The sequence below is a fragment of the Photorhabdus laumondii subsp. laumondii genome, assembly GCF_003343245.1.
GTDB classification, from domain to species: domain Bacteria; phylum Pseudomonadota; class Gammaproteobacteria; order Enterobacterales; family Enterobacteriaceae; genus Photorhabdus; species Photorhabdus laumondii.
In genome coordinates, this window is record NZ_CP024901.1 from 3,633,302 (window position 1) to 3,690,972 (window position 57,671).

Genomic DNA, 57,671 nt, shown 5'->3' on the forward strand with positions numbered 1-57,671 from the left:
CCAAATTTAACTTTCAAAAACCCGAGTAAACCGATAACCAAAACAACAAAAAGAGTGAACAATCTGATGATAACTTAATATAAAATTAACTATCATCTAAATGCTCTTAAATTTCAGACAACGATATCCCTACTTATTATACCTTATAGATTTCAAGATGGAGCGCGACGGCAAGGGAGCGAATCCCCGGGAGCATAGATAACAATGTGACCGGGGTGAGTGAATGCAGCCAACAAAGAGGCAACTTGAAAGATGACGGATATAAGATTATTTGTAACAAATTGACCATATTGTCCCCTATCTCAATGATTTACTTAGATTAGATAAACAGGTAAAGCCTTTTCAAGTGAAAACGATTCAATAGCGATTATCACTTTCCTCAATCTTGCTTTTAGATAGGAAAAACCCGATAACCAATTCATACCGAATGATCACACCATCGCTAAACAATTAATTATTTATTAATATATTAGCATTGCAAAACATTATTATCATAACCGATTACCAACGCCTTATTCAAAAGCTTAAACTAATTACTTTACTGACTTGATAAAGAATTGATATACAGTACTGCTTTACGATTGCGATTGAAAAAACAGATATAATCTTTATCATCAATTTATCACTCTAAATAATAAATTTCATTTTCTCCTATTTATTTAATGATCTCATTTAATTTTCTGCAATTTTCATTGGCAAACGCTGAGCTTCATTGTTAAAAGTGAAATCGTTATTTGTATTTATTATGTATAAATGTTAAATCACGCCATATTTTATTTTCTTTATATTAATGTAAAATTGAAATTATTAAAAACCTTGGATTCACATAATAAGTGCAACATCGTTAATCTGGAAGTAAACATGTTCGTATTCCCTTAAATAATAGACATGATATTAAATAAGATTTCAAAATAGTGCTACATCTTATACCACTCATAATTCTATGTATAACAATGGGTTGAAGAAGGCTATGTGTAGCATAATTACGAAACGTTATTTAATCCAAAATGCAACCTATTCAATCAGCCGGGCGGGCTGGGCTTTAGCATGCACACACTGACAGCGCGCGCAGCTGTACTGCGGGCTGATATAGCGCCGGACGATAAACGTGGCCGGACGGTATTCCAGTCACTCACTGATTTCATCACGTAAAAAGGAAAAACTCAGCTGATGCTGTTCGCAATACTGTTTTCGAGTCAGGTCACTGTGGCACCATTGGGTCACATGTTGTGTTTTTGCTCCGGGGTATATCGGCTACGGCTCATGGTGTCAGTTTCCAGGTGAAGATAAGGAAGCGGTAGCGTGCATGGGCCAGGGAGGAAGAACAAGGTGAGATGACCGGACGTTTACTGAGATACGGGCCTGTGCCGTGAATGATGAGGAAGCGTATCATATCAAAGATGCGATCTCTAAGCTTCAATCTGCCCTTGCTTACTGTGGATATTCGCCAAGATAAATCACAAGAAAGCCGGAAGATCACACGGATCTTTCCGGCTTAAGTTTAATTTAGCAGGCTATGAAATTCTTTGAATGCTTCAATTACTTCATTGTCAGAGGCCAGTTCTCTTCTTTCATTGATGATATATTTTTCAGTATCTACATCAAGAATTTCTAACATGCATGACAAATCATCCCATACAGTAAACCGAGCAATACTTTTATCAGTATCAATATCAACTACTAAACTTTCATTATTTACAATCACGGGATAATTGTAATTAGATATAATCCATAGTCTTATTTTTTGCATACTGTCATTATCCCCTCTGTTGTTTTCTGTGCCTTAATTTCTATATTGGCTACTTCTGGCATTTCTGGTACGGGCAATCCTTTACGTTTTGCTAAACGCCCTTCTAAAGAATCTGGACCTACTATTTTTGCCCATTCATCATTTGTTTTTATCAATGATTTTTCAGGGACATCAAATTCAATATACACTGTTCCCGGTTTAGCTTGTTTACCAAAGGCATCTATATTTGCTGGATAACCAACATGTGTTGTTCCCGTAGTACTTTGAACTACTTTGCCAGTATCACGCATTTTTTGAAGTTCTTCGGGACTCATCCAACGACCAACCGTGACAGTTGATAGTAAACGTCCGGTCATCTCACCTTGTTCTTCCTCTCCGGCCCATGCACGCTACCGCTTCCTTATCTTCACCTGGAGACTGACACCATGAGCCGTAGCCGATATACCCCGGAACAAAAACAACACCATGTGACCCAATGGCGCCACAGTGACCTGACCCGAAAACAGTATTGCGAACAGCATCAGCTGAGTTTTTCCGCTTTCCGCGACTGGATTGCCGACAGTAACAACATCCCCCAACCTCTCAGCCAGACACTGCCCGCCCTCTTACCGGTTTCACTCCAGCCTGACGACGCGCGCACCGTCACCCTGCATACCCCAGACGGCTATGCCATCGCCTGTCCATTGACGCTGTTGCCTGACGTGATGCGGGTACTGACCCGATGCTGAAACCGCAACAGCTCTTTCTGGTGCGAGAGCCCGTCGACATGCGCCGGGGCATTGATGCCCTGACCCAGCACCTGGAGGGGCTGAATTTGCGCTGGCAGGACGAAGCCGCTTTTATTTTCTGCAACAAGGCCCGCTCCCGTCTCAAGGTGTTGCGCTGGGACCGACACGGCGTCTGGCTGTGTACCCGCCGTCTGCACCGGGCCCATTTTGTCTGGCCGAAGCAGGGCGAGCGCAGCTGGGTGATGACGCCCGCCCAGTTTGACTGGCTCATCCGCGGCATTCACTGGCAACAGGTCGAGGGAGATGACCTGTCCGGCTGGCGAAACTAATTCCGCTACCCCGGTCACACTTTTACCGGATAACGACGGGGAATTATCCGGTACACTGTCGGCATGACGCTCAATGACTTAATCGCGCTGGATGACCCCGGCCAGTTCCGCCTGCGGGCACTGGCGCTGCTTCAGCAACAAGGTGATTATATTCGCCAGCTGGAAGAGGCCCTGAAACAGGCGCAACGCTGGCGTTTTGGCGCGCACAGCGAAACCCTGCCTGCCGGTCCCAAACGCAGTCAGTTTGAGGAAGATGCCGATACCGATATCGCGGTGCTGGAAACCCGGCTGTCACGCCTGCATATCAAGGAAAACGCGACCCCGGCCCAGCCTAAACGTCAGCCTTTGCCGGCGACTTTACCCCGTGAAGATATCCGGCTGGCGCCGGAGACGGAGAGCTGCCCGGATTGCGGTCATGCCCTGCGCTTTTTGCGTGATGAAATCAGTGAGCGACTGGAATACCGTCCGGCCACGTTTATCGTCCGGCGCTATATCAGCCCGCAGTACAGCTGCGCGCGCTGTCAGTGTGTGCATGCTAAAGCCCAGCCCGCCCATCTTATTGAAAAGGGCCTTCCAGAGCCGGGGTTGCTGGCTCAGGTGGTGGTCGCTAAATATCGTGACCACCTGCCGCTCTACCGTCAGCAGCAAATCTATGCCCGCAGCGGTGTCACCCTGGCCCGCAGCACCCTGTCGGACTGGGTGGGGCAGGTGGCGGTGGCGTTGCAACCGTTAGCCGATGCCCTGAAGCAGACGCTGCTGACGTCCCCGGTGCTGCATGCCGATGAGACCCCGTTGCCGATACTGGCCCCGGGAAAAGGCCAGACCCAGCGAGCTTACCTGTGGACGTCTGTCACCGGCCCCGATACCTCGCCGGCAGTGGTATACTATGAGCTGCATCCCGGCCGCAGCGGCCGTTATGCCCAGAGCCTGCTGAAAGACTGGTCGGGCGGCACGTTGGTGACGGATGACTATGCCGGTTACAACGCACTGCATGCCCGGGCGGATATCACCGAAGCGGGTTGCTGGGCTCACGCCCGCCGCAAATTCTTTGACCAATACAAAGCGAGCCAAAGTCCGGTGGCGAAACAGGCGCTGGATGGCATTCGTGACCTGTACAAGCTGGAGCGAAAAATCAAACACCGGCCGCCGGATAAACGGCGTCAGTGGCGGCAGCGTTATGCCCGGCCGTGGCTGAATGAGTTCCGGTCCTGGTTGCAAACGATGCAGACCCAAACGGCCCCCAACTCGGGGTTACGCAAAGCGATAGATTACACGCTGAAGCGCTGGTCGGCGCTGGTGTGTTATCTGGATGACGGGGGGGTGCCGATAGACAACAACCGGGCGGAGAATGCGGTCCGGGGTGTGGCGCTCGGCCGAAAGAACTGGCTTTTTGCGGGTTCACTGGCCGCGGGGCAACGGGCGGCCATGATAATGAGCCTGCTGGAAACGGCCAAAGCCAACGGACATGAGCCCTGGGTCTGGTTACGTGATGTCCTCAGCCGGCTGCCTGTCTGGCCGAACAATCGGTTGAATGAGCTGTTGCCCTGGCCTGAGAATCCCTTCCGTTAACATCCCATTTTGTGGTTATCTGACCACGCAAGGTGAGTTCACCGGAACATTACAGTTGATAGCCCGAAAGGATCGATCCAACCCGTCGGATTATGAACGTAACTATAAAGACGGAATGTTTAATGTGCTGAATGGGAACTAGATAAAAGAGCCGGAAGATCACGGAGATCTTTCCGGCTTAAACATTATTTACTATATATATCACATCGTTGGAACGTTAAGGCTTCCAACTCCAAAGAAACACTCCACTCGTCTCCTTTGAGATTGAAAGAGTAAAAATCACCTTTTTCTAAAAAAATTAATTCGGATGAAGTGATCTTTTGCCAGTTAACTATTTCAACTTTTCTCAAAAACTGACCAATGATTTTAATAACAATGACATTATAATCTTTCCCCCATACTCCCCATTTAGCGACTTCTTTTTCTGGTCTTTGTGTTACATGGATATTTAGTGATACCTGATCTGCTATATCGAGTCCAACTTGTCCAAGAAGAATGTCATCTTTTAATCCTTCAGGAAAAAGTGAAATTAAGAATTTGTTATTTATGACTTCAATAATGTTCATGTTATTTCCCTAAAAGTTATAGTGACCATGAGTTCCCGGAACATCACCTGTATTCAAGTTATCGGGTGGCCTGACGTTAAAATGAGGCTCTGCTCCATGTAAAGGTGTTGCTTTTGCGTGCCCTAAGCTGTGTTCTTGAATAATTACCGTAGAACCATTTTTATCTTTAAAATGATATTGCCGTGCTTCAATCGCAACGCCTTTGGAATCACGAATAAAATCACCATAACCATCTTTCAATTTAGCTTTGGATATCTCAAATGGATGCTGGCTATTAAGGATTCCCGCATCTCTCTTGGCCTGCCGTAGCGCACCACGACGACTTTTCCCTTCATAGGTCGTTTTCTTGTTCTTAGTCCCTGGACATCCGGCTAACCCGAGCGGGTCTTAGGGACTGCCCCGACACGACCCTACTTTTTGACCGGGATTTTTTCTTTAATAACAACCTGTTAAAGAGCCACTTCGTCCCTCTGCCCTCACCGCCGCGAACCCAAAACCCCGATGTGCACTTTGCCGATTTTAGCTCACTTTTTCCCCGATGTCAGTGCCGGGTTTCGCCCCGCTTTTTCTGCCAGAACCGGGTTTTATCAGGAACCCGTGGCGGCGGTGCAGCTTGCCTGCGCCGCTGACGCGGGTTGGCCGGGTGCGGGCGGGCCAGGCCCGCAGGTGAAACTTTTCAGCGGGGAGCCCCCGCCCGCGGGGGCGGACGGGGCGGAGATACGTGCCTGTGCCGTGAATGACGAGGAAGCGTATCAGATCAAAGATGCGATCTCTAAGCTCCAATCTGCGTTGGTTTACTGTGGATATGCACCAAGGTAGATCATAATAAAGCCGGAAGATCTCGGGGATCTTCCGGCTTTATTAATTAACTAGCATTATATATATCGTGCAGATTACTATTTTTATTTAAGTTAACTATACTTTCCTTTTTATAGGTCAATATTAGCTCACCTTTATTTTCATCATTTTCTATTGCACGTACACCATCAATAACACAAAGAATACCGAACAATGTATTATCAGCTACTATTCTTATTATTTTATTGATTATCTCTTTCTCTTCCTTCGATTTTTCATTATAAAAATCAGATAGTTCAATTAGTTCTCTTTGTGGTTTTCTACCTGGGGGAGATTCAAGTATTGAGATAGTGTCTTCGATAGCAGCATCTCTTACTACAAGCTTTAATATATCTACAAATAGTTGAGAATTCATCTTATTACCTTATTTTAGTGAAGGCTTCTGGATACATTTCTTTATTTAAATTGTGCAAATCTTTTATTGCTGAAGGAGGAGCATTAGTATAATTGCGCAAGTCTCTAATATCTTTTGCCAATAAATCTCTAGCCGATCCCGTATAAGGTCCTTTCATTGTAGGAATCAGTTTATGTTCTCCTCTAGGGAGAGCTATTGATGGAGCTACTTTAGGATCATAACCAGTAATTACTTGCCCCGCAGGATGTTTTTGAGCCGTATGGTGGATATCTAATTTATCACCCACCTTAGAACGTCTCTGTAAATCATCGAATGTACTAACTTCATATTTTTGTGTTGGACAAGCTGCCAACCCGAACGGGTCTATCCAATTGACCGGATCATGGACATACCCGTACGGGTTAACGCCACCACTAAGATTCAGAGGATCAGGCGATAAGTACTGGCCCGTATCACTCTCGTAATAACGGTGCCGATTATAAAATAAACCGCTTTCCCTGTCTTCATACTGACCAGCAAACCGGAAATTACACGTCAGGTTGCGCGGGTCATTGACCGTCAGCACCGGCCAGCATTCCGGCTCGCCCCAGGTGAGCAGTCGTCCTGCCCATATCAGCTCCCCGGCTTCGGTCAGGATTTCCCGTACGGTCCCTTGATGATCACTCACCACATAGTACAGCTGGCCTTTTTCAAACCGGGCCAAAGGCGTCAGGGCACCCGGCTCATACAGCCAGTGAATGCTCTGTTCATAGTCAACGGTGCCATCCGCATACACCGGCGTTTCTTCGATCAGTTGCTCGCCGCTCCACAGGTAATCATAGCCGATTATCGCGGTTGGTTTCACCGGCGGTCCGGCGGCGTCCACCTCCTGTCGTTTGCCAATCCGTCGCCCGAAGGCATCATAGCAATAACGCCAGCGCACCCCTTCCGGGCTGATAAAGCCGGTCAGCCGGTCGTGCGCATCCCAGCGGTAGCGCCAGGTCCGCGGCCGGTAGCCCCACCGCCGTTCGGTTTTCTCTGTCCGTCGCCCGTTTTCATCGTAGCGATACGTGCAGGCACCGTGCTGAATCACCCTCCCCGCCTGCTGGGTGTGGTAGCTCTGGCGCAGGTCTTCACTGAGCCGTTCCGGTACCCGTTTTTGGTAATGCAGGTGCTGGCCGGCATCGTATACAAACTGTTCGTCACAGGCCCGCGGCCCGCCAAACTGGGTGGTCACCACCTGGTCGTTGACATTGTAGCCGTAGCGCGTCTCGTCCCAGCGGGTGTCTTCAATGCAGGCCACGTTGTAGGCCGGGGTGTAATGCCAGTGGCGGGTCACCGCGCTGCCGCGCGGCGGGAAATGCGGGTCGGCCTCGTACAGGGTCTGTTTGAACCAGTCGGAGCTGCGCCCGGCGGTCTGATGGGCCAGCAGCCCGACCGGGGTGTAGGCCTGTGACTGGATAAAGCCGGCAGCGCTTTCCCGCGCGATTTCCCGGCCCAGCCCGTCATGCTGCATCTGCAACGGGGCATGGCCGTCCAGCTGCCACTGCATCAGCCGGCCGTTGAGGCCGTAGTACCAGCTGACCGCGGGCAGGGTGTCCATCTGGCGGCCGGCGGGCAGGCCGCTTCGCGGGTCCCACTGATGGCTGACGGCGCGTCCGTTAATTGTCTCTTTGGTCAGGCGGCCGGATTCATCATATGCAAACGTCACCACCGCGTCCGGGTTGGTGGCCCGTATCAGCCGTCCCTGCGCGTCATGGTCGTAGGTGGTGACCGAGCATAACGTGCACTGTTCGGCCTCTTCCTGCCACGCTTCCTGGCGGGTCAGGCGGTCGTCGTCGGTGTAACACCAGCGCAGCAGCTGGTGATTGGGATAACGGGCGGTGAGGCGACGCCCGGCGGCGTCATACTGATAATGAATGGTCCGGCCGGTAAAATCGGTTTCGCTAATCACCCGGCCGGCCGGGTCACGGGTGTAGTGGTAGGTGTCGCCGGTTTCGCTGGTCACGGTTTTCAGGCGGGTCAGCCGGTCGTAGCCAAAGGTCAGGGCGGTGCCGTCCGGGCGGGTGAGGCGGCTGAGCCGGTCAAAGGCGTCATAGGTATAGCGGGTGGTCCGGCCTTCCCCGTCAGTCACCGCCGAGACCCGGCGTTCGCTGTCGTAGTCAATCGTCTGCCGGATGCCGTCCGGTAAGCCAATCTCGCTGATACTGCCCGCCGGGTTGGCATGAAACGGGCTGGGGTGGTAGTGGGTCTGCTGATGTAACGCGTCGGTGACCCGCAGCAGCCGGCCCAGGCCGTCGGTGTCAAACCGGGTCAGGGCACCGTCCGGGGCCTGAATTTCACTGAGCTGTTGCCGTTCATAGCCGTAGCGCCAGGTGCGGCCATCGGGCAAGACCCGGCGCAGGATTTCCCCGCGCGGGCCGTAACGGGTCTCTTCAACCCGCCCCTGGGGGTCGATAACCGAGGCCAGGTTGCCCTGTTCGCTGTAATGCAGTTGCCAGCGGGCACCATCCGGTTGAGTGACCCGGGTAAGCTGGCCGTATTCGTCGTAATCGTAAGCAGTGAGGTCCCCGGTGGATGACATGACGCCGGTCAGCTCGCCGTAAGGGCTGTACTCATACGCCGTGGTCCGGCCCAGCGGGTCGGTTTCGGCGACTTTGTGACTGAAATCCCATTCAGTCCGGGTGTCATGGCCGAGCGGGTCAACCTGGCGGGTCACCAGGCCGTCGGCGTTATAGTGATAGCGGGTACAGCCGCCTTCGGCATCGAAATAGGTGGTGACGCGGCGTTCGTCATCGTATTCAAAACGGTCCTGCCAGTATCCCTGCGGGGTGGTGGTGGCCGTCACCCGGCCCGCGTTATCGTAGTGCACAGTGACATCGGTTTTATCGGTGTCATGCCAGCGGGTCATGTTCCCCTGCGGCGTGTATTCATGCCACAGGTGGTGAAACTGAAAGGTGTCACATTCCGCCAGATACCCCGGATTATCATAGCGGCAGGTCACCAGCCGCTGGCGCTGTCCGGCGTGCAGCCAGTCAATGGCCGTGAGCTGCTGGTGCTCGTAATGCAGCGCCAGGGTCGTCATGTCGGCATGGACGAGGCGGGTCAGGCGGTGGTGTTCATCGTAACGAAAGACGGTCTGATTGCCGTTGCGGTCCTCTATCGTGGACAGGCGGCGTTTATCGCCCTGGACCGCGGCAAAACTCAGTATCTGCCGGGTGCGGCGGTTGAACAGGCGCAGTTCGCCGTCGCGCCGGCCGTACAGCAGGTAATGACCGGCATGGAGGTTGACCGAGAAGACGTTTTCCTTCGGGGTATGGAAGGTGTAAATCACCCCTTCGCCATCGGTGAAATGGGTTTCCTCGCCGTCGCGGCGCAGGTGCTGCGACCAGTCATCGGCCCATTTGGGGCCGAACAGCCCGGACAGGGCGGCGGTGGAGCGGTAAGTCCGGTTCAGGGTCAGCGGCAAGACTCCCGGCAGGGCCAGCACCGGCCAGACCTGTAAGAAGTCGCCGGTCGCCACATCCACCGGCTCGCCGGCTTTGCTACAGAGCTGGCTGTCACCGCCGGTTTTTTTCACCGACGGGGTGGGTTCCGCCCCGGATTTGGCTTTGCCGCCGTTGCTTTTCCGGCCAAGCGGTAGCGGGAGCAGGCCGGCAATGGCGACCAGCCAGCGCAGGTCCTGGTTGCTGGCGGTCAGGATAGTCAGGGCGTCACCGGTTTGCGGGGTGAGGGCAATCGAGGCGGCGGCACTGTTGATATTGGCGTCACAGGTGGTGCGGTGGCCCAGCCGGGCAATCGGTTTGCCGTTGGCAAACACCGTTTTCGCGCCTTCGGCAATCACCACCGGGCCGGGGTGGTCGCTGCACACAATTTTGTCCCCCTGACGGGCCACCGGCTGGCCTTCAAAGAAGACATCTGGCGACCCTTCGACAATCTGGCCCTTATTCGCCCCGTACTGCCCGAGTGCCGCGCCCACGGATGAGACCAGTCCGCCGACAAAACCGCCCGCCAGGCCGGCCGCCGCCCCGGCGACTACGGCCATCGCCAGACCGCCGGTTGCCACAATTAACCCGCCGACGGCCACCGCCGCCAGCGCGCCGAGCAACACGCCGCCCAGCGCTCCCCATAAGCCGGCGCTTTTGTTCTGGTGGGCAATCGCATCCCCGAGCCGGGCCGGGGCCTGGCCTTCGGTGGCGACCGTACGCCGGCCAAAAAAAACCATCACGCCATGCGTAAGGCTTTCGCCGATATCATTGCCTATCTGAACTCCCAACTTCCCGGCGGCTACTCCTGCGACCAGCGGGAGGACGGCGGGGGCACCGCCCATCGCAACGGTATACGTCATTGCTGCCGCCAGCGAATGATACTGAAAACGCTCACTTTCCAGATAATTTAGCACCGTATCGGCAGAAGAGCTGATTTCGGTCGGCGGCGGAGCATTCCCTGCTGAGGTCGTCTCTGTTCTGGTTGTGCGCAGCGCAGCGCCGGCCCCCAGCCAGGCCATCATTAATACGCTCATGACCCCTCCCGGACATTATGGCTCATTACTCAGACGAGGATGAAATGAGGTCATCATGGTGAGTATCTGTTTTAGCTGGGATGGGGGCATGTTGCACGTTAGCCTGCCGACACGCTGAGCATTCAGGCGGTCAGCGATTTGTCCGGTGCTAAATCGCCTGCATGGTTTTTTTTGGAATGGCATCTTGCTTCCCTTATCATTTGCAAGTCTCGTCAGAACTATCTATAAAGCTATAAAGGCACCAGCAGTTTGTCGCTGATAGTCTTATTGATAACCTGTATGAACAGGCAACGTCGGGAATATTCCATTGCGGCTTAAGAGTATCGTGAAGATAGCTAATCAGTCGTTTTATGTGTTTAATATCTAATCAAGAACATATAACAAAAAACTTATGTTGTCCCGCCTGTTTGGGTGATGAGTATTTGATTAACTTAATAAATGTGACATAAATCCCAAATTTTTTTACTCCGCTACGTTCACCCAACATCCGAATTTTATTAAATGGCAGCAACAAACACCGCATTATGCTGTATCTGCTTTTAGCGCTTCGATTATCACTGTTGCGTTTTCATTAATCATAAAACGAAAAAATGTGGACTGACCGTTTTCATGGACATTAAACTCTTTTTTATCGCATTTTACTACCACCGGCAGGGTTTTAACGCTGTTTTTACTGTCTTTAACATTGCGTTTTAATGCTTTTTATTGACTTAGTAACGTTAAGATTCGTTCAGATTAAATCATTGTGGGCTGTCATTTTTCATCTTGTTTGAAAACAAGGCGTGACAGAGATTTTCACTCATTCAGGTAAAAGTGAGAGACGCTTTATCTGCATATGATAAAACCGTCGTTAAAAAACCGTTTATGGTCTGTCAGTGTCGTTTTAACATCTGGACAAAATAGTCAGCGTATGATGAAAAAACAGGTAAAAACTTTAATCATTAAAGTTGAAAATAAATGATTAAGGTTTTTTAAAAACGGGTAAAAAATTCACTGCTATATTGATATTGTAAGAGAAAGCATCAGGCAAAACCGGTCCTGAGTTGATTAACCAAGTGACCGCGTTAATCCAATAATAAGAGTGAAAATATTTAACCGGATTAACTCAATTAAGTTAATGTGCTTCAATAAACGATGTTGCATGGATTGAAAGACGTTTATGGAAAACAGAAAACCTAAACATTAGTTTAATGGAAACGGGGAAGTTAACTACGTATCAGGAAACGAAAAAACATTAGGTTGATAAAAACTGCTTAATGAAAACCCGCTTTTGCTTTAAAAAAACAGGAAAATTCCAGGAGTGATAATTGTTTTACCGATCCCACTCTTTTAACATGGCTAACTTTCTCTTTTTACTTGTATTTCCCGTTTTTAGCGATTGCAAGCGCTTTTTTATCGGTAATTAATCCATCTGAGGATTTAAAAAGTAGGTACCCCATTAATGCCCGATTTTTAAAAAGCTCAGCGGGAATAAAAAAGGTTTATTCCCTGCTATGATGATTTAAAAGTGAGTATACAGAGAGATTAAAGACTTATATAAAAGGAAAATATGGATTTAACTCAATAGAGACCTTTTTTATAAAGGCGGTTAATTGTTTGTATTAAAAATCCATTAACTATTAGCAGAGAATTGAAAATAAATCAGCAGGTAAAATAATATTACCCAGCCTGTTAATGTGTTTTCTCACTGTTATTTTACTCAGCAAGCTATAAACATAACGCAATAAGGGATAAAGCGGTTAATGTGGCAGGATTTAAGTTTTAAACAGTGCGTTGATTATCCGAAAAAAATATAAGGGGGTATCTTTAATATTATCAGGCTAAATAGCCTCAGCAAAGATAAAAAGCGGGTATGATTAATGTTTGTTAAATGTAAAATACGATATGCCATGATGATTAAACTGAATAAAAATCAGGTATTAAAAGTGATAAAAACAACGGTTAAAACCTGATAACGATTAAAATCAGAGGTTAAAGCAATGTTTTTAAAAACAGGTTAAAACCTGCCCAGCATAAATCTATCAGTGAAAAATGAAAATCGGCTTTCACCTTGGGGAAAAAGGATAAACAAGAAAGATAATCCGGTATAAGAAACACACCGGATTATCATATCAAGGTTAAATTATTCAATATTCCTTAACTATATTAGTATTACATCTCCTCATTACCACTGATCGCCAGCGCTCTATTCAAAGCCTGTGCTAAAGCGATTTTATTCTCATTATCCTCCAATAAACTAAAATGGTTACCCGGAGTAGCAATCAACTTAAGTGAAGTATTAGGCATGACCCGTTCCCAACCTAACGACGGCTCTATATTTACGGATTCCGGCTTTTCATCCGTCACAAAAGAATCAGCAGGAGAAGGTTCTACCGCATAGAACTGATGCAACGTTATTGCTAATGCTGACGGTTCATAATCCGCAACTATTTGCGTGTAACGTTCGATCTGCCGCCAATGCTTTGCGATCACATCAGCACGCAGATTTGCGGGATATAACGCCAATTCTTGTGCTGCTTCAATAAACTGCACCAAATTCAACTCATCAATTCGCCGGTACAACGCCGCAATCTCTTCTTTGCACGCCTTCCCCGACTGCCGAGCCAACTCAGTAAAGAAATGATGTTTAGACTGCATGGCCTCTTTGCCAAAATAATGCGGTGCAGGCGTATCAATTAACCCCAAGAAATTAACCATTTCACCGGCACTCAAAAGCCGCTGGACAATGGCATAAGCCAATATCCCGCCGGAAGAGTAGCCACTTATCCGATACGGACCAACCGGTTGTACCGCTTTCATCAAGGTGATCATTCTGGCTGCCTGCTCTTCCATCGTTAACATCAGTTCTTCACTGATGGATGGCCAAGGCAGCGCATAAATCGGATAGCCCGACGGGATATGTTGAGCCAGCCCGAAGACATAAGAATAGTCACCCATGCCACTGGGAACAAAGAACAATGGCAGCCCTGTTCCGCCAGGTCGCACCGATATAGCGCTGCTTCGCGGCTGAGACAATAAATCCGAGGTGATTTTAGAGGCCAATTCGGACAACACCGGGAATTGGAACAAAGCATTCAATGTAAAAATCAAACCCCGACCGGCGGCAAGATTCATCATTCGCATGGCAAGCAGTGAGTGGCCGCCCAACGCGAAGAAATTGTCATGCCGGCTAACCTGCTCAATCCCTAGCAATTCACACCAAATCGCGGCTAATACGATTTCCGTTTCGCCTTGTGGCGCTTCATAAGCCTGACGAGCAAACGCTTCATTGTCCGGCTCCGGTAACGCACGACGATCCAACTTACCGTTCGGTGTCAATGGAAAGGCATCCAGACGCACAAAGGCTGACGGCACCATATAGTCAGGTAAAATGGCACTCAGGTGGGTACGCAGGCTATTCGCCAACCTCTCATCCGCTTGCGCCACCACATAAGCCACCAAGCGTTTGTCCTGCCCTTCACCCAACGCCAGCACCACAGATTGACTTACCGCAGGATGTTCCACCAACCGGGCCTCAATTTCACCCGGTTCAACCCGGAAACCCCGAATTTTCACCTGATGATCATTACGCCCCAAGAATTCCAGATTGCCATCCGGCAAGTAGCGAACCAAATCCCCGGTTCGATACATCCGTGCATTTGGATTATCGCTAAATGGATCAGTCAGGAAGTATTCCGCTGTCAGTTCAGCACGATTGAAATAACCCCGTGCGACACCAACGCCCCCAATATACAATTCCCCCTCGACTCCTAACGGTACTGGCTGCCCCTGAACGTCGAGCAGGTAAACGCGTGTATTCGGTAGCGGACGGCCTATGATATTGGCCTGCCCCATCCCCTCGTTTAGGCAGGATGTCGTCGTGGTAATCGTGGCTTCTGTAGGACCGTAGCAATTCGCCAGAACAGGGTATTCACCGTGAGTCGCTAGCCAACGTTGTAACTCATGATCAGGTATCGCTTCCCCACCAATGCAAATAATCCTTAGGCCCTGATAGATATCGCCTTTATCAACATTTGATATTATCCGCCAGAATTGGGCCGGTATCGCAATGTAGGTAATTTTATAAGACTCGCACAGACGCCAAAACGCCTGCGCACTCAAGAGCCACTGATTTGTCCTTAAGACTAATTGTGCCCCCTGTGTTATTGCGCAAAATATTTCTGATGCACAAACGTCAAAAGAAGGGTTGCAAAATTGCAATAGACGGTCAGATGCGTTAAGCGACCACTTCGTGTTCAGCGAAGTAATTTGACTGACCAATTGTCTATGTTCAACCATTACGCCCTTTGGTGTGCCAGTCGAACCGGAGGTGTAAATCACATACGCCAGATGCCGTGAGGTCAGTTCAGGTATCTGAAGATTGCTGTCTGGCTGGTCAAACAATGTATTCGGATCAAACACTGTCAGCCCGGTAAGTACATTCTCGCCCAACACTGTACGCCCGACAGCATCAGCCAATAAAATAACCGGTGAAACATCAGCCAAAATATGCGTTAGACGTTCGCCCGGATAATCCGGATCTAACGGCACATAAGCCGCGCCAGCTTTCAGCACCGCCAACAATCCCACCACCATCGCCGGTGAACGTGCCACGCAAATCGCCACCCGCTGGTCCGGTTCTACACCTAGCGCAATGAGCTGATGGGCCAGCCGGTTAGCGCGGGCATTTAATTCGGCATAACTAAAAGTTTGCTCCTCATACACTAACGCTGTTGCGTCCGGGGTTTGCTCCACCTGTTGTTCAAACAATTGATGAATACATAACGACGGTTCAAGATACGAGGTTTCCGTCGCATTCCACGTTTTCAGCATCAACGTACTTTCAATTTCAGGTAGGATGTTCAATGTCCGTACCGGCGTTTCCGGGGTCTGTTCCAATGCCTCCACCAAGCTCTCCAATGCCTGTTGCATATAGCCGCATACCCGTTCCGGCTCAAACGGTTGGATAACTTGAGCAGTTAGCCCCAGTGCGTCACTAAAATCCTCCACCGACAAGGCAAACGGATAGTTGGTAAACTCCTGCGCACCAAGGAATTCAATGCCGTCCATCGTTTCATCCAAAGGATCTGGCTGATCATTATGTCGGTAGTTCAACAGGGCACTAAACAGTGGAATGCCATCCTGCACACCACTACAACGTTGGGCCAGCGCCAGTGAGGCATGCTCATGTTCCAACAATCCCGCTAACTGACGATGTACTGCCTGTACACTATCTCGCACCGGCGTATCATCCATATCCAGCCGCAACGGCAAGGTATTGATAAACAGCCCCATGCCGCTGTCAACCCCTTTCCCTACCGCCATGCGCCCAAATATTACGGTACCGAACACCACCTGTTCCTGTCCGCTGGTACGCGACAACACCTGCGCCCAAGCCAAATGACATAAAGCCGCCAAACTGACCCCCAAACGCCGGGCTTGACTGCGTAGACGGTCATTCAACTCAGGTGCCAACATTCGCTGCGATTCCGTCACTTGGGAGCCATCACGATGCACCTCCGTCAATCCGAACGGCAATGTAGGTTCATCCACCTCCGCCAGCATTTCGGTAAAGAAGCGGATATGTGCATCCTGACTCACCCCCAGCCGGGCCTGCGCGACCAAATTGCGGAAAGGTGTCGGTGTTGGCAGGCTCTCCTCCTGTCCGTCTAGATAAGCCTGTACTTCACGGTTCATCACGTCCAACGTGGTATGGTCGCCAATCAGATGATGCAACAATTGCAATACAATCCAACGGCCATCAGTCTCCTGTGCCACTATAAAGCGCAATAACGGTGCTTCGCCCAAGTCTAGACGATGGTGACGGGGATCAAAACGCTCAGCCAATTGTCCGCTAACCGGTCCATCGGCTGGGTTCAGTGTCAATTCAGTCACCGACAAGGATGCCTGACGCCAAACTACTTGGGCGGGCACTGACAGCCCTTGCCAGATAAAGGCAGTACGCAGGATATCGTGTCTATTTACCACCTGTTGCACCGCCGCCAGATAACGGCCCAGCAAAGTCCGCTCAGTGAAGACCATCTGACCGGTTAATAGATAGGGGTCCCCTTTGTTTGCCAATAGGTGATGGAACAAAATACCGTCCTGCAATGGCGACAAGGCATAGATATCCTGAATATTGGCAACACCGCCCAGCATTTGCCCAACGATGCGGTCAATCTCTGGCTGAGTTAGATCAATCAGCGGCAACATTTCCGGTGTCAATGCCGTGGTTGCCGGGGTGATGACGTTAGTCGGCACGATGACGGCCTGATGCTGCCCCAACGTTTGGGCCAAATCTGACAGCACCGGCGACTGGAACAGATCACGCGCCGCCAATGTCAATCCCAAATGACGCAAGCGTTCAATCATGCGTACAGCGAGCAGTGAATGGCCGCCTAACGCAAAGAAGCTGTCATATCGACTAACCTGTTCAATCCCCAGTAATTCACACCAAATCGCCGCTAGCGTCATTTCCGTTTCGCCTTGTGGCGCCACGTAAACCTGACGGGCAAACGCTTCACTGTCCGGAGCCGGTAGCGCCCGACGATCTAGCTTACCGTTCGGCGTCAACGGAAACGCATCCAGACGCACAAAAGCTGACGGCACCATATAATCAGGCAGAATTTTACTCAGGTAAGCACGCAAACTATTCACCAGCCCGTCATCCGCGAGTGCCACCACATAAGCCACCAGCCGTTTGTCTGGCCCATCACCTAACGCCAACACCGCCGCTTCACGCACCGCCGGGTGCTCTACCAGACGCGCCTCAATTTCCCCCGGTTCAATCCGGAAGCCCCGGATTTTAACCTGCTGGTCATTACGCCCCATGAACTCCAGATTACCGTCCGGTAAATAGCGAGCCAAATCCCCGGTTCGGTACATGCGGGCATCCGGGTCATCACTGAATGGATCGACGAGGAAACGTTCGGCGGTTAACTCAGGGCGATTAAGATAACCTTGGGCGACCCCATCACCACCGACATAAATCTCCCCGATCACCCCTGGCGGTACCGGCTGACCATAAACATCCAGCAGATAAACACGCGTATTCGCTATTGGGCGGCCAATAGGTATCCGGCTCACTCCTTGCGGTAACGCCTCGATAGGATACATGGTGGTAAAGGTGGTTCCTTCACTCGGACCATAGGCTTGCAAGAGTTGTTGTGGCGGACGATTATCCAGAACCTGAGCAATCACCTTTAAATCGGGTATATCTCCCCCGAAAATCAGAATCTTAATTTGCGGAAGAATGGGAGATAACTCTGCTGCCAGCCGGTTAAACAACCCGATCGTCAGCCACAGCACTGTGATGCGGTGCTCCTGTAAAGTCAGCACTAACTCCTGCGGTGTCAATAAGGTGGCGCGGTCGATAACGACTAAAGCACCACCATTAAGCAATGGTGCCCAAACTTCAAACGTGCTGGCATCGAAAGCCGGATTAGCGGTAAAGGCAACCCGATCCTCCGGTCCGATGTTGGCATAGCCATTATTGATGACCAGCCGGACCATCGCACGATGTTGTACCAAAACCCCTTTGGGTGTGCCGGTAGAGCCGGAGGTGTACATGATATACGCTAATTCGGCGCTGGAACGCGGCAAATTAGGGTTGACATGATCTTGCTCTCTGTTCGCACTTTTCTTATCCGAGAGACGCAACAGCGGAATAGTCAAGTTAGCCGGAATATCAGCCCGTGTATCAGTGAGCAGCAACCGAGCGGAACAATCACTTATCAGCCAATGTTTCCGCTCATCCGGCATACTGGGATCAACCGGCACGTAAACAGCGCCAGCTTTGAGAATAGCCAATTGGGCCACCACCAGTTCTATCGATCGTTCTAACAGGAGCGCAACATGGTCATCCGGACGAATCCCCTGTTCGATTAGCTGATAAGCCAACCGGTTAGCACACGTATTCAGTTCCATATAACTTAGGGTTTTATCGCCCGCTATCAACGCCGTCGCCTCTGGGGTTCTCTCCACTTGCTGCTCAAACAATTGATGAATACATAGCGCATCAGGATAGACGGTTTCCGTGGCGTTCCAGGTTTCCAGTAACAGCGTGCGTTCCGTTTCGGGTAGGATATTCAAGGCCCGTATCGGTGTCTCCGGCGTTTGCTCCAAAGCTTCTACCAGACTCTCCAGCGCCTGTTGCATATAAGCGCATAGGCTTTCCGGATCAAACGGTTGCACGACCTGAGCCGTCAGCCCCAGAGATTCGCCAAAATCCTCCACCGACAGCACGAATGGGTAGTTGGTTCGCTCCTGTCCACCAAGAAATTCAATACCGCTGATCAGTTCATCTGACGTTGCCGACAAAGTATTATGCCGATAATTCAACAGCGCACTAAAGAGTGGCGTACCGCTGGCAACCCTACTGCAACGCTGAGCCAGTGCCAATGACGCATGCTCATGCGCCAATAATCCGGCGAGTCGGGTATGGGCGGCCTGTACGCTGTCCCGTACCGGAGTCTCATCGATATCCAGCCGCAACGGCAAGGTATTGATAAACAACCCCATGCCATTGTCAACACCCTCCCCCGCCTGCATACGCCCAAACAGCACCGTCCCAAACACGACACTCTGCTGACCACTGGTACAAGACAATACCTGTGCCCAAGCCAGATGACACAGCGCCGCCAGACTGACACCCAAACGTCGAGCCTGACTACGCAAACGGTCATTCAACGTGCTCGTCAGCATCCGGTGGAACTCCGTCACCTGCGAACCGTCACGATGTACCTCCGTCAATCCAAACGGCAACGTGGGTTCATCCACCTCCGCCAGCATCTCGGTAAAGAAGCGGGTATGCTCTTCCTGACTGATACCCAGCCGGGCCTGCGCCACCAAATTGCGGAAAGGAACCGGCACCGGCAAGCTCTCTTCCTCACCCATCAGATACGCCTGAACTTCGCGGTGCATCACTTCCATCGTTTCATGGTCACCGATCAAGTGATGATGCAGTTCCAGTAACAACCAACGACCATCCGTTTCCTGCGCGATAACAAAACGCAGTAACGGGGCTTGACTCAGGTCAAGACGATAATAACGCGGATCAAAACGCCGGGTTAACTGGTCACTGACTGAGCCATCAGCCGGGTTCAGTGTCAGTTCCGTCACTGACAATGGGGCCTGACGCCAGACCACCTGCGTCGGCACTGACAATCCTTGCCAAATAAAGGCGGTACGCAGAATATCGTGTCGATCAATTATCCGTTGAATCGCCGCCAAATAACGATCCAACAGCACCCGGTCAGCAAAAACCATCTGGCTAATTAACAGATAGGTATCACCTTCATTCTCCAGCAGATGGTGGAACAAAATGCCATCCTGCAACGGTGACAGCGCGTAGATATCCTGAATATTCGCCATCCCGCCCGGGACTTGTCCGACGATACGATCAATGTCAGGCTGAGTTAAATCGATCAGCGGCAACATCGCCGGTGTCAGTACCGTCGTATCCGGTGTAATACGGTTGTCAGGCACCCGGATTTCATCATGCTGAACCAGAGACTGCGCCAGAACACAGAGTGTTGGATGTTGGAACAGTGTTTGTACCGCTATCCCCAGACCGATACGCCGCAATCGTTCAATCATGCGCACGGCAAGCAGTGAATGGCCGCCCAACGCAAAGAAGCTGTCATATCGACTAATCTGCTCAACGCCCAGTAATTCACACCAGACAGCCGCTAACATCGTTTCTATCTTCCCTTGCGGGGCTTCATAAACCTGACGGGCAAACGCCGCTTCCCCCGGTGCCGGCAACGCTCGGCGATCTAGCTTGCCATTCGGCGTCTGCGGAAAGCTATCCAGACGTACAAAGGCCACCGGTATCATATAGTCAGGTAAAACTGCACTCAGGTATTCACGCAAACGGGCAGCCAAACCCTCATTCGCTTCCGCCACCACATAGGCGACCAGCCGTTTGTCCTGCCCGTCATCCAGCGCCAGTACCGCCGCCTCTTGTACTGCTGGATATTCCACCAGCCGGGTTTCAATTTCCCCTAGCTCAACCCGGAAGCCGCGAATTTTAACCTGTTGGTCGTTACGACCCAGGAATTCCAATTCACCGTCCAGCAGATAGCGAGCTAAATCTCCGGTGCGATACATCCGAGCGTCGGGCACCGGATTAAAGACGTCCGGTATAAAACGTTCCTCACTCAATGCCAGCCGGTTCAGATAACCCCGTGCCACCCCCACGCCACCAATATACATTTCACCAACGCAGCCCAATGGCACGGGTTGCCTGTTTCTATCCAGTAAGTAGACGCGAGTATTCCTAATCGGCCGACCGATAGAACGATCATCTGCCGGGGATAATATTTCTTTACAGGTCGCCGTCACGGTATTTTCCGTCGGGCCATACGCGTTCAATAGCCGGAGTTGGTAGGTTTCCTGCCTAAACCAATCCTGAATGGCGTTCTTTTTGACCGCCTCACTGCCAATGATGATCAGCCTGAGACCATCCGGCAGCGGCAACCCGTTATCTCTGGCCGCCAGTTCAGACCAGAACAGAGTCGGCAAAAACATCACCGTGATACGGTTTTGCCGGGCTAAGGCAATAAATTCCGCCATTGAAGCCAGCCAGCTATCGTCGCGAATAACTAGCGCGGCTCCGTTACATAATGACGAGAAGCACTCTTCCACTGAAACATCAAACGCAAAAGCGGCAAATTGCAACACCCGGTCTTGCTCGGTGACGGCATAGCGTTCATTAACACCCAGATAACGTTGATAGACCGCCTGATGTTCTACCATCACCCCTTTCGGCTGCCCGGTTGAACCGGAGGTATAAATGACGTAAGCCAAGTGCTGTGGCGTCAACGCCGGGACCTGCGGGTTACTATCCGGCAGGTCAGGCTGGATATTCGGGTCGAGTACCGTCAACCCGACCAGCGCCTCGTCGCCCAGTGCAGCCTGTCCGGTCGCATCAGCCAATACCACTGATGGGGCGGTATCATTCAGGATATACGTCAGACGCTCCCCCGGGTAAGTTGGGTCCAGCGGCACATAGGCCCCACCGGCTTTCAGCACCGCCAACAATGCCACCACCATAGTCGGGGAGCGAGCCACGCAAATGGCTACCGGCTGATCCGGTGTTACGCCAAACGCAATCAGTTGATGAGCAAGGCGATTGGCGCAGGCATTTAATTCGGCATAACTCAGCGTCTGCTCTTGATACACCAGCGCCGTCGCATCAGGGGTTTTCTCCACCTGTTGCTCAAACAATTGATGAATACATAACGCCTCAGGATACGGGCTCTCCGTGGCATTCCATGTTTCCAGTAACAAGGTGCGTTCCGTTTCAGGCAAGATATTCAGTGTTCGTACCGGTGTCTCTGGAGCCTGCTCAAGGGCCTCTACCAAACTCTCCAGCGCCTGCTGCATATAACTGCACAAGCTTTCCGGATCAAACGGTTGCACCACATGAGCGATCAGCCCCAACGTGGCACCATCGTCCTCCACCGACATGCCAAAGGGATAGTTAGTGCTCTCCTGTTCGCCCAGGAATTCAATCCCGTCTATCGTTTCATCCAAAGGATCACGCTGATCATTATGTCGATAGTTCATTAAAGCACTAAAAAGTGGCGTACCGCTGGCAACTCCACTGCATCGCTGAGCCAACGCCAGTGAAGCATGCTCATGTTCCAACAATCCCGCCAGCCGGGTATGTACGGCCTGTACACTATCGCGTACTGGCGTATCATCCATATCCAACCGTAACGGCAAGGTATTGATAAACAGCCCCATACCATTGTCAGCCCCTTCTCCCGCCGCCATACGCCCAAATAGTACTGTGCCAAACACCACTTTCTCCTGACCACTGGTACACGACAATACCTGTGCCCAAGCCAGATGACACAACGCCGCCAGACTGACTCCCAAACGCCGGGCCTGACTACGCAGACGGTGATTCAAGCTGGCCGTCAGCAGCCGATGGGATGCTATCTCCTGAGAACCATCACGATGCACATCCGTCAGCCCAAACGGCAGCGTTGGCTCATCCACTTCCGCCAACATCTCGGTAAAGAAACGGGTATGCGCTTCCTGATCCCCTCCTAACCGGGCCTGCGCCACCAGATTGCGGAAAGGAGCTGGGTCAGGCAGGCTATTCCCTTGTCCGGCAAGGTATGCCTGCACTTCACGGTTCATCACTTTCATTGTGGTATGGTCACCAATCAGGTGATGTTGCAATTCCAGTAAGAACCAGCGGCCATCGGTCTCCTGCGCCACCACAAAACGTAACAGCGGTGCTTGACCCAAATCGAGACGATAATGGCGGGGATTAAAACGTCGAGCCAGTTGATCGCTAACCGGGCCATCAACCGGGTTCAGCGCCAGCTCAGTCACCGACAAGGATGCCTGACGCCAGACTACCTGTGCCGGTACTGACAACCCTTGCCAGATAAAGGCAGTGCGCAGAATATCGTGGCGATCAATCACCTGTTGCACTGCCGCCAAATAACGATCTAGCAGAGACCGGTCAGCAAAAGCCATTTGACTGACCACCAGATACGGATCACCTTCGTTTGCCAATAAATGGTGGAACAAAATGCCGTCCTGCAACGGTGACAGGGCATAGATATCTTGAATATTAGTTATCCCACCCGGCACCTGCCCGACGATACGGTCAATCTCAGCTTGAGTCAGATCAATCAGCGGCAACATTTCTGGGGTGATTTTCGTCGTCGCTGACGTAATCACATTGGGTGGCACCACCATAACCGGGTGCTGCCCCAATGTTTGCGCCAATTCAAGTAACACTGGCGACTGGAACAAATCACGCACAGCCAGCGTCAACCCCAAGTGACGCAGATGTTCAACCATCCGCACAGCCAGCAACGAGTGGCCGCCCAACGCAAAAAAGCTGTCATACCGACTGACCTGTTCAATCCCCAGTAATTCACGCCAAATCGTCGCCAGCGCAATTTCCATCTCGCCTTGTGGCGCAACATAAACCTGACGGGCAAACGCCTCTTCGTCCGGTGCCGGTAACGCCCGGCGATCCAGCTTACCGTTCGGGGTTAACGGGAAAGCCTCCAGACGCACAAAAGCTGACGGCACCATATAATCAGGTAAAATGGCACTCAGGTGATCACGCAGAGTCATCGCCAACCCCTCATGGGCTTCCGCCGCCACATAGGCCACCAGCCGTTTGTCCGACCCATCACCCAGCGCCAACACAGCCGCCTCACGCACCGCCGGATGTTCCACCAGACGCGCCTCAATTTCCCCCGGTTCAATGCGGAAACCGCGAATTTTAACCTGTTGGTCATTACGGCCCAGAAATTCCAGATTGCCATCCGGCAGATAACGGGCCAAATCCCCGGTCCGGTACATACGCGCATCCGGTTGATCACTAAATGGATCTGTCAGGAAACGTTCAGCAGTCTGGTCAGGGCGATTAAGATAACCACAAGCCACCCCGTCTCCGCCCACATAAATCTCTCCGGTCACCCCCAACGGTACTGGCTGGCCGTAAGCATTCAACAGATAAATACGTGTATTGGCTATCGGTCGGCCAATGGGGATCCGCGTCACTCCCTGCGTTAATGCCACGATAGGATACATGGTGGTAAACGTGGTTCCCTCACTGGGGCCATAAGCCTGCAAGAGTTGTTGGGGCGGGCGATTATTTAGAACCTGAGCAATCACCTGTAAGTCGGGTATATCTCCCCCGAAAATCAGGATCTTTATCTGCGGCAGAACCGGAGATAACTCTGGTGCCAGTCGGTTAAATAACCCGATAGTTAGCCACAGCACTGTGATGTGGTGAGCCTGTAAAACCAGTACTAACTCCTGTGGTGTTAATAACGTGGCGCGGTCAATAACCACTAACGCCCCACCGCTGAGCAACGGTGCCCACACTTCAAATGTACTGGCATCAAAAGCCGGATTAGCCGTAAAGGCCACCCGGTCATCCGGTCCGACTTCAGCATAATCATTATTGATGACCAGCCGGACCACCGCACGATGCGGTACCAAGACCCCTTTAGGTGTACCGGTAGAACCGGAGGTGTACATGATATATGCTAACTCGGCGCTGGAACGCGGCAAATCAGGGTTGAAGCACTCTTCCTCTCTTCCGTCCGTGTCTGATTGATCCGAGAGACGCAACAGCGGAACCGTCAGGTTAGCCGGAATATCAGCCTGTGTATCGGTGAGCAGCAACCGGGCGGAACAATCACTTATCAGCCAGTTTTTCCGCTCATCCGGCATACTGGGATCAACCGGCACGTAAACGGCACCGACTTTAAGAATGGCCAACTGAGCCACCACCAGTGCTATCGAGCGCTCTAACAGGAGCGCAATATGATCACCGGAACAAACTCCTTGTTCGATTAACTGATGAGCCAGCCAGTTAGCACGGGTATTCAGTTCCGTATAGCTTAACATTTTATCGCCTGCTATCAGCGCCGTCGCCGCTGGAGTTTTCTCCACCTGTTGTTCAAACAACTGATGGAGACATAACTGATCAGGATAGACGGTTTCCGTCGCGTTCCAAGTTTCCAGCAACAAGGTACGCTCCGCTTCCGGCAGGATGTCCAATACCCGAACGGGCATTTCTGGGGCTTGCTCCAGCGCTTCCACCAGACTCTCCAATGCCTGTTGCATATAACCGCAGAGGCTGTCCGGATCAAACGGCTGCACGACTTGAGCAGTCAGACCCAGCGTAGAACCACCGTCCTCCACCGACAGCACAAACGGATAGTTAGTTCGCTCCTGTTCGCCCAAGAATTCAATCCCGGCCATCGTTTCATCCAAAGAATCTGGCTGCTCATTATGGCGATAGTTCAACAGGGCACTAAAGAGTGGCGTACCGCTGTCAACCCCACTGCATCGTTGAGCCAGCGCCAACGGAGCATGCTCATGCTCCAGCAACTCAGCCAGTCGCAGATGCACCTCCCGCACACTGTCTCGTACTGGGGTCTCATCGATATCCAGCCGCAGCGGCAGGGTATTGATAAACAACCCCATCCCTTCCCCTACGGCCATGCGCCCAAACAGGACGGTACCAAACACCACTTTCTCCTGCCCGCTGGTGCGCGATAATACCTGCGCCCAAGCCAGATGACACAACGCCGCCAGACTGACGCCCAAACGCCGGGCCTGACTACGCAGACGGTTATTTAGCTCAGGAACCAACATCCGGTGAGATTCGGTCTTCTGAGATCCATCACGATGCACGCCCGTCAGCCCGAACGGCAACGTTGGCTCATCCACTGCCGCCAACATATCAGTGAAGAAACGGGTATGCGCTTCCTGGCTCACCCCAAGCCGAGCTTCAGCCACCAGATGACGGAACGGCACTGGCGCAGGCAGGCGATCCCCTTGCCCGGAAAAATAGGCCTGCACTTCACGGTGCATCACTTCCATCGTTTCATGGTCGCCAATCAAGTGATGCTGCAATTCCAGTAAAAACCAGCGGCCATCGGTTTCCTGAGCAATAACAAAATGCAATAGCGGCGCCTGACTCAAGTCAAGACGATACTGAGCGGGATCAAAACGCCGGGTTAACTGGTCAATGACTGGACCGTCCGCCGGGTCTAGCGTCAGTTCTGTCACAGGCAACCGTGCCTGACGCCAGACCACCTGCGCCGGAACGGATAATCCTTGCCAAATAAACGCCGTCCGCAAAATGTCATGGCGATCAACCGCCTGTTGTACCGCCGCCAGATAACGATCCAGTAAAGAGCGGTTAGCAAAAGCCACCGGATAGAGCACCAGATAGGGGTCGCCTTCCTGTTCCAACAGGTGGTGGAACAGGATACCGTCCTGCAACGGCGACAACGCATAAATATCCTGAATATTGGTTATCCCACCCGGTACTTGCTCGACGATGCGGTCAATATCAGTTTGACTCACATCAATCAGCGGCAACATCTCCGGCGTCAGTGCCGTGGTTGTCGGCGTGATGGCGTTAGGCGGGACTATCACAGCCTGATGCTGTCCCAACGTTTGCGCCAATGCTGACAGCACCGGCGACTGGAACAGATCACGCGCCGTCAGTGTTAAACCTAGGTGGCGCAAACGCTCAATCATCTGCACGCCGAGTAGGGAATGACCACCCAACGCAAAGAAACTGTCATGTCGGCTGATTTGTTCAATGCCCAATAACTCACGCCAGATGTCCGCCAGAGTGATCTCAGCCTTCCCTTGTGGGGCTTCATAAATCTGACGGGCAAAATCGTTTTCCCCGGGCGCAGGCAACGCCCGACGATCTAACTTACCACTTGGGGTCTGCGGGAAGGTATCCAGACGCACAAAGGCCGCCGGTACCATATAGTCAGGCAAAATGGCACTCAGGTATTCACGCAAATCAACAGCCAATCCCTCATTCGCCTTCGCCTCCACATAAGCCACCAGCCGTTTGCCCTGATCGCCATCCAGTGCCAACACCGCCGCCTCTTGTACCGCCGGGTGTTCCGTCAGTCGGGTTTCAATTTCCCCCAGTTCAATCCGAAAACCACGGATTTTCACTTGCTCATCGTTACGGCCCAAGAATTCGAGATCACCGTCCGGCAAATAACGGGCCAAATCCCCAGAGCGATACATCCGTTCGCCGGATACCGGACTAAAAGTATCCAGCATAAAACGTTCCACGCTCAACGCCGGCCGGTTCAGATAACCTCGTGCCACCCCCACGCCACCAATATACATCTCTCCCACGCAGCCTGCGGGGACCAATTCGCCATATTTGTCCAACAGGTAGATACGGGCATTTTTAGCCGGTCTGCCGATAGAACGGGCATCCTCCGGGGATAACACATCCTTATAGGTCACCGTCACGGTGTTTTCCGTCGGGCCATAACCATTCAACAGCCGGGGCCGGTGACCTGCCTGTCTAAACCAGTCCTGAATGGCGCTCTTTTTCACCGCCTCACCCCCAATGATGATGAGCCGGAGACAATCCGGCAGCGGTAATCCATTATCTCTAGCCGCCAGTTCAGACCAGAATAAGGTCGGCAGTGACATCACCGTAATACGATATTGCCGGGTTAAGGCAACAAATTCTGGTATCGAAGCCAGCCAGCTATCATCCCGGATAACCAGTGTGGCACCATTGCATAATGACGAAAAGAAATCCTCCACTGAAACATCAAACGCAAACGCGGCAAATTGCAATAGCCGGTCTTGTGAGGTGACAGCATAGGTGTCATTAAAACCCAGATAACGTTGATAAATCGCCTGATGTTCCACCATCACCCCTTTCGGCTGCCCGGTTGAGCCGGAGGTGTAAATTACATAGGCCAGATGCTGTGGCGTTAACGCCGGAATTTGCGGATTGCTGTCGGGCTGGTCAAGTTGGATATTCGGATCAAGTACCGTCACGCCTACCAGCGCCTGTTCACCCAGCGCCGCCCGGCCAGCCTCATCAACCAGCACCACTGACGGCGCACTATCGCTCAGGATATATGTCAGACGTTCCCGCGGATAAGTTGAATCCAACGGCACATAAGCCCCACCGGCTTTCAGCACCGCCAGCAATGACACCACCATCATCGGGGAGCGTTCTACACAAATCGCTACCCGCCGGTCTGGTATGACGCCCAGCGCAATCAATTGATGAGCCAACCGGTTAGCACGAGTATTCAATTCCGCATAACTGAGGGTCTGTTCTTGATATTCCAACGCCGTGGCGTGCGGGGCTTGTTCTGCCTGTTGTTCAAACAATTGATGAATACATAACGGGTCAGGATAAGGGGTTTCCGTGGCGTTCCACGTTTCCAGTAGTAAGGTTCGTTCAGCCTCAGATAACACATTAAGCTGCCAGATAGGAATTTCCTCTCCCTGCTTTTTTGACGCTGCCAGCATCTGTAAATGTTCACTCATGCGCAGAATCACTTCCGTGCTCAAGCGATTTTCATCGTAAATCCAGCGAAAACCGCCCTGCGCATTGAGTTGGAGCGTCAGCAATTCGCCCGGTGCCGTCTGATCACACGGTCTATCCTCCGCTATGACAGCAACGGCAATTCGCCACGGCTGGTGGGTTGTCAACGCCGGAATAGCCCACAATGCAGGAGCGTGCGCGAGGAGATTTCGACTAAATGTGCAGTGCCGGGTCAACCGAGACAGCTCGCCATCCAGCCAGTTCGCTACCACATGCCAGGGCTTATCAAACTCCAGCTCAACGACCATTGGCACCACCGGTGCCAAATCTGCCGACTTATCGTTTACTCCATCCACACACCAACCAATTTGAAATGTAGTCTGCTGAGTCAAACGCGCAAGGTAGATAACGAACGCCTGCAACAATGTTTGTAATGGTTCCTCTTCACCGTTTTTTGGCAATGGGAGCTGCCAGTCGCTTATTACCCAACTAGGTTCCGCTTGCTCTCCAGCGGTTTCAAAAGGTAATTGGAGGGGTTGCAAAGCAGCAAGACGTTCGTACCAAAATGATTCACTGGATGTCAACGTCTGGGGAATATTCTTTACATTCTGAGTCGATGGTAAAATGTCATTTACGTTGGTTATATTTTCTGACGTCTGAGAGAGGAGTTCAGCTTTAAAATCACTTCCTGCTTGAGCGATGCTATCTTTCATTTACTACCTCAACGAATCTGTTAGAAATTTGAAAACTGTCATTTCTGACAACCATCACCAATATTTCTTTCTCACTTCTTGCCCCCAAGAAATAAAAACGGACAGATCTGATATCAATGCAAGATATTCAGGCACGGGATGCTATAGCCCCGTCAATAACAGTCAATTAACAATTTCCTGACATTAATTCTCCTGACAACGGAATAAATAATTTATTTTATGCTGCGGAATAAGACATTCCATTTTTTAGATAAGTTCGATTAATTGACTGCAATTTTAATTGGCTAATATTGAATTCCATCATTTAAAATGGAACCGTTAACTGCATTTAATTATGCATAAATACCAAATCACCACTGTATTTTATCTATTTCCTATTAATATCTAATTGAAATTATTTCAAAAAAATTAGACATTTACAAAGATAAAACGAATAAATCACCCCTCAATTATAAAAAAGTTTACTTTGATAATTATTTATAAAATAAATTCTTTATCTTAATAATCAACTAATAGTTCAATTACAAATGTATACCCGTCATCTTTCAAGTTGCCTCTTTGTTGGCTGCACTCACTCACCCCGGTCACATAGTTATCTATGCTCCCGGGGATTCACTCCCTTGCCGTCGCGATCCATCTTGAAATCCATAGGGTATAACTTATTCAACATTTACAAGCCACTCTATATATTCAATTATTTGAAAATATAAGCCTGGGTTAAAAGTAATTCATAACACACTATTTTTCAACAAATAAATAATATCGTTAATGTAAATACCGTAAACGAATCAATACAAATTCAAATTAAATCCATTATATTTTTTTATAATAATAAGATTATCAAGCCGATATAAATGTGATTATGTTTAATACCATAAAGAAACAATTTAAAACTAGAAATGGCTTTATTACACACTATCTCATAATAAACATTATTGTTATAAAACAATAACATATGAAATAAATCATTAATTACAAGTCAATATCACCCAAGTAAATCGTTCTACAAAGTAATTTACGTAATGCCCTGAGACATTTATTAATTTATAGTTTTATTTTGTTTGATTTCCAGACAGCAGAGAAATATATAGACATTATATTGGTCAATATTAACAATGGAAAGTATATGGCTATCTTCAAAATTTACATTAATTATTCTTAACCATTCATGAGAATAACAATGAAACATATTTTTATATATAGCAACGAAAATTCATAAAAAAATAAAGCCAGATTAGATTAAATTCCAATAACAATAGCAAAAACTTGACTAAATAACCTATACCCAATGGATTTCAAGATGCATCGCGACGGCAAGGGAGTGAATCCCCGGGAGCATAGATAACGATGTGACCGGGGTGAGCGAGCGCAGCCAACAAAGAGGCAACTTGAAGAATAACGGGTATATATGGAAATCATCAATTCTGTTATTTAAACTATCCAATATTCCTTACTTATTAGTATCACGCCACCGCCCTTTCAAAACTAATTGCCAGCACTCTATTCAACGCCTGAGCCAAAGCGGTTTTATTCTCATTATCCTCCAATAAACTAAAATGGTTACCCGGTATCGCAATCAGCTCAAGATAAGTATTGGGCATGACCCGTTCCCAGCCCAACGACGGTGCTATGCTTATGAACTCTGGCTTTTCATCCGCCACAAAAAAAATAAAAATGGATATACCTGACTTCAATCCAATATATTCAGATACTGAATACCACGCCCCGATTAATAACGAAAAATTAGCAACAACCAATTAGCAATAACCAATTAGCAATGACCAATTAACATTTTTAGGATAATATTGATTAATTGACTGCCATTTTATTATCTTTAGCTTGCACCCACCTATGAAAATGACATATATTCGAATTAAAGCCTATGCTCTTAATACAGATTATTATTAATTGACTCTGCAATACATCATTTTGTTGCGGAAAGGCTTTTTTATGTTAACAACGTGAGAACGGAATCACGTAAGGGAAAATTACAATGAATAGGGAAAATATATCCGCCGATGCAGATACATTGTCATCTGCGCTTAACTGTTGTCGATTATTGTTGCAATTAGCTAAAGGTGAAGCTCAGGAACCACAGCCTCTGCTCTCCCATAACAAACTGAAACCTGCGATAAAAGAGTACGGCAAGGCACATGATGTTGATCTGGCATTATGCCGTTTAAAATTCCCCAAACTGACTCCCAAGCTACTGCCTCTGGCCTTTCGCGACAAACAGGGAGGATTTATTGTATTAGCGCGCCTTTCCACTGATCAGGCCCTGATCCAGTCTCCTTATGCCGTTTCACCCGAAGTACTTTCCATCAACGAGCTAGAAGCCAGATGGAGCGGGGAGGTGATCCGGTTAGGGGAAGCTTCCCTCAGGTTCGATGTTTCTTGGTTTATACCCGCGTTTATCCGCCATCGCCACCTCCTCGGCGAGGTGCTGCTTTTTTCCCTGATGCTTCAACTACTTGCCCTAGTCACCCCTCTGTTTTTCCAAGTGGTAATGGACAAAGTGTTGGTGCACAAGGCGTTGTCGACCCTAGAGGTATTGGTGATAGTACTGGTGGTGGTTGGGCTGTTCGAGGTGGTGCTCCGGGGGCTACGCGAATACCTTTTTGCCCACACCGCCAACCGCATCGATATCACCCTAGGGATCAAGCTGTTCCGGCACCTACTCGGCCTGCCCCTGCTTTACTTCAAGCACCGTCAGGTGGGCGCTATCATCACCCGAGTGCAGGAGCTCGATAGCATTCGTGACTTCCTGACCGGCTCCATGCTAACCCTGAGCGTGGACCTCGCCTCCACCTTTGTCTTCTTCGGCGTCATGGCCTGGCTGTCGCCGTCCCTAACCTGTGTAGTACTGGCGGTATTGCCCCTCTATTTTCTGTTAGCTTGGCTGAGCTCCAAACCACTGCAACAGCGCATCGAACAACAGTTCCAAACGGCGGCCCTCAATACCTCATTCCTGAACGAGTCCGTCAGCGGCGCTGAAACCATTAAGAGCCTGGCGGTAGAACCCAAGATGCAACGGCGCTGGGAATCCCAAACCGCAAACATGGTCGAAGCTGGTTTCCGCACTCAAACCCTCAACAGCTTCATCAGCCACGGGGTTATGCTGCTACAGAAGACGACCGGCGTCGGGATCATCTGGCTGGGTGCCAACATGGTGATCGCTCTGGAGCTCACCATAGGCCAACTGATCGCTTTCAATATGATGGTGTCCCACGTCAACCAACCCATCGCCAAGCTAATCGACCTGTGGCAACAGTTTATTCAAACCCGAGTCGCCGTCGATAAGCTCGGTGACATACTCAACCTGCCTGTCGAGCAGGAACAGGGGAACATCCGGCCTCAGCAACCACTCTCCGGTGATCTGCAAATACGCAACTTGGTGTTCCGCTACCAGCCCCATCAAGCCCCAGTATTACAGGGGGTTACCTTGCATATCAGGTCCGGCGAGAAGCTGGGCATAGTCGGTCCCTCCGGTTCAGGTAAGAGTACGCTGACCCGCTTATTACAGAAGCTCTACGCTCCGGATGAGGGGGAGATCTTGATCGACGGCACTCCCCTACACCGACTGGACCCCGGCTACCTGCGTAGCCAGATTGGGGTGGTACTACAGGAGAACTACCTGTTCAACCGTAGCGTGCGCCACAACATAGCATTTAAGGACCCCTCCGCCTCGCTGGAGAAAGTGATGGCCGTCGCCAAGCTGGCAGGCGCGCATGACTTTATCCTGCAATTACCTCTGGGCTATGACACGGTACTGGCCGAAGCCGGCAGTTCCCTATCGGGAGGGCAGCGCCAGCGCATTGCCATCGCCCGTGCGCTGATGGCTAACCCCAAGATCTTGATCTTCGACGAAGCGACCAGTGCCCTCGATGACGAATCCCAAGCGCTGATCCAAACCAACATGGCCGAGATCGCACTAGGGCGCACCGTCATCATTATTGCCCACCGCCTGTCCACGGTGCGTCACTGCGATCGCATCATCACTTTGGAGCAGGGCCTTATCACCGAATCAGGCAACCACCACCAACTACTGGTCAAGGGCGGCTGCTACGCCAAGCTGTGGCAGATGCAACAGGAATTACGAAAGGAAGCGGAATAATGTCATTCAAGAAACACCTAAAAACCGTCCTCCGGGCTTGGCGGCAGGAGCGTAACGCGCCCAAAGCGACGAAGCGCACCCGCGACGAGTACGAGTTTCAGCCCGGCTATCTGGAGATCGTTGAACGACCTCCCGCGCCTTGGGCAAGGTGCACGGCAATGGCACTGACCCTGTTTCTGTTGGTGGTTCTACTCTGGTCCATCATCGGTCACCTAGACATCCATGCCAACGCGACAGGCAGGCTGCTGGTATCCAGTCACTCTAAAGTGATTCAGTCCCTTGAAGCCGGCGAGATTGTGGCGATTCACGTGCGTGACGGACAAAGGGTGAAGACCGGGGATGTGCTGATCAAACTCAACCCCATAGGCGTCGAAGCCGAGTTGAAGGAGCTACAGGAGCAACTTAACTTCAAGCGGCTGGAGATGGCTAGACTACAGGCTCTGCTAACCGATACCCCCATTGAACATTTCTCCGTACAGGAAGGTATGCCACAGGCACAGGTCGAGCTGGCCAGAGAGCATCTGGTCAGCATCTGGAAAGAGGTAGTCGCCAATTTAGAAAGCCTGGACAGCGAGATGAGCGTCAACCAAGCGAGCCAGAGTGCACGTAACGCCGATATCACCGCGCTGGAAAAGCTGATGACCAATATCAAAGTGCGCCTTGAAGCCCGTCGTACCTTGGCCGCCAGCAAGCTATTACCCAAAGTCGAGCTACTGGAGCAAGAGAAGGAGAAGCTGGAGATCGAACGCACCCTTTCTCAACAGCATGCCGAGCTGGCCGTCCTCAAGGAGCAATATCAGGTACTGAAAGAGAGTCGGGAGCGCTACCTAGCCAAGACCCGCCGGGAATATTACGACCAGCTAAACGAAACTCAGACCGCTATCGCGGTCATGACACAACAGTTGATAAAGGCCGGTGAGAGGCGGCGGCTGCAAAGCCTGCGGACACCGGTCGACGGCGTAGTGCAGCAGCTAGCGATCCATACCTTGGGAGGCGTAGTGCAATCGGCCCAGCAACTCATGGTGATCGTGCCCGATGATACCCCTCTGGAAGCCGAAGTGATGGTGTTGAACAAAGATGTGGGGTTCGTGCACGCCGGTCAGCCGGTGGAAATTAAGGTCGACGCCTTTCCCTATACCCGCTATGGCACTATACGGGGTAAGGTCGCCCACATCTCCAAGGATGCGGTCAAGGATGAACAGCTCGGTTTGGTATTTCCGGCACAGATACAGATGGAGCGCTCCTCTATTGCAGTGGACCAGCATGAGGTACCGCTACAGGCGGGCATGAGTATCACCGCGGAAATCCGCACCGGTGATCGGCGGGTGATCGACTACCTACTCAGCCCACTACAACAGTACCAGTCCGAAGCATTGAGGGAACGATAATGTCAACCATCGAATCTATTCTGTCGGAACCGATCACCGTCGACACGTCCAAGGCGGTAGCGGATGGCGGCCTGCTGGCCCTGACCCATGCCGCCCGCCATTTCAACTTGGCGGTGGAACCAGAACAACTAATCCACCGTCTCGGACGCACCCAAGGAGTCTCGAACAGCCAAGATCTATGCCGCTGCGCCCAGTGGATCGGCCTGAGGGCACGCCACATCTCCACAGATATGAGCCGTCTCGATACCGTGCCCCTTCCTATCCTGCTGGATACGGAACAGGGCTGGCAGGTGCTAGAGAGAGTCGAAGGCGAGCTCATTATCTTGTATCAGCCAAGTACGGGTAAGATATGTCGCTATCCCCGAACCCTCTTCGCGAGCCATTGGCAAGGCAGCGCCGTACTGCTAGCGGAGGCGACCGAGCAGCCGAAACGGCAGCGGTTTGGCTTCGGCTGGTTCGTGCCTTCCATCCGCAAACATGTCAGCCAGTTTAGGAACGTAATCCTAGTGTCTCTGATGCTACAGGTGATCGCCCTAGTAACCCCCATACTGTTCGAGAACGTGATCGATCGGGTACTGGTTAGCCGCAGCCTATCGAGCCTGCAAGTGCTAGGAATCGCCATGTTGACTCTGGCTTTGTTCGAGCCCATCTATGGTTTCCTTCGTTCCTGGCTATTCACCAACCTCGCCAGTAAGGTCAACTCGGAGCTCTCCGGCCGCCTTTACCAGCACCTAATGACCTTGCCCATGGGCTATTTCCAACAGCGTCAGACCGGTGAGATCATCGCCCGAGTGCGCGAGATGAACCAGATCCGCCAATTTCTCACCGGTTCAGCGCTGACTATGGTGCTGGATTTGGCCTTCATCGGCCTGTTTGTCGCTGTGATGTTCTCCTACGCCACCGAGCTAACCTGGTTGGTGCTCGGTTCTCTCGTGCTCTATTTCCTGTTCTGGCTAGGTGTCGGGCCTATACTGCGTGCCCGAGTATTGCGAGAGTACGAGCTAGGGGCCGACAACACCGCCTTCCTTACCGAGTCAGTCACCGGCATTGAAACCATCAAAACCAACGCCACCGAAGCCGGCTTCCTACACCGCTGGGAGCGGCAGCTATCTGCCTTCGTCCGCGCCTCATTCCGCGCCAAAGTGGTGGGGATCTTGGCTGGTCAGGGAATCGACCTAATCCAGAAGCTAACCTCCGCCCTGCTACTGCTGTGGGGTGTTACTCTAGTAATGGAGGGCAAACTCAGCCCAGGGGAGCTGGTCGCTTTCAACATGCTCTCGGAACACGTGACCCAGCCAATTCTGCGTCTGGCCCAAGTCTGTCAGGATTTCCAGCATACCCTGATCTCAATGCGCAGGATCGGCGACATTCTTGATGAGGAGGGGGAAAGCGGCAATGGCGGTCTGGCCTCCGTACCCAAGCTACAGGGAGGAGTAAGTTTCAGAGGCGTGCGTTTTCGTTACAACGAGGATGGTCAGGAGGTGTTACGCAACCTCAACATCGAGATTCATCCCGGCGAATTCATCGGTATCACAGGGCCATCCGGTTCGGGCAAATCCACCCTGGCTCGGTTGTTGCAGCGCCTCTATGTACCTCAGCACGGCCAGGTGTTGGTGGATGGGATAGATTTGGCAATCGCAGATCCGGTGGCGCTGCGCCGCAACATGAGCGTCGTGCTGCAAGAAAGCGTGCTGTTTGCCGGCAGCATCGCCGAGAACATTCGTTTGTGTCGGCCTCAGGCCAGCGATGCGGAAGTGTATGAAGCGGCGACTTTGGCCGGTGCCGATGGTTTCATCAAGGCGCTGGACCGAGGCTATGAGACCCAAGTCGGCGAGCGTGGCGGCCAACTCTCCGGGGGGCAACGCCAACGCATCGCCCTAGCCCGAGCACTACTGACCAATCCGGGAATATTGCTACTGGATGAAGCCACTAGTGCCTTGGACTACGAGTCGGAAGCGGCAGTCATGACCAACCTACAACGCATTGCACAGGGCCGCACAGTGATCAGCGTCGCCCATCGCCTTAATACCCTGCGCCATGCCCATCGAATTCTGGTAATCGACCAAGGTCAGGTGGTCGAACAGGGCAGCCACGAGCAACTACTCGCCTTGAACGGGCTTTATGCCCGACTGTGGACCTTGCAGATGAAAGATTCTTAGATCACAGACGGCTAGCCGTGTCCGCCATAGCCAGCCATTCTTGAAGCGTTGTAATCCGTAAATATCAAAGTAGGATTTTCCTAAGGAGAACCATTATTCCCAGTAACAACTATCAATCACTGCTCGCGTCTGCACAAGCGACCTTTAGAGAGATGAGGAGCAAACCGAAAATCCAAACGCTGGTCCAAGAGATCAAGAAGGGGTTCCGTGAAAATGGTCGCGAGTGGAGTCCCGAATTGTTCCAGCAACAGAAAATGCTGGAACGTGCGCTGGAGAGCAACGCTTATTGGCGCTACAGTAATGACAGACCGGTCGGCATCAGTCGCCTCGACAAAAGCGAGCAACAGGCATTTGTCAGTTATATCAAGACACTGGCAACACGCATCACAACAATCGACATTTTGGTGCAAGGCAATGAGAAAACAGCGCTATCTTTGCAAACGGATGACGCCCTAAACAATGCCGAAGCTTTCCGGATGCTGCCAAAGGATTTTGCGCAACGTTATGGCACCCGCGGCAAGCTTGGTGCACGACTGACCATCAACGTTAACAAGGCGCATTTCAACTTGCTTGCCCGGGCATTGCCCCAATTGTTCAATGATAACAATCGCGGCTGGCTGGAACAGGCCAAGATCATGGGGCCGAAAAATCTGGGCAGCCGTACCGACCAAGCTGTGATCTACCTTTCCAAAGCCGGGATCGAGCATGCTCAAACCATCAGCGAAAAGCTTAGCGAACTGTTACCGGCGACAGCCTTTGTCGAACACACCCCGACAGGTATGTATCGCGTGGGCAAGGGCATTTCCTACTCTGAAACGGCCGCGGGCGGATCGAGCAGTCACGGTCAGTCCCGGGCACAACTGATTGCGGCAGCAGGTACACAGTCCTTGCTGACCGATATTCCAATCGAGAAGACCCTGACGCATACCTTGCAGACACGCGGGTACGATGTACACAACCCGGCGTTGCTCTCACAAGCACTACGGGATAGCGAGCTCAAGGGGACGCTGGCACCAATGAGTGGCGATTCTGAGCCTCGTCAGGTCAGTGCCAATATCCATCAGTTCGCCGCCGATCCTGTGTTGTTCGCCAAATCCAACACTATCAATACCGAGACATTAATCAGGTCGGGGAGTTTCCCAGCAGAAGGGAACGCCCAGCTAGTGAAAATCGAATCAGGCTTGTACGAGCTCGAATACACTGATCGAAGCGCTAATGATGATGTAGCAGCAGGCGCTAACAGCATACCCGCGTATTTTCTCGACTACGACAGCGCCGATCAGGCCAATGCGTCACCAGCCTACGTAGATATTCCTAAGCATGCGATCGCGGAGAGTTTTCTATTTACCGGGACGCTATCGGGTGGCTCGGTGGTAGTGACCAGCCTCGATGCCAATACCTACCGGGTCTACCACGATGGCCGAGTCAACAGTTCACTGCTATACGATAACGTGGTGATGGCAGTGGACGACAAAGATTACCGGGTAGCTGCCACCACCGACAGCCTCGCCGTGGCGTACATGCAGTACGTCAATGACGAATGGCAATTGGTGTTCCAGCGCCAAGAGTATCAGCAAGACGGCCAGAGGCTTCGGCTAAAGTTACGTGGCGACGAGGAGCCACTCTCTATCCAGATCGCAGACAGTCAAGTGACTGAACGCAACCAAGCTCAATTCGCCACTTACCGTGAGCAAGTTCACCAACAACTAAAGAAAGTCGCTACCCAATTCGGGGTATCAGTCGAAGGGATCGCCGACGGTGTATACACAGAGGGTGAATTTTCTCCTGATCATCCAGCAATTGCCGCGTGGACTAAGTTACATGCCGAAGTTGACGACAAGATCAACGCAGATATCAAGCAGCTAGTAGACAAACGAAGCAAACTCTATGAGGAGCAACGCAATACCTCTCAGCACAATCTGATCGACCAACAGATAAAACAGATCAATATCACTCTGGAGTATTACAAGGCGCAATACAATACGGTTCTGCGTGAAGCAGGCTTCGTCGAACAAAGCTGGTTATGGCAGCAGATCAAGTCCAAGGACGGCATGGCTGCCGTGGTGCGGATCGACAATACGCCCATCCAGAACAGTGGACTGGAGCACACCAGTAGCATCGGCGAGCGTTATGTGATCGCCGATGCTTACCAACATCGTGTGCATGGCACCGCGTTTACCGATGGTCAGCGTAACTTCCGCGATATTAGCATCCCTGGAATGTACGACAGGATGTCAGCCTTGGAAATGAAGATCCTGTTTCTCAAAGGCCAGCTCACTCCCAAGCAACAAAGTGCCTTGAGTGCTCACATCACTGAAACCAGTCAAGCAGAATACATCGATAAGGTATTGAAGTGGACGGCGGTGTACAGCGAGGATTTTCACCGCGCTGGTAGTAGCTTCGACCGTCTGGTGCCACAGGACTTTTACCTGTCGCTGGTCGGCGACAAGTCCGGCGGCCGTTGCTATCCCTTGGTCCGGGCGATGGCGGTGGCGCTGGCTAACAGCGGCGAAGCGGGTATCAACAATCTGGTGGAAAAACTGTTTCTGGCAGCCGCCGATCCCCACGCAGGTAGTTCCACGCTGCTGAAAAACAGTCTGATCAAATTGCACTCCGATAACCTTGAGGCCGTACAGGCGTCAACAACAAGAGGACAGGTTACATTGTCCGAAGTGGTTTCCCTGCTGAAAAAGGCGACCAAGACCTCGACGTTCGCGCTCAATACCCCAAATCACTCGATGATGGTAGGAAGTATGGTCGGACTCGAAGGACGTCGTTACTATTTCTATGATCCGAATGTCGGAATTTTTGCCTTCAACAATACAAGCCGCTTCCTCGAAGCCATGAAGCACCACTTGGTGGGACGCAAGCTAGCAGCTCACTACGGTTCGCTTGGCGACAAGTTGACCCCTATCTTCAACTTGGTGGAGATCGATGCCAGTAAGATGGCAAAAGTGCCGGTGGGTAACGATCTGAACGTGGCCGACCTGACTCGCCCCGATGAACTCACTACGGTCATAGAGCAACGGCGGCAGGTTGAGCAAGCGGTTAACACCCAAGTACGGATTGCCAAGGACACCCGGTTGCACACTGCATTAGCGACCCTCGATGCCGAACAGTGGGGATCAAGGTTCGCCGAGGCCAGTACACGGATCGCCCAAGAAAACAACCTTGATCAGCGCTGGATGCCAGTGATTGGCAATACCGAGGACCAAGGCAAAGGCCACTATCGAATCCAGTTCATCAATCGCGACCAACCCGAGGAGACCCGTTGGGTGAGCAGCGGCGATGCCACTTTTATCGAATTCCGCCGCTTTGTCGATGAACATGTGCTCACCCTAGGCCAACATTTCACCTTCGAACACGGCCAGATACAGCCCAAAGGCGGTATCGGCGAAGCAGCTCCAGTTGATGGGCTAAACGCCGGGTTTGCGATACAGTCATTGATCCAATGGTTTACCGACAAGAACCGCAATGATGCGGCACGTGGGATCGCTTCGCCTGATCTGGCCACCGCGCTCAAGGTCCACAGCTATCTCAATCTTGTCCAGATGGCTCACGGTGGCGTGCAGGACGTGACTAAGGTCACCGAACTGGTGCGTACGGCGTTGCGCGGCGAAGTGGTGGCCGCCGAAACCTCACTCAAGGACTTTACCTCCATTCTGGGGCACACCGTCAACGAAGGCGCAGGCGTGCTATTTGGCGGCGCAATGGTCGGTCTGGATGCTTATGAGCTGGCTCACGCTGAGAACGATGTACAGAAGGCGGTGTTCGGTACCCAGCTTGCGTTTGACTCGGCTAGCTTCGTCACAGGTACAGCCGGAGTGGGGGCTGGTTTAGTCGGTGCCTCAACAGCGGGTGCTGTGCTCGGTTCTGGAGGAGTGATCCTTGGCGGGCTCGCTGTAGGCTTTACGGCACTGGCGCAAGCCTTTGGTGTGGTCGCCGAGGATGCCAAGGCGGTAGGCCGTTACTTTGATACAATCGACAAGGCGTACAAAGGTAATGGCTATCGATATGATAATGAGAAGAAAGTGCTGGTGCCTCTGGCCGGGGCTGTGATCAAAACGCTGGATTTGCGAAAGCATCAGATCGACTTCGACAGTCAGTACATTTACCGCACCCATTCAGGCTCTACCGGTTCAGGAAGAATCAATTATTTCTTCTGGATCGGCGATTTTCCAAAGATGGTCCGTGACCGCAGCCAAGCAATCGAGGTACGCAGCGGGATCGGTTACAAGGACGTTTCCCACAAACTCGACCACAGTGACAGCAATGTGCTGATCCTGCCCGGTACCCCAAAGTCCTTCATCAGTTACGAATACATACAGCTCCCTAGCGCAACTACGCGTCACGATGCCGGTTTTGATGTGATCCGCAGGCTTGAAGAGGATAAACGATTCGACTACGACTTCTACATCTTTCCGGGGGAGGTGACGATTCGTAGGATTCATCAGGAATATATGGCGACACCAATCGAAGTGGTGCTCGACCAGCGCAACCGGCAACTGATAGTGCCCGAGCTACCCAAGGAATTGCATGGCTACCTGCATTACGAGATCAAGGGTGCCGGTGGCGAGTACCTGATCGGGCTGAACGAAAGCGCCAGCGTGAAGCTCACGAGCGATGTCCCACATAATCTGGTCGGCAGTGCGCCGTCACGCTGGATCATCGACAGCAGCCAGCTCGCCAGTGACAGTATCAGTGTGTCGAAGAACCGGCTGGTCGTTGGTGGAGTGGTGGTCGAACTCGATTCAGATCGGAAAGAGCAAGTGCTGGTAGTCAACTGCAAGGGCGAGGTGCGCGAAGTTGACTTCTCCAACTTGACAACTCAGGTGGTAAGCGAAGATGCGAGCAAGTGGCAGGTGCCGGGCTATAGCATCGAGCAGCATCTGAGCGATCTAGCCAAGGCGCATCAGTTGCACGGGCAGTACGCGGTGGTGGAGAACTACAGATACAACGAGCGAAATGTCGGCCGGGCGTTCTACGACGTAGCCAAAGACCGCATGCTGTTCACCGACACCCCCCACAAACAAGCCAGGCATGCACAACTGGGTGCAGTGATGGGCGACCATGCCTATTTCTACGACGCCGATAATGCGGCGGCATGGCGGGTAGACATCGCCACGGGACAGGTCGACGCTCAGTTTGAGCCTTGGTTCAACCAGAGTGCAGGCCAGATCTGTCGGCTATGGCAAGAGGGGAATGCGGTCTATCTGGCGCGCCGTTATCAGCTAAAAGGGAAGGAAGCTGAACTGAGCTATCGGCTCCTCGGTGACCGAATGGAGTTGGTCAGTGCGGTGGGTGATGATGCGCTACTCCAGCTTTCGGCCCGTACCGGCCTGCATAGTGATGAGCTCAAAACTATACTCCAAGGCTACGAGAACAATAGCATTCAACGTGAAACTCCGATGTATACGCTGGGCGCACGGTTGATCCAGCCGACCAGTGCGGCGCTGGTCACGGTGTTCGGCGTGGATGCGGCTGGCGTGGCACATCGCTACTGGATACGCACCGGCGATGGTACGCTGATCAAACCGAATCTGGCACCACCGGCGGATCGGACCTTGCACTTCGAAGCACACGAACAGGCCCACAGTGCCTGGCCGATCCCGGCCGACTTAGTGCTAGCGGGAAGTATGCCTCAGCCCGGCGGCAAGGAAGTGGAAGTGTTCTTCTTTTACAGCAAGGAACAAAAAGTTCTGTTCCGTCAGGAAGGCCCCGGACAGATGGTTCTCGACGCCAACCATCCCAGCGCATTACGCATCAACACGCCAGCGTTGGCTAATCTGGTCAATCTGAACGGAAGCCTGCTCGCCATCACCGAAGATGGGCGTGTGGCCCGGCTCGACGCGCAGGGGCAGCTTAACTATGAAGCGGTTAACGAGCATTGGCTCAAGGGGCGTACCCACTGGTGGCAGGATCTGGCTAACATCACCGACAGCACCACCACTCTGGCGGTGTTTGGAGTCAAGGGTACCGACGGCAATAGCCTGCTGCCGGTGTGGTACCACAACGGCCAAGTAGTGGTGGCTTCAGCGGCACTACAGGGCAAATCGTTGCAATTTCTGGGATTCGAAACAGATGGTGCCTCCGCGCGGCTCTTCGAACCCGAAAGCGGCAAGCTATATCGCCAACCAGCCATGACCGCGAATGCGTTAGCCGCGGCTTTTGGTGGCACCGGCCAGATACTTAGCGCCTCGGCACAACTTCCCTCTGCCAGTGAGTTGACACCCGAGTTACATCTTAAGGCAGCGCAACAAGTCGATACCGGCATGCGCCTGATTACGGTCAAGGGCGAGATCTTGCTGCGAACCAACAACGGCGAATTGCAGCTAGTTGGCGTTGACAAAGGCTGGCGGCAGAACAACCTGACCCACCTGCCACAGGCACTCGCCAAACTCGCCGACCAGTGGCAGGCCAAAGGGGTATTGACCTTGCAGGACAATAAGGAGCTAGGCTGGTTCGATATCGGCAGCGGTCAGGTATTTTGGAGTAATGGCATCCCTGTTTCACATAATCTGCGCTTCGTGGGGATCGCCGCTGGCGAAAAGGCGGCGTATGTGTACAGCCCGATGACTCAGGCCCTGTATCAGATCAAGGATGGCAACGCGCAGATGCTCAACAAGTTTACGGGTGTGGAGCGTATCGGTTCGTCCCTTCTGCTTCAAGGTGGAGGCGTTGACGGCAGCAAAGACGATCTGACGCCACCGCTCATTGATGGTGTCGACAGCGTGGTACTGCATGGCGGAGCCGATAACGATATCTACCGCCTCAGCAAGGCGATGTGGTCCCATTACCATACGATAGTCATCGACAACGACGACCGGAGCCAAGCCTTGGACCGCCTGATCCTACCATTAGCTGATCCGGAAAGCATCTTGGTGAATCGCCGCGATGACGACTTGATGTTAACCGATTCCAGCAACGGAACAGCCCTGATGGTACGTCAGGTATTTGGCAGTCAGGCTATGGCCCATCGGCATTTACAAATCGAGCTGGAAGGTTCCTCGTCGGTGATCAACGTGGATCACCTGGTCGAAGGCTTTACCCAGCGAGGTTACACCAAGAAAGGTCTGGTGGAACTGTCTTGGGCCAGCAAGCAATCTGTCATCACAACCCATGCCGTTGACGCAGTACCGGGGGCGGAAAGACCGAACCTAGCCAAACTGAGCGGGGCTATGGCTTCGTTTCCTGATACCGGCGCTGCCCGCGAACACCTGTCGCGAATCCGTCAGGCTTCGCAGACTATGTTGGCACCATCACTGCCCTCCTAATGTAACAAGAGAAATAACAGAAGGGGCGAAATGCTCCTTCTGTCCATTTAATTGTGCCTTTTGGAGACAGTCTAATCGGCAGGGAGCCTTAATATTATGGGAGAAGTTTTTGTAAATAATAAGTTAGATTTCTAATCTAAAATGAAAAATATAAGCAGATTTTAAAACTGAAATATAATCCATGTGATGATTTAACATGCATTATTACATGTGATTTTATATTCCCCAGCAAATATTTTTCCTATTTCATAAAATAAAATCTCAATATTAACAAGATTAAAATAAATGTTTTCTAACTTTAAAATTTTGACAAACTTTATAAAAGCGATACACTTAATGTGAAATTAATAAAATGACTACAGTTATTAAAATATTAAAGGAAAACTTTTATGTTCAAGAAATCATTGGTAGTTGGAGCATTAGCAACAGCATTAATCGGAGGCATTGGGACTGCAAACGCACATCTTTCTCCCTGCCCAAATCAGAATATAGGCTATAATGGCTTGGCGTATACTAGATATGTTGTTAATCCTGATAACAATTTTGCTAGCGTATTTACACAAATGCATAACGGTATAAATATTACATGGCATCTTAAAGGGGTTGTTAAACCTTGTTTATATAATGGACGTAAAGCTTACTCCGCTTACTACGAAGGAACGTAGAGCAAGATAAACTCTACTGAAAATCCTCATTAGAGGTTTTTTCATAACTCTGACAAACCCCATTGAAAATAAAGGGGTTTTTGCTTTTATCATGAATAATGATATTTCCTAATTTTCCTTATTAACCTATTTCAACTGCCTTTCAGAACGCTATTTACTGAATTCATATAATATTTAATGTACTCAATATATTGAGTACATTACGTTGCAATTATTATACGGAACCACGTCAGATGTGAATAAAAATAATCCGATATAAACAATATATACCGGATTATCATATCAAGGTTAAATCATTAATATACCCGTCATCTTTCAAGTTGCTTCTTTGTTGGCTGCACTCACTCACCCCGGTCACATAGTTATCTATGCTCCCGGGGATTCGCTCCTTTGCCGCCGCGATGCATCTTGAAATCCATAGGGTATATATCAATATTACACCACCTCCCCTTCATCACTGATTGCCAGCGCCATATTTAAAGCCTGAGATAAAGCAATTTTATTCTCATTATCTTCCAATAAACTAAAGTGGTCTCCCGGAATAGCAATGAGTTTAAGCGAAGTATCAGCTATTATTTGCTCCCAACCTAAGGATGGATCGATATTTAAAGGCTCCGACCCTTCATCCGCCACAAAAGAAATAGGCGGGTAAGGTTCTATCGCATAAAACTGATGCAACGTTACCGCTAAGGCTGGTGGCTCATAATCTCTGACGATTTGATCATAATGCTCTATCTGTTCCCAACGCTTTGCCATTAAGTCAGCACTCAGATTGACGGGATATAACGCCAGCTCCTGCGCCGCGGCAATAAATTGCACTAAATTCAATTCATCGATTCGTTGATACAATGCCGCAATCTCTTCAGAATGTTCTTCCCCTAATTGCCTGACCAGTTCAGCAAAAAATTGATGTTTGGGTTGCGCTATCTGCTGACCAAAGCTCTGTCCATCAAAACAATGAGGAGCGAGCGTGTCAATCAACCCCAGGAAATTAACCTGTTCGCCAGCCCCCAAAAGCTGTTGAGCAATAGCGTAAGCCAATATTCCACCAGAAGAGTAACCACTTATCCGATATGGGCCTGCCGGTTGAACGGCTTTCATCAAAGTGATCATTCTGGCAGCCTGCTCTTCCATCGTTGACATCGGTTCTTCATTGATGGACGGCCAAGGCAGCGCATAAATCGGGTAGCCCGACGCAATATGCTGAGCCAGCCCGAAAGCATAGGAGTAATCACCCATGCCACTGGGAACAAAGAACAGCGGCAGCTCTGTTCCATCAGATCGTACCGATATGGCGCTGTTTTGCGGTTGAGACAGTAAATCCGAGGTAATTTTTGCGGCCAGTTCAGCCAGCACCGGGAATTGGAACAAGGTATTCAATGTACAAACCATCCCTCGACCCGCGGCAATATTCGTCATTCGCATAGCGAGCAGTGAATGGCCGCCTAATACGAAGAAGTTGTCATGGCGACTGACCTGCTCAACACCCAATAGCTCACACCAAATCGCCGCCAATGTGGTTTCTGTCTCGCCTTGCGGCGCTTCATAGACCTGACGAGAAAAATCTTCCTCCCTCGGCGCGGCTAATGCCCGGCGATCTAGCTTGCCGTTCGGGGTTTGCGGGAAGGTATCCAGACGCACAAAAGCTGACGGCACCATATAATCCGGCAAAATAGCACTCAGATGTGCACGCAAACTGGCCGTCAGACCTTCGTTCGCTTCCGCTACCACATAGGCGACCAAATGCTTGTCCCGTCCATCCTCCCACACCAACACCGCCGCCTCTTGTACCACCGGGTGTTCCAACAATCGGATTTCAATCTCCCCCAGTTCAATCCGGAAGCCCCGAATTTTAACCTGTTCGTCGTTACGCCCCAGGAATTCCAGATTGCCATCTGGCAAGTAACGGGCCAAATCCCCGGTGCGATACATCCGCGCACCGGATACCGGACTAAAGGGATCGGCTATAAAACGTTCCGCGCTCAATTCCGGCTGGTTAAGATAGCCCCGAGCAACCCCGACGCCACCAATATACATTTCGCCAACACAGCCTAATGGGACAGGTTGACCGTCTCTGTTCAGTAGGTAGACGCAGGTATTTTTAAGCGGCTGGCCGATAGAACTATCATCAGCCGGGGATAATATCTCCTGACAGGTCGCCGTCACGGTATTTTCCGTCGGACCATAGGCGTTCAACAGTCTAGGTCGGTGGGTTTCCCGCGCAAACCAATCCTGAATAGCGCTCTTTTTAACCGCTTCACCCCCAATAATGATGAACCTGAGGCAATCCGGCAGCGGTAATGTATTGTCTCTGGCAATCAGTTCAGACCAAAATAACGCCGGCAGAGACATCACTGTGATACGGTTCTGCCAAGCTAAGGCAATAAATTCCTGCATAGAAGTCAGCCAGCGATCATCACGCATGACCAATGTGGCACCATTACACAATGACAAGCAGCACTCTTCTACTGAAACATCAAACGCAAAAGAGGCAAATTGTAACAGCCGGTCTTGCGCAGTCACCGCATAGGTCTCATTAAAACCCAGATGACGTTGATACAGCGCCTGATGTTCTATCATCACCCCTTTCGGCTGCCCGGTTGAACCGGAAGTGTAAATCACATAGGCCAGATGCTGTGGTGTCAATGCAGCCACCAAAGGATTGCTGTCCGGTTGATCTGGCAGGGTATTCAGCGTAAGTACGGTCAATCCGGTGAGCGCTTCTTCGCCAAGCGCCGCCCGGCCAGCTTCATCAACCAATACCACTGACGGAGCCGTATCATCCAGAATATACGCCAAACGTTCTCCCGGATAAGTCGGATCCAGCGGCACATAAGCGCCACCGGCTTTTAGCACCGCCAACAAAGCCACCACTATCGCCGGTGAGCGTGCCATGCAAATCGCCACCCGCTGATCCGGTATGACGCCCAATGCGATCAATTGATGGGCAAGGCGGTTGGCGCGAGCATTTAATTCGGCATAACTGAGAGTCTGCTCTTCATAGACTAATGCGGTCGCTTCCGGGGTTTTCTTTACCTGCTGCTCAAACAGTTGGTGAATACATAATGGATCAGGATACGGGGTCTCAGTAGCATTAAAGGTTTCCAGTAGCAATGTCCGTTCCGTTTCAGGCAGGACGTTCAGCATACGTACCGGCGTCTCCGGGGCCTGTTCAAGCGCTTCCACCAGACTTTCCAGCGCCTGCTGCATATAATCGCATAGTCTCTCTGGCTCAAACGGCTGCACCACCAGAGCGGTCAGCCCCAACGTGGAACCCCCATCCTCTATCGACAGCCCAAATGGGTAGTTCGTTCGTTCCTGTCCATCCAGAAATTCAATACCACTGATGACGTCATCCGATGTGGCCGATAAAGCATTGTGTCGATAGTTGAACAGAGCGCTAAAGAGTGGCGTACCGCTGGCAATACCACTGCACCGCTGGGCCAGCGCCAGTGAGGCATGCTCATGCTCCAGCAACCCGGCCAGTCGCAGATGTACCGCACGCACGCTATCCTCTACCGGGGTCTCATCGATATCCAGTCGCAACGGCAAGGTATTCATAAACAACCCCATACCATTGTCCGCCCCTTCTCCCGCTTCCATGCGCCCAAATAGGACGGTGCCAAACACCACTTTCTCCTGACCACTGGTATGCGACAACACTTGTGCCCAAGCCAGATGACACAACGCCGCCAAACTGACACCCAAATGCCGAGCCTGACTACGCAGCCGATCATTCAGCTCAGGTGCCAACATCCGGTGAAACTCCCTCATTTGAGAGCCGTCACGATGCACCTCCGTCAGTCCGAATGGGAATGTTGGCTCATCCACCGCCGCCAACATGTCGGTAAAGAAACGGGTATGTGCCGCCTGATCCCCCTTCAACCGGGTCTGAGCCACCAGATTGCGGAAAGGCACCGGTGCCGGCAGGCTATCCCCCTGCCCGGTAAAATAGGCCTGCACTTCACGGTGCATCACTTCCAGCGTTTCATGGTCACCAATCAAGTGATGCTGCAATTCCAGTAAGAACCAGCGTCCATCGGTTTCCTGAGTGATGACAAAATGCAGTAGCGGTGCCTGACTTAAATTAAGACGATAATGCCCCGGATCAAAACGCCGAGTTAACTGGTCAATGACTGGACCGTCCGTCGGGTCTAGCGTCAATTCCGTCACAGGCAACCGCGCCTGACGCCAGACCACCTGCGCCGGAACGGATAATCCTTCCCAGATAAAAGCCGTACGTAAGATGTCATGGCGATCAATCGCCTGTTGCACCGCCGCCAGATAACGGTCCAATAAAGAGCGATTCTCAAAGATCACCGGATAGAGCAACAGATACGGATCGCCTTCTTGTTCCAACAGGTGATGGAACAGGATACCGTCCTGCAACGGAGACAAGGCATAGATATCCTGAATATTAGCGACTCCACCCGGCACCTGCCCGACAATGCGATCAATATCAGTCTGAGTCAGATCAATCAGCGGCAACATTTCCGGCGTCAGCGCCGTAGTGGCTGACGTGATGACGTTAGGCGGCACCACTACAACCTGATGCTGTCCCACTGTTTGAGCCAAGTCTGACAGCACCGGAAATTGGAACAGATCTCGCGCCGCCAGTGTTAACCCCAAGCGACGCAAGCGTTCAATCATGCGTACCGCGAGCAGTGAATGGCCGCCCAACACAAAGAAGCTGTCATGCCGGCTAATCTGCTCAATACCCAATAACTCACTCCAGATGGCCGCTAAAGCTATCTCAGCTTCCCCTTGCGGCGCTTCATAGACTTGACGGGCAAAATCTTCCTCCCGCGGTGCTGGTAATGCCCGGCGATCTAGCTTGCCGTTCGGGGTCTGCGGGAAGGTATCCAGACGTACAAAGGCAACCGGTACCATATAGTCAGGTAAAATCGTACTCAAGTATTCACGTAAATCAGCAGCCAATCTCTCATGCGCTTGCGCTGCCACATAGGCGACCAGCCGTTTGTGCTGCCCGTCATCCAATGCCAGCACCGCCGCCTCTTGTACCGCAGGGTGTTCCATCAACCGAGTTTCAATCTCCCCCAGTTCGATCCGGAAGCCTCGAATTTTTACCTGTTCGTCGTTACGGCCCAAGAATTCCAGCTCACCATCCGGCAAGTAGCGGGCCAAATCTCCCGTGCGATACATGCGCGCACCGGCTATCGGACTAAAGGGATCGGCTATAAAACGTTCAGCACTCAATTCCGGCTGGTTAAGATAATTCCGTGCCACACCCACGCCGCCAATATACATTTCACCAACGCAGCCTAATGGAACGGGTTGACCGTATTTGTCCAGCAGGTAAATACAGGTATTTTTAACCGGCCGCCCGATAGAACGATCATCTGTCAGGAATAATATCTCCTTACAAGTCGCCGTCACGGTATTTTCCGTCGGGCCATAAGCGTTCAGCAGTCGAGGTCGGTGGAGCTCCCGCGTAAACCAATCCTGAACAGCGCTCTTTTTCACTGCCTCACCCCCAATGATGATGAGTCTGAGGCAATCTGGTAACGGTAATCCATTGTCTCTGGCAACCAGTTCGGACCAAAATAACGCCGGCAGAGACATCACTGTGATACGGTTTTGCCCGGCTAAGGCAATAAATTCCTGCATAGAGGTTAACCAACGCTCATCACGCATCACTAACGTGGCACCATTACACAATGACAAACAACATTCCTCGACTGAAACATCAAACGCAAAAGAGGCAAATTGTAACAGCCGGTCTTGCGCGGTGACTGCATAGGTCTCATTAAAACCCAGATGACGTTGATACAGCGCCTGATGTTCTATCATCACCCCTTTCGGCTGCCCGGTTGAACCGGAGGTATAGATAACATAAGCCAGATGTTGTGGTGTCAGTTCGGCTACCTGCGGGTTACTGTCCGGCTGGTCTGGTAGGATATTCGAGTCAAGTACCGTCAGCCCAGCCAGTGCCTGTTCACCCAGCGCCGCCCGACCAGCTTCATCAACCAATACCACTGACGGAGCGGTATCATTCAGGATATACGCCAGACGTTCTCCCGGATAAGTCGGATCCAGCGGCACATAAGCCCCGCCAGCTTTCAGCACCGCCAACAAAGCCACCACTACCGCCGGTGAACGTGCCATGCAAATCGCCACCTGCTGATCCGGTGTGACGCCCAATGCCATCAGTTGGTGGGCAAAGCGGTTGGCACGCGCATTTAATTCGGCATAACTGAGCGTTTGCCCTTCATAGACTAACGCAGTCGCTTCCGGGGTTTTCTCTACCTGTTGTTCAAACAGTTGGTGAATACATAATGGGTCAGGATAGGGGGTTTCCGTGGCATTTAAGGTTTCCAGTAACAGTGTGCGCTCCGTTTCAGGCAGGACGTTCAGCACACGTACTGGCGTCTCCGGGGTCTGTTCAAGCGCTTCCACCAGACTTTCCAGCGCCTGTTGCATATAACCGCATAGCCGATCGGGTTCAAACGGTTGTACCACCTGAGCGGTCAGCCCCAACGAAGCCCCCCCATCCTCCACTGACAACCCAAATGGATAGTTAGTCCGTTCCTGTTCACCCAAGAATTCAATCCCGGCCATCGTCTCATCCAACGCCGCCGGTTGCTCATTGTGGCGATAGTTGAACAGGGCGCTAAAGAGTGGGGTTTCACCCTGTATCCCACTGCACCGCTGGGCCAACGCCAGTGAAGCATGCTCATGCTCCAGCAATTCAGCCAATCGCAGATGTACCGCCCGTACGCTATCCTCTACCGGGGTCTCGTCAATATCCAGTCGCAACGGCAAGGTATTCATAAACAACCCCATGCCATTGTCTGCCCCTTCCCCCGCCGCCATACGCCCAAACAGGACGGTGCCAAACACCACTTTCTCTTGCCCGCTGGTATGCGACAGCACCTGCGCCCAAGCCAGATGACACAACGCTGCCAAACTGACACCCAAACGCCGGGCCTGACTGCGCAGGCGATCATTTAACGTGGTGGTCAACATCCGGTGGGATTCCGTCATGCGAGATCCGTCACGATGCACCTCCGCCAGCCCGAATGGCAACGTTGGCTCATCCACCTCCGCCAACATGTCGGTAAAGAAGCGGGTATGTGCTTCCTGACTCACCCCCAGCCGGGACTGAGCCACTAGATTGCGGAAAGGGGCTGGCGTAGGCAGGTGCTCTTCCTGCCCGGCAAAATAGGCCCGCACTTCACGATGCATCACTTCCATTGTTTCATGGTCGCCAATCAGGTGATGCTGCACTTCCAGTAAAAACCAACGACCGTCCGTTTCCTGAGCGACAACAAAATGCAATAACGGAACCTGCCCCAGATCAAGACGATACTGACTCGGATCAAAACGCCGGGTTAACTGGTCAATGACTGGGCCGTCAGCCGGGTCTAGCGTCAGTTCCGTCACGGGCAACTGTGCCCGGCGCAAGACCACTTGTGCCGGAGCTGATAATCCTTGCCAAATAAAAGCCGTCCGTAAGGTGTCATGGCGATCAATCGCCTGTTGCACCGCCGCCAGATAACGGTCCAGCAAAGATCGGTTAGCAAAGACCACCGGATAGTGTAACAGATACGGGTCGCCTTCCTGTTCCAACAGGTGGTGGAACAGAATACCGTCCTGCAACGGCGACAACGCATAGATATCCTGAATATTGCTCATCCCACCCGGCACCCGCTCCACGATGCGATCAATATCAGTCTGAGTCAGATCAATCAGCGGCAACATCTCCGGCGTTAACGCCGTGGTGGTGGGAGTGATCATGTTAGGCGGTATTATCACAGCTTGGTGCTGTCCCAATGCTTGAGCCAGCGCTGACAGCACCGGCGACTGGAATAGATCACGCGCTGTTAATGTCAACCCCAAGTGACGCAGGCGTTCAATCATACGTACCGCAAGCAACGAATGGCCGCCCAATGCAAAGAAACTGTCATGCCGGCTTATCTGCTCAATGCCCAATAATTCACGCCAGATAGCCGCCAGAGCGATCTCAGCCTCCCCTTGCGGTGCTTCATAAATCTGATGGGCAAAATCTTCTTCCCGCAGTGCCGGTAATGCCCGGCGATCTAGCTTACCGCTCGGCATCTGCGGGAAGGTATCCAGACACACAAAAGCGACCGGGATCATATAGTCAGGTAAAATCGCACTCAAATATTCACGCAAATCAGCGGCCAATCTCTCGTGCGCTTGTGCCGCCACATAGGCGACCAGCCGTTTGTGCTGCCCGTCATCCAGTACCAGCACCGCCGCCTCGTGTACCGCCGGGTGTTCCACCAAACGGGTTTCAATTTCCCCCAACTCAACCCGGAAGCCACGGATCTTAACTTGCTCATCGTTACGGCCCAGGAATTCCAGCTCACCGTCCGGCAGAAAACGGGCCAAATCCCCGGAGCGATACATCCGCGCATCGGGTTCCAGACTAAAGGGGTCCGGTAAAAAACGTTCCGCGCTCAATGCAGGTCGGTTCAGATAACCCCGCGCCACACCCACGCCACCAATGTACATTTCGCCAATGCCACCCAATGGAACCGGTTGCCCCTCTCTGTCCAACAGATAGATGCGGGAATTTTTAACCGGCCGGCCGATAGAACGGGCATCTTCCGGGGATAATATCTCCTTATAAGTCACTGTCACGGTATTTTCCGTCGGGCCATAACCATTCAACAACCGGGGCCGGTAGCCTTCCTGCATAAACCAGTCCTGAACGGCGTTCTTTTTTACCGCCTCACCACCAATCATGACGAGTCGGAGGCAATCCGGCAGCGGTAGCTCGGGATCTCTGGCCGCCAGTTCAGACCAGAATAAGGTCGGCAGAGAAACGATCGTGATACGATGTTGCCGGGTTAAAGCAATAAATTCCCGTACCGAAGCTAGCCAGCTATCATCCCGGATAACCAGTGTGGCCCCGTTACACAATACCGAGAAAAATTCCTCGACTGAAACATCAAACGCAAAAGCGGCAAATTGCAACACCCGATCTTGCTCAGTGACGGCATAAGTGTCGTTAAAGCCCAGATGACGTTGATAAATCGCCTGATGTTCTATCATCACCCCTTTCGGCTGCCCGGTTGAACCGGAGGTGTAAATCACATAGGCCAGATGCTGTGGTGTCAATGCCGTCACTAAGGGATTGCTGTCCGGTTGATCAGGTAGGATATTCGGGTCAAGCACGGTCAACCCGGCTAGCGCGACATCACCCAACGCGGCCCGCCCGGTCGCATCAGCCAATACCACTGACGGGACAGTATCATTTAGGATATACGCCAGACGTTCCGCCGGGTAGGTTGAATCCAGCGGCACATAAGCCCCACCCGCTTTCAGCACCGCCAGCAGCGCCACCACCATCGCCGGGGAGCGTGCCACACAAATCGCTACCCGCTGGTCCGGTACGACACCCAGTGCAATCAACTGGTGCGCCAGCCGGTTAGCGTCAGCATTTAACTCGGCATAACTGAGGCGCTGCCCTTGATACTCTAACGCCGTGGCCTCCGGAGTTTGCTCTACCTGTTGCTCAAATAGCTGATGAATACATAACGGATCAGGATAGGGGGTTTCAGTCGCGTTCCAAGTTTCCAGTAACAATGTTCGCTCGGCCTCTGGCAACAAATTAAGCTGCCCAATGGGAATTTCATCCCCCATCCTTTTCGAGGCTGCCAGCACCTGTAAGTGCTCGCTCATCCGTAAAACGACTTCCGTGCACAGGCGGTTTTCATCGTAGATCCAACGAAACCCTCCCTGTGCATTTATCTGGAAGGTCAACAATTCGCCGGATACCTTTTGATCGCGTGGCCTATCACCCTTGATCAACGAGACAGCGATTCGCCACGGCCGACTTGTCGCCAACGCCGGGATAGCATGCAATGAAGGAGAGCAAGAGAAGAGATCACAACTAAATGTGCCGTACTGCACCAAACGGGACAACTCGTCATCAACCCAGCCAGCTACCTCACGCCAAGGCTTATCAAACGCTACCTCAACGGCCATAGGCACCACCGGTGCCAGATTTGCCGATTCATCTTTTACCTTATCCACGCTCCAACCGATTTGGAATACGGTCTGCTGAGTCAAACGCGCAAGGTAAATGACAAAAGTCTGCAACAACGTTCGCAATGGCTCCTCTTCACCATTTTTTGGCAGAGGGGGCTGCCAAGCGCTCATTGCCCATATAGGTTCTGTTTGGTCTCCGGCGGTTTCGAAAGGTAACTGGAGGGGTTGAAAAGCAGCAAGACGCTCATACCAGAATAATTCACTGGATGTGAGTCTTTGAAGGGTATTCTTTGTATTTCGAGTTTGTTGTGAAACATCATTTGCATCGGTTATATTTTCTGACGTCTGAGTTTTAAATGCACTTCCCACTTTAGCAATATTATTTTTCATCTACTACTACCTCAACGAATCTGTTAGAAATTTGAGAACCGTCACTCCCGACAGTCATCACTAATGTTTCTCTCCTACTTCTTGCCCAAAAATAAAAATAGACACATCTGCTATCCATCCAAGAGACTTAGATACCGGATGCCACTGCCCGATTAATAGCGGCTACTTACTGCCTATCTTCAATGCCAATTATCCTGATAACAGAATGAAATATTCCATTTTTATTCCTATTTTTCAGATAAGCTCAATTAATTTACTGCAACTTTTGTTGACTGATCCTAAATTTCATAATTAAAAACTTAACCATTTACTGCATTTATTATTCATAATGACCAAATAACCTTTAACTTTATCTGTTTTCAATTAATACCTAATTAAAATGATTTCAAAAACAAATTAAGTATTTTAAAAATAAAATAGACCAATTTACATTTAATTATCAAAATACTACTTTGACAATCACCTATAAAATAGTCTTCATTACAATAATAAAAGGACATACTAATTTCAAAGACAGTTATTCAATAGGCATAAAATAATCCTGCACATTCAATCATATCAAAATATAACGTCAAGCTAAAAATAATTCATAAAAAATTATTTTTCAACAATAAGACAATACCGCTAATGAATATGCCACAAATGAACAAATACAAATTATATTTAACTTAATTACATATATCCTGTAATAATTAGAACATAAAAAAATACAAACGTTATTATATCAATAACCACAAAGAAACAATTTAAAATTAAAATAACTTAATTTTTCATTGCCTTATAATAATACACAACGTAATCTATATATTACTCAATAATATTGACTATCGCCCAAATTAAATAAGTTTCCATAATTATGTTCCACTTCCAACCAGCCCTTGTGTACCAAGACATACAACCTTTCCATCCAAGCGGTCCGTAGAATCAATGAGATAGGCTACAGAACCAATATTGTTCAAAAAGAAAACAAAAGGCATATACCCAATGGATTTCAAGATAGATCGCGACGGCAAGGGAGCAAATCCCCGGGAGCATAGAAAACTATGTGACCGGGGTGAAAGAGTGCAGCCAACAAAGAGGCAACTTGAAAGATAACGGGTATATACCCTATTGATTTCAAGATGCATCGCGGCGGCAAGGGAACGAATCCCCGGGAGCATAGATAACTATGTGACCGGGGTGAGTGAGTGCAGCCAACAAAGAAGCAACTTGAAAGATGACGGGTATAGGTGTATCGGTATTATGGGAAAGCCATTTATAATCTTAATCACTCTTTAACTTAGGATCAGAATGCCAAGCACCATCCCATAACATTTAAAAAACTTGTTGATAAATCGTCACCGCTTTTGGGGGCAGCGATGTCAGAAAATGAAGTATTGGACGGTATGTTTGGTACTGTTATCCAAGTATCCTCTGGCGGAAGGGTTTCTTTCGTAAAATTCATCTAAAGCATCCATAATGAGTAACCTGTTGTTTGGAATTTAGCTTAAAATAGTGTTATGAACTAAAAATATACAATTAAAATTATAAGTCAAGGTTTGTTTTCACTTGTAAGGATACTTTTTTAGCGTGTTTTAAGACGTAGGGTTTTAGCAAAATCCATTGTAAATTTTTCTCTTAATGAGAATGACAATTATTATGTAAATCCAAGATTAACGGAAATATAAGTAATCGATATTTTGATAAAGGGATTATCATTATGCAAATGCAAGTTAAAAAATGATTGAAATGAATGGTTTTCATAAAGTAATTGTTGTAAATATAATATTTTCTTGTTTTTCCTTTTCTGATATTTGATTCTTTAGGCTCTTCTATTAATGCATTCGGTAAAGATTTGCCTGAGGAAATCTGAGACAATGTTTTTTGTAACTTGGTAGAAATACTATAAATGGTAATGACTAACTAATAAGACAGAGAAACAGATTGTGGCAAAGAAAGAAAAACGGCCTCACCATGACGGATTATTCAAATATTTTTTAACGCAGCCTGAAACGGCCAGAGAGTTTCTATCCCTTTATTTGCCCGAAGAAATCCAGTCGTTGTGTGACTTAGCCACATTGAAACTGGAGCCCGGCAGTTTTGTGGATGAGCATTTACGTCAACTGCACAGTGATGTGTTGTACTCGGTCGAAACGGCCCGGGGACAGGGCTATATCTATTGCCTGATTGAACATCAGTCCACCCCTGACCCGTTAATGGCCTGGCGGCTGATGTATTATGCCATGTTAGCCATGGCGGCTCACCTGAAAAAAGGCCATACTGAACTCCCGTTGGTGGCACCTCTGCTGTTTTATCATGGTGAGATTCGGCCGTATCCTTACTCAAACCGGTGGCTGGATTGTTTCACGCTCCCCGAACAGGCGGCTCGCTTATACCGTCAGGCGTTTCCGTTGGTGGACGTCAGTGTGCTCAGCGATGAAGAGATCCTGACGCATAAAGGGGTTGCCCTGATGGAGCTGGTGCAAAAACATATTCGCTGTCGGGATATGCAGGAATGGCTCCTCCAATTGGTGGAACTC

The 57,671-nt window shown here is 50.9% G+C and carries 22 protein-coding genes and 1 pseudogene (1 of these 23 cut by a window edge); 12 read left to right on the forward strand and 11 right to left on the reverse strand.

Annotation, left to right across the window (positions count from 1 at the left end; all coding sequences use genetic code 11):
• Positions 1 to 1,017: 1,017 nt before the first annotated feature.
• Positions 1,018 to 1,155: pseudogene (locus PluTT01m_RS28275) on the reverse strand (IS66 family transposase zinc-finger binding domain-containing protein); the annotation flags it as partial.
• A 199-nt stretch (positions 1,156 to 1,354) separates the two neighbouring features.
• Between PluTT01m_RS28275 and PluTT01m_RS28280 the strand changes: the two are divergent.
• Entirely contained in the window at positions 1,355 to 1,456 is a 102-nt protein-coding gene (locus tag PluTT01m_RS28280; protein WP_420800639.1) for a DUF7706 family protein, read from the forward strand.
• 45 nt (positions 1,457 to 1,501) lie between these two features.
• Here the strand turns inward: PluTT01m_RS28280 and PluTT01m_RS16065 are convergent, their stop codons facing one another.
• The gene (locus tag PluTT01m_RS16065) at positions 1,502 to 1,750 is read right to left on the reverse strand and encodes an immunity protein TriTu family protein (RefSeq protein WP_011147327.1); all 249 of its coding nucleotides are present in this window, start codon (positions 1,748 to 1,750) and stop codon (positions 1,502 to 1,504) included.
• On the reverse strand, positions 1,738 to 2,106 hold the full coding sequence (locus PluTT01m_RS16070; RefSeq protein ID WP_011147328.1) for a TreTu family toxin: 369 nt from the start codon (positions 2,104 to 2,106) through the stop codon (positions 1,738 to 1,740). Before PluTT01m_RS16070 ends, PluTT01m_RS16065 begins: the two co-directional genes overlap by 13 nt.
• A gap of 69 nt (positions 2,107 to 2,175) precedes the next feature.
• On the opposite strand from PluTT01m_RS16070, the gene tnpA reads away from it, so the two are divergent.
• From tnpA to PluTT01m_RS16085, 3 genes are all read left to right on the forward strand, one after another.
• The gene (gene tnpA, locus PluTT01m_RS16075) at positions 2,176 to 2,478 is read left to right on the forward strand and encodes an IS66 family insertion sequence element accessory protein TnpA (protein WP_011144474.1); all 303 of its coding nucleotides are present in this window, start codon (positions 2,176 to 2,178) and stop codon (positions 2,476 to 2,478) included.
• Complete coding sequence (gene tnpB / locus PluTT01m_RS16080; protein WP_011144475.1) at positions 2,472 to 2,807, forward strand: IS66 family insertion sequence element accessory protein TnpB; 336 nt, start codon at positions 2,472 to 2,474, stop codon at positions 2,805 to 2,807. The genes tnpA and tnpB overlap by 7 nt, the downstream gene beginning before the upstream one ends.
• 63 nt (positions 2,808 to 2,870) lie before the next feature.
• Positions 2,871 to 4,376, forward strand: coding sequence for an IS66-like element ISPlu20 family transposase (locus PluTT01m_RS16085; protein ID WP_011145417.1), 1,506 nt, complete (start codon positions 2,871 to 2,873; stop codon positions 4,374 to 4,376).
• 185 nt (positions 4,377 to 4,561) lie between these two features.
• Here the strand turns inward: PluTT01m_RS16085 and PluTT01m_RS16090 are convergent, their stop codons facing one another.
• Positions 4,562 to 4,942 (reverse strand): hypothetical protein, encoded by a 381-nt coding sequence (locus PluTT01m_RS16090; RefSeq protein ID WP_011147329.1) that lies wholly within the window; start codon positions 4,940 to 4,942, stop codon positions 4,562 to 4,564.
• A gap of 9 nt (positions 4,943 to 4,951) precedes the next feature.
• The gene (locus PluTT01m_RS27635; RefSeq protein WP_011147330.1) at positions 4,952 to 5,182 is read right to left on the reverse strand and encodes an HNH/endonuclease VII fold putative polymorphic toxin; all 231 of its coding nucleotides are present in this window, start codon (positions 5,180 to 5,182) and stop codon (positions 4,952 to 4,954) included.
• A 261-nt stretch (positions 5,183 to 5,443) separates the two neighbouring features.
• On the opposite strand from PluTT01m_RS27635, the gene PluTT01m_RS28285 reads away from it, so the two are divergent.
• Positions 5,444 to 5,761: a DUF7706 family protein gene (locus tag PluTT01m_RS28285; protein WP_011147331.1), complete on the forward strand. Its 318-nt coding sequence runs from the start codon at positions 5,444 to 5,446 to the stop codon at positions 5,759 to 5,761.
• Between the two features lie 46 nt (positions 5,762 to 5,807).
• On the opposite strand, the gene PluTT01m_RS16105 is transcribed toward PluTT01m_RS28285, so the two are convergent.
• The 5 genes from PluTT01m_RS16105 to PluTT01m_RS26940 all read right to left on the reverse strand — a co-directional run bounded on the left by PluTT01m_RS16105 (position 5,808) and on the right by PluTT01m_RS26940 (position 30,782).
• Positions 5,808 to 6,155, reverse strand: a complete 348-nt coding sequence (locus PluTT01m_RS16105) for a hypothetical protein (RefSeq protein WP_011147332.1) — start codon at positions 6,153 to 6,155, stop codon at positions 5,808 to 5,810.
• Between the two features lie 4 nt (positions 6,156 to 6,159).
• Entirely contained in the window at positions 6,160 to 10,656 is a 4,497-nt protein-coding gene (locus PluTT01m_RS16110; RefSeq protein ID WP_011147333.1) for an RHS repeat-associated core domain-containing protein, read from the reverse strand.
• A 15-nt stretch (positions 10,657 to 10,671) separates the two neighbouring features.
• Complete coding sequence (locus PluTT01m_RS26935; RefSeq protein ID WP_011147334.1) at positions 10,672 to 10,839, reverse strand: hypothetical protein; 168 nt, start codon at positions 10,837 to 10,839, stop codon at positions 10,672 to 10,674.
• Positions 10,840 to 12,807: 1,968 nt separating this feature from the next.
• On the reverse strand, positions 12,808 to 29,181 hold the full coding sequence (locus tag PluTT01m_RS16115; RefSeq protein WP_011147336.1) for a non-ribosomal peptide synthetase: 16,374 nt from the start codon (positions 29,179 to 29,181) through the stop codon (positions 12,808 to 12,810).
• Between the two features lie 1,463 nt (positions 29,182 to 30,644).
• Entirely contained in the window at positions 30,645 to 30,782 is a 138-nt protein-coding gene (locus PluTT01m_RS26940) for a hypothetical protein (protein ID WP_157852163.1), read from the reverse strand.
• A 392-nt stretch (positions 30,783 to 31,174) separates the two neighbouring features.
• On the opposite strand from PluTT01m_RS26940, the gene PluTT01m_RS16125 reads away from it, so the two are divergent.
• The 5 genes from PluTT01m_RS16125 to PluTT01m_RS16145 all read left to right on the forward strand — a co-directional run bounded on the left by PluTT01m_RS16125 (position 31,175) and on the right by PluTT01m_RS16145 (position 44,781).
• On the forward strand, positions 31,175 to 33,295 hold the full coding sequence (locus PluTT01m_RS16125) for a type I secretion system permease/ATPase (protein WP_011147338.1): 2,121 nt from the start codon (positions 31,175 to 31,177) through the stop codon (positions 33,293 to 33,295).
• The gene (locus PluTT01m_RS16130) at positions 33,295 to 34,683 is read left to right on the forward strand and encodes an HlyD family type I secretion periplasmic adaptor subunit (protein WP_011147339.1); all 1,389 of its coding nucleotides are present in this window, start codon (positions 33,295 to 33,297) and stop codon (positions 34,681 to 34,683) included. The genes PluTT01m_RS16125 and PluTT01m_RS16130 overlap by 1 nt, the downstream gene beginning before the upstream one ends.
• Positions 34,683 to 36,842 carry a type I secretion system permease/ATPase gene (locus PluTT01m_RS16135; protein WP_011147340.1) on the forward strand — a complete coding sequence of 720 codons (2,160 nt, stop codon included), beginning with the start codon at positions 34,683 to 34,685 and terminating at the stop codon, positions 36,840 to 36,842. Before PluTT01m_RS16130 ends, PluTT01m_RS16135 begins: the two co-directional genes overlap by 1 nt.
• Before the next feature lie 236 nt (positions 36,843 to 37,078).
• Positions 37,079 to 44,116 (forward strand): TcdA/TcdB pore-forming domain-containing protein, encoded by a 7,038-nt coding sequence (locus PluTT01m_RS16140; protein ID WP_232507869.1) that lies wholly within the window; start codon positions 37,079 to 37,081, stop codon positions 44,114 to 44,116.
• Positions 44,117 to 44,505: 389 nt separating this feature from the next.
• The gene (locus PluTT01m_RS16145; RefSeq protein ID WP_011147342.1) at positions 44,506 to 44,781 is read left to right on the forward strand and encodes a hypothetical protein; all 276 of its coding nucleotides are present in this window, start codon (positions 44,506 to 44,508) and stop codon (positions 44,779 to 44,781) included.
• A gap of 435 nt (positions 44,782 to 45,216) precedes the next feature.
• Here PluTT01m_RS16145 and PluTT01m_RS16150 read toward each other — a convergent pair whose 3' ends face one another.
• Entirely contained in the window at positions 45,217 to 55,152 is a 9,936-nt protein-coding gene (locus tag PluTT01m_RS16150; protein WP_011147343.1) for a non-ribosomal peptide synthetase, read from the reverse strand.
• 1,346 nt (positions 55,153 to 56,498) lie between these two features.
• On the opposite strand from PluTT01m_RS16150, the gene PluTT01m_RS27640 reads away from it, so the two are divergent.
• Together PluTT01m_RS27640 and PluTT01m_RS16165 are read left to right on the forward strand one after the other, a co-directional pair.
• A complete protein-coding gene (locus tag PluTT01m_RS27640; protein ID WP_232507870.1) occupies positions 56,499 to 56,600 on the forward strand; it encodes a hypothetical protein in 102 nt (33 codons plus the stop codon).
• A 477-nt stretch (positions 56,601 to 57,077) separates the two neighbouring features.
• Positions 57,078 to 57,671 carry the 5' portion of an Rpn family recombination-promoting nuclease/putative transposase gene (locus tag PluTT01m_RS16165; RefSeq protein ID WP_011147344.1) on the forward strand. 381 nt of this gene lie beyond the right edge of the window, so 594 of the gene's 975 nt are visible here — the first part of the coding sequence; its start codon is at positions 57,078 to 57,080; its stop codon lies beyond the right edge, outside the window.

Coding starts and splice junctions, on each gene's coding strand:
- PluTT01m_RS16115 (WP_011147336.1), bottom strand. CDS start 29,181: ATGAAAGATAGCATCGCTCAAGCAGGAAGTGATTTTAAAGCTGAACTC.
- PluTT01m_RS16065 (WP_011147327.1), bottom strand. CDS start 1,750: ATGCAAAAAATAAGACTATGGATTATATCTAATTACAATTATCCCGTG.
- PluTT01m_RS28285 (WP_011147331.1), top strand. CDS start 5,444: ATGTGCACTTTGCCGATTTTAGCTCACTTTTTCCCCGATGTCAGTGCC.
- PluTT01m_RS16110 (WP_011147333.1), bottom strand. CDS start 10,656: ATGAGCGTATTAATGATGGCCTGGCTGGGGGCCGGCGCTGCGCTGCGC.
- PluTT01m_RS16130 (WP_011147339.1), top strand. CDS start 33,295: ATGTCATTCAAGAAACACCTAAAAACCGTCCTCCGGGCTTGGCGGCAG.
- PluTT01m_RS16070 (WP_011147328.1), bottom strand. CDS start 2,106: ATGACCGGACGTTTACTATCAACTGTCACGGTTGGTCGTTGGATGAGT.
- tnpA (WP_011144474.1), top strand. CDS start 2,176: ATGAGCCGTAGCCGATATACCCCGGAACAAAAACAACACCATGTGACC.
- PluTT01m_RS16125 (WP_011147338.1), top strand. CDS start 31,175: ATGAATAGGGAAAATATATCCGCCGATGCAGATACATTGTCATCTGCG.
- PluTT01m_RS16135 (WP_011147340.1), top strand. CDS start 34,683: ATGTCAACCATCGAATCTATTCTGTCGGAACCGATCACCGTCGACACG.
- PluTT01m_RS16105 (WP_011147332.1), bottom strand. CDS start 6,155: ATGAATTCTCAACTATTTGTAGATATATTAAAGCTTGTAGTAAGAGAT.
- tnpB (WP_011144475.1), top strand. CDS start 2,472: ATGCTGAAACCGCAACAGCTCTTTCTGGTGCGAGAGCCCGTCGACATG.
- PluTT01m_RS16085 (WP_011145417.1), top strand. CDS start 2,871: ATGACGCTCAATGACTTAATCGCGCTGGATGACCCCGGCCAGTTCCGC.
- PluTT01m_RS26940 (WP_157852163.1), bottom strand. CDS start 30,782: ATGCCCAATACTTATCTTGAGCTGATTGCGATACCGGGTAACCATTTT.
- PluTT01m_RS16090 (WP_011147329.1), bottom strand. CDS start 4,942: ATGAACATTATTGAAGTCATAAATAACAAATTCTTAATTTCACTTTTT.
- PluTT01m_RS16150 (WP_011147343.1), bottom strand. CDS start 55,152: ATGAAAAATAATATTGCTAAAGTGGGAAGTGCATTTAAAACTCAGACG.
- PluTT01m_RS16145 (WP_011147342.1), top strand. CDS start 44,506: ATGTTCAAGAAATCATTGGTAGTTGGAGCATTAGCAACAGCATTAATC.
- PluTT01m_RS26935 (WP_011147334.1), bottom strand. CDS start 10,839: ATGCCATTCCAAAAAAAACCATGCAGGCGATTTAGCACCGGACAAATC.